This window comes from Massilia cellulosiltytica, assembly GCF_047325105.1.
Taxonomy (GTDB): Bacteria; Pseudomonadota; Gammaproteobacteria; order Burkholderiales; family Burkholderiaceae_D; genus Telluria; species Telluria orientalis.
The window spans coordinates 2,562,791-2,620,461 of sequence record NZ_CP168562.1 but is presented as its reverse complement, the minus strand read 5'-3'; the positions used below and the strand labels follow the sequence as shown (position 1 = coordinate 2,620,461).

General features: G+C 69.4%; 47 protein-coding genes and 1 pseudogene (2 of these 48 running past the window's edge). 22 read left to right on the top strand and 26 right to left on the bottom strand.

Annotation, left to right across the window (positions count from 1 at the left end; all coding sequences use genetic code 11):
• Positions 1–350: the 3' portion of a winged helix-turn-helix domain-containing protein gene (locus tag ACEN9H_RS11560; protein WP_413674849.1), read on the top strand. 10 nt of this gene lie to the left of the window's left edge; the window shows 350 of its 360 coding nt (coding positions 11–360); the start codon falls outside the window, past its left edge; its stop codon occupies positions 348–350.
• Positions 351–665: 315 nt separating this feature from the next.
• On the top strand, positions 666–1,409 hold the full coding sequence (locus ACEN9H_RS11555) for a DUF3108 domain-containing protein (RefSeq protein WP_413674848.1): 744 nt from the start codon (positions 666–668) through the stop codon (positions 1,407–1,409).
• A gap of 5 nt (positions 1,410–1,414) precedes the next feature.
• Here ACEN9H_RS11555 and ACEN9H_RS11550 read toward each other — a convergent pair whose 3' ends face one another.
• Genes ACEN9H_RS11550 through ACEN9H_RS11525 form a run of 6 tightly spaced genes read right to left on the bottom strand, consistent with a single transcriptional unit; the run spans position 1,415 to position 9,304 of the window.
• Positions 1,415–6,070 carry a pilus assembly protein gene (locus ACEN9H_RS11550; RefSeq protein WP_413674847.1) on the bottom strand — a complete coding sequence of 1,552 codons (4,656 nt, stop codon included), beginning with the start codon at positions 6,068–6,070 and terminating at the stop codon, positions 1,415–1,417.
• 10 nt (positions 6,071–6,080) lie between these two features.
• Positions 6,081–6,668 carry a hypothetical protein gene (locus ACEN9H_RS11545; protein ID WP_413674846.1) on the bottom strand — a complete coding sequence of 196 codons (588 nt, stop codon included), beginning with the start codon at positions 6,666–6,668 and terminating at the stop codon, positions 6,081–6,083.
• Complete coding sequence (locus ACEN9H_RS11540) at positions 6,665–7,831, bottom strand: PilW family protein (protein ID WP_413674845.1); 1,167 nt, start codon at positions 7,829–7,831, stop codon at positions 6,665–6,667. The genes ACEN9H_RS11545 and ACEN9H_RS11540 overlap by 4 nt, the downstream gene beginning before the upstream one ends.
• Positions 7,831–8,253, bottom strand: a complete 423-nt coding sequence (locus ACEN9H_RS11535) for a prepilin-type N-terminal cleavage/methylation domain-containing protein (RefSeq protein ID WP_371766717.1) — start codon at positions 8,251–8,253, stop codon at positions 7,831–7,833. The genes ACEN9H_RS11540 and ACEN9H_RS11535 overlap by 1 nt, the downstream gene beginning before the upstream one ends.
• On the bottom strand, positions 8,241–8,867 hold the full coding sequence (locus tag ACEN9H_RS11530; RefSeq protein WP_413674844.1) for a Tfp pilus assembly protein FimT/FimU: 627 nt from the start codon (positions 8,865–8,867) through the stop codon (positions 8,241–8,243). Before ACEN9H_RS11530 ends, ACEN9H_RS11535 begins: the two co-directional genes overlap by 13 nt.
• Positions 8,864–9,304, bottom strand: coding sequence for a type IV pilin protein (locus tag ACEN9H_RS11525; protein ID WP_413674843.1), 441 nt, complete (start codon positions 9,302–9,304; stop codon positions 8,864–8,866). Before ACEN9H_RS11525 ends, ACEN9H_RS11530 begins: the two co-directional genes overlap by 4 nt.
• A 225-nt stretch (positions 9,305–9,529) precedes the next feature.
• On the opposite strand from ACEN9H_RS11525, the gene ACEN9H_RS11520 reads away from it, so the two are divergent.
• Entirely contained in the window at positions 9,530–10,015 is a 486-nt protein-coding gene (locus ACEN9H_RS11520; RefSeq protein ID WP_056329278.1) for an MgtC/SapB family protein, read from the top strand.
• A gap of 3 nt (positions 10,016–10,018) precedes the next feature.
• Here the strand turns inward: ACEN9H_RS11520 and ACEN9H_RS11515 are convergent, their stop codons facing one another.
• The 16 genes from ACEN9H_RS11515 to ACEN9H_RS11440 form a co-directional block, all read right to left on the bottom strand.
• Complete coding sequence (locus tag ACEN9H_RS11515; RefSeq protein ID WP_413674842.1) at positions 10,019–11,290, bottom strand: ATP-binding protein; 1,272 nt, start codon at positions 11,288–11,290, stop codon at positions 10,019–10,021.
• A gap of 123 nt (positions 11,291–11,413) precedes the next feature.
• Positions 11,414–13,939, bottom strand: a complete 2,526-nt coding sequence (gene galB, locus ACEN9H_RS11510; RefSeq protein WP_413674841.1) for a beta-galactosidase GalB — start codon at positions 13,937–13,939, stop codon at positions 11,414–11,416.
• Between the two features lie 115 nt (positions 13,940–14,054).
• A complete protein-coding gene (locus tag ACEN9H_RS11505; RefSeq protein WP_413674840.1) occupies positions 14,055–17,189 on the bottom strand; it encodes an EAL domain-containing protein in 3,135 nt (1,044 codons plus the stop codon).
• Complete coding sequence (locus ACEN9H_RS11500) at positions 17,186–18,244, bottom strand: chemotaxis protein CheB (RefSeq protein WP_082577349.1); 1,059 nt, start codon at positions 18,242–18,244, stop codon at positions 17,186–17,188. Before ACEN9H_RS11500 ends, ACEN9H_RS11505 begins: the two co-directional genes overlap by 4 nt.
• Positions 18,241–20,406, bottom strand: a complete 2,166-nt coding sequence (locus ACEN9H_RS11495) for a response regulator (protein WP_413674839.1) — start codon at positions 20,404–20,406, stop codon at positions 18,241–18,243. The genes ACEN9H_RS11500 and ACEN9H_RS11495 overlap by 4 nt, the downstream gene beginning before the upstream one ends.
• 7 nt (positions 20,407–20,413) lie before the next feature.
• Complete coding sequence (locus tag ACEN9H_RS11490) at positions 20,414–22,048, bottom strand: methyl-accepting chemotaxis protein (RefSeq protein WP_413674838.1); 1,635 nt, start codon at positions 22,046–22,048, stop codon at positions 20,414–20,416.
• 15 nt (positions 22,049–22,063) lie between these two features.
• Entirely contained in the window at positions 22,064–22,669 is a 606-nt protein-coding gene (locus ACEN9H_RS11485) for a chemotaxis protein CheW (protein WP_413674837.1), read from the bottom strand.
• Positions 22,666–23,964, bottom strand: a complete 1,299-nt coding sequence (locus ACEN9H_RS11480) for a CheR family methyltransferase (protein WP_413674836.1) — start codon at positions 23,962–23,964, stop codon at positions 22,666–22,668. Before ACEN9H_RS11480 ends, ACEN9H_RS11485 begins: the two co-directional genes overlap by 4 nt.
• Positions 23,951–24,460: a chemotaxis protein CheW gene (locus ACEN9H_RS11475; RefSeq protein ID WP_413674835.1), complete on the bottom strand. Its 510-nt coding sequence runs from the start codon at positions 24,458–24,460 to the stop codon at positions 23,951–23,953. Before ACEN9H_RS11475 ends, ACEN9H_RS11480 begins: the two co-directional genes overlap by 14 nt.
• Before the next feature lie 302 nt (positions 24,461–24,762).
• Entirely contained in the window at positions 24,763–25,734 is a 972-nt protein-coding gene (locus ACEN9H_RS11470; RefSeq protein WP_200948884.1) for an HDOD domain-containing protein, read from the bottom strand.
• A gap of 142 nt (positions 25,735–25,876) precedes the next feature.
• A complete protein-coding gene (locus ACEN9H_RS11465) occupies positions 25,877–26,386 on the bottom strand; it encodes a response regulator (protein ID WP_056329303.1) in 510 nt (169 codons plus the stop codon).
• A complete protein-coding gene (locus ACEN9H_RS11460) occupies positions 26,364–27,713 on the bottom strand; it encodes an HD domain-containing phosphohydrolase (RefSeq protein WP_413674834.1) in 1,350 nt (449 codons plus the stop codon). Before ACEN9H_RS11460 ends, ACEN9H_RS11465 begins: the two co-directional genes overlap by 23 nt.
• Positions 27,714–27,759: 46 nt before the next feature.
• Entirely contained in the window at positions 27,760–28,584 is an 825-nt protein-coding gene (locus tag ACEN9H_RS11455; protein WP_413674833.1) for an HDOD domain-containing protein, read from the bottom strand.
• Positions 28,581–31,136, bottom strand: coding sequence for an EAL domain-containing protein (locus ACEN9H_RS11450; RefSeq protein WP_413674832.1), 2,556 nt, complete (start codon positions 31,134–31,136; stop codon positions 28,581–28,583). The genes ACEN9H_RS11455 and ACEN9H_RS11450 overlap by 4 nt, the downstream gene beginning before the upstream one ends.
• A gap of 135 nt (positions 31,137–31,271) precedes the next feature.
• Positions 31,272–32,657, bottom strand: coding sequence for an oxygen-independent coproporphyrinogen III oxidase (gene hemN / locus ACEN9H_RS11445; RefSeq protein ID WP_413674831.1), 1,386 nt, complete (start codon positions 32,655–32,657; stop codon positions 31,272–31,274).
• A 12-nt stretch (positions 32,658–32,669) separates the two neighbouring features.
• The gene (locus ACEN9H_RS11440) at positions 32,670–33,857 is read right to left on the bottom strand and encodes an NnrS family protein (RefSeq protein WP_413674830.1); all 1,188 of its coding nucleotides are present in this window, start codon (positions 33,855–33,857) and stop codon (positions 32,670–32,672) included.
• Between the two features lie 241 nt (positions 33,858–34,098).
• Here ACEN9H_RS11440 and ACEN9H_RS11435 point away from each other — a divergent pair, with 241 nt between their 5' ends.
• The 4 genes from ACEN9H_RS11435 to ACEN9H_RS11420 are packed head-to-tail and all read left to right on the top strand — an operon-like array spanning position 34,099 to position 38,309.
• Positions 34,099–36,414 (top strand): nitric-oxide reductase large subunit, encoded by a 2,316-nt coding sequence (locus ACEN9H_RS11435; RefSeq protein ID WP_413674829.1) that lies wholly within the window; start codon positions 34,099–34,101, stop codon positions 36,412–36,414.
• Between the two features lie 22 nt (positions 36,415–36,436).
• Positions 36,437–36,841, top strand: coding sequence for an Rrf2 family transcriptional regulator (locus tag ACEN9H_RS11430; protein WP_413674828.1), 405 nt, complete (start codon positions 36,437–36,439; stop codon positions 36,839–36,841).
• Positions 36,838–37,053, top strand: coding sequence for a DUF2249 domain-containing protein (locus ACEN9H_RS11425; protein ID WP_056125051.1), 216 nt, complete (start codon positions 36,838–36,840; stop codon positions 37,051–37,053). The genes ACEN9H_RS11430 and ACEN9H_RS11425 overlap by 4 nt, the downstream gene beginning before the upstream one ends.
• A complete protein-coding gene (locus ACEN9H_RS11420) occupies positions 37,053–38,309 on the top strand; it encodes a hypothetical protein (RefSeq protein WP_413674827.1) in 1,257 nt (418 codons plus the stop codon). Before ACEN9H_RS11425 ends, ACEN9H_RS11420 begins: the two co-directional genes overlap by 1 nt.
• On the opposite strand, the gene ACEN9H_RS11415 is transcribed toward ACEN9H_RS11420, so the two are convergent.
• The gene (locus ACEN9H_RS11415) at positions 38,298–38,966 is read right to left on the bottom strand and encodes a PEP-CTERM sorting domain-containing protein (protein ID WP_413674826.1); all 669 of its coding nucleotides are present in this window, start codon (positions 38,964–38,966) and stop codon (positions 38,298–38,300) included. The two genes, ACEN9H_RS11420 and ACEN9H_RS11415, sit on opposite strands and share 12 nt — an antisense overlap.
• A gap of 13 nt (positions 38,967–38,979) precedes the next feature.
• Positions 38,980–41,151, bottom strand: a complete 2,172-nt coding sequence (locus ACEN9H_RS11410; protein WP_413674825.1) for a phosphocholine-specific phospholipase C — start codon at positions 41,149–41,151, stop codon at positions 38,980–38,982.
• A gap of 240 nt (positions 41,152–41,391) precedes the next feature.
• On the opposite strand from ACEN9H_RS11410, the gene ACEN9H_RS11405 reads away from it, so the two are divergent.
• From ACEN9H_RS11405 to ACEN9H_RS11385, 5 genes are all read left to right on the top strand, one after another.
• On the top strand, positions 41,392–42,939 hold the full coding sequence (locus ACEN9H_RS11405; RefSeq protein WP_413674824.1) for a L,D-transpeptidase family protein: 1,548 nt from the start codon (positions 41,392–41,394) through the stop codon (positions 42,937–42,939).
• Positions 42,940–43,060: 121 nt separating this feature from the next.
• Positions 43,061–44,743 carry a PHA/PHB synthase family protein gene (locus ACEN9H_RS11400; RefSeq protein WP_413674823.1) on the top strand — a complete coding sequence of 561 codons (1,683 nt, stop codon included), beginning with the start codon at positions 43,061–43,063 and terminating at the stop codon, positions 44,741–44,743.
• Positions 44,744–44,777: 34 nt separating this feature from the next.
• Complete coding sequence (fabI, locus tag ACEN9H_RS11395; RefSeq protein ID WP_413675572.1) at positions 44,778–45,539, top strand: enoyl-ACP reductase FabI; 762 nt, start codon at positions 44,778–44,780, stop codon at positions 45,537–45,539.
• A 3-nt stretch (positions 45,540–45,542) separates the two neighbouring features.
• Positions 45,543–46,949: a bifunctional enoyl-CoA hydratase/phosphate acetyltransferase gene (locus tag ACEN9H_RS11390; RefSeq protein ID WP_413674822.1), complete on the top strand. Its 1,407-nt coding sequence runs from the start codon at positions 45,543–45,545 to the stop codon at positions 46,947–46,949.
• On the top strand, positions 46,946–48,061 hold the full coding sequence (locus ACEN9H_RS11385; protein ID WP_413674821.1) for an acetate/propionate family kinase: 1,116 nt from the start codon (positions 46,946–46,948) through the stop codon (positions 48,059–48,061). The genes ACEN9H_RS11390 and ACEN9H_RS11385 overlap by 4 nt, the downstream gene beginning before the upstream one ends.
• On the opposite strand, the gene ACEN9H_RS11380 is transcribed toward ACEN9H_RS11385, so the two are convergent.
• Positions 48,049–48,720 carry a Crp/Fnr family transcriptional regulator gene (locus ACEN9H_RS11380; RefSeq protein WP_413674820.1) on the bottom strand — a complete coding sequence of 224 codons (672 nt, stop codon included), beginning with the start codon at positions 48,718–48,720 and terminating at the stop codon, positions 48,049–48,051. The genes ACEN9H_RS11385 and ACEN9H_RS11380 overlap by 13 nt on opposite strands.
• 165 nt (positions 48,721–48,885) lie before the next feature.
• On the opposite strand from ACEN9H_RS11380, the gene ACEN9H_RS11375 reads away from it, so the two are divergent.
• The 10 genes and pseudogenes from ACEN9H_RS11375 (at position 48,886) to ACEN9H_RS11330 (ending at position 56,945) form a co-directional block, all read left to right on the top strand.
• A complete protein-coding gene (locus ACEN9H_RS11375; protein ID WP_413674819.1) occupies positions 48,886–49,278 on the top strand; it encodes a ribonucleotide reductase subunit alpha in 393 nt (130 codons plus the stop codon).
• A gap of 81 nt (positions 49,279–49,359) precedes the next feature.
• Positions 49,360–50,370, top strand: a complete 1,011-nt coding sequence (gene ubiU, locus ACEN9H_RS11370) for a ubiquinone anaerobic biosynthesis protein UbiU (RefSeq protein ID WP_413674818.1) — start codon at positions 49,360–49,362, stop codon at positions 50,368–50,370.
• 20 nt (positions 50,371–50,390) lie between these two features.
• On the top strand, positions 50,391–51,278 hold the full coding sequence (ubiV, locus tag ACEN9H_RS11365; protein WP_413674817.1) for a ubiquinone anaerobic biosynthesis protein UbiV: 888 nt from the start codon (positions 50,391–50,393) through the stop codon (positions 51,276–51,278).
• Positions 51,275–51,670: pseudogene (ubiT, locus tag ACEN9H_RS11360) on the top strand (ubiquinone anaerobic biosynthesis accessory factor UbiT); the annotation flags it as partial. The gene ubiV and the pseudogene ubiT, both read left to right, overlap by 4 nt.
• An 18-nt stretch (positions 51,671–51,688) precedes the next feature.
• A complete protein-coding gene (locus ACEN9H_RS11355; protein ID WP_413674816.1) occupies positions 51,689–52,087 on the top strand; it encodes a putative zinc-binding protein in 399 nt (132 codons plus the stop codon).
• Positions 52,088–52,142: 55 nt separating this feature from the next.
• Positions 52,143–54,593 carry an adenosylcobalamin-dependent ribonucleoside-diphosphate reductase gene (locus ACEN9H_RS11350; protein ID WP_413674815.1) on the top strand — a complete coding sequence of 817 codons (2,451 nt, stop codon included), beginning with the start codon at positions 52,143–52,145 and terminating at the stop codon, positions 54,591–54,593.
• An 89-nt stretch (positions 54,594–54,682) separates the two neighbouring features.
• Entirely contained in the window at positions 54,683–54,931 is a 249-nt protein-coding gene (locus ACEN9H_RS11345) for a heavy-metal-associated domain-containing protein (protein ID WP_056125087.1), read from the top strand.
• Positions 54,924–55,136, top strand: a complete 213-nt coding sequence (locus ACEN9H_RS11340; protein WP_413674814.1) for a hypothetical protein — start codon at positions 54,924–54,926, stop codon at positions 55,134–55,136. Before ACEN9H_RS11345 ends, ACEN9H_RS11340 begins: the two co-directional genes overlap by 8 nt.
• Positions 55,137–55,475: 339 nt before the next feature.
• Positions 55,476–56,027, top strand: coding sequence for a hypothetical protein (locus ACEN9H_RS11335; protein ID WP_413674813.1), 552 nt, complete (start codon positions 55,476–55,478; stop codon positions 56,025–56,027).
• Between the two features lie 84 nt (positions 56,028–56,111).
• The gene (locus ACEN9H_RS11330; protein ID WP_413674812.1) at positions 56,112–56,945 is read left to right on the top strand and encodes a PhzF family phenazine biosynthesis protein; all 834 of its coding nucleotides are present in this window, start codon (positions 56,112–56,114) and stop codon (positions 56,943–56,945) included.
• Here ACEN9H_RS11330 and ACEN9H_RS11325 read toward each other — a convergent pair.
• On the bottom strand, positions 56,942–57,671 hold the 3' portion of the coding sequence (locus tag ACEN9H_RS11325) for a methyl-accepting chemotaxis protein (protein WP_413674811.1). 830 nt of this gene lie beyond the right edge of the window; 730 of the gene's 1,560 nt are visible here — the last part of the coding sequence; its start codon lies off the right edge, out of view; the stop codon is at positions 56,942–56,944. The genes ACEN9H_RS11330 and ACEN9H_RS11325 overlap by 4 nt on opposite strands.

Sequence of the window (57,671 nt, the reverse complement as noted above, 5' to 3'; positions counted from 1 at the left end):
CGACCCGTCCCGCTGACATCTATCTGCGCTTTCTGCAACTCGCGGAAGCCTTGCGCGGGTTGCCGACCCTGCCCTCGCTCGACCCGCTGGAGGAACGCATCCTCGGCACCGTCGCGCGCGCCATGCAGGAGGGCGAACGCCTGTGCGTGCGCGACATGATGGCCAAGAAGGAACTCGGTGCACCGGCCACCGTCCACAGCCGCCTGACGTCGATGCGCGAGAAGGGCTGGATCATGCTGACCGACACCGAGGACACGAGGCGCAAGCAGGTGACGCTCACGCAGGCGGCGCTGGCGCACTTCGACAAGCTGTCGAAGTGCATGGTCAAGGCAGTCGAGAAGACGGGTTGAGGAAGGCCGCCAGCGCACTGCTACACTAGCGGCATGAAGCTTGCCTTCCTGTCCCGGCACCGGCGTTTGCTGGTCTTGTGCGCGTGTTCCGCGGCAGCGCACCTCGCAGTGCTGCGGTTGCTCGCCGAGCGCGGTACCGGACCGTTCCCTGCCACGCCGGCGGCGGCTGAAAGCGGACTCAGCGTAAGGCTCGCGCCGGCTGCTCCGGTCCCGGTCCCAGCCCTGGCCGCGCCGACTTCCCCGTCCGCCGCCGTACCGGCAGCCGTCGCAGCACCGGCACGGCCGCGACCCGTCCAGCCGTCGGCAGCCACGCCCGTGCCACCACCCGCCGACGCGCTACGTCCAGCCCCGGATGCGCCGGGCACGGTATCCGCCGCGCCGTCCGACGCCGGGCCGCCGCTGCTGCAGATGCCGGGCCGTTACCGCGTCCGCCTGCCCGCTCCCGTCCAGCTCACCTACGACCTCGTACGCCAGCCGGCGGGCGGCATCCCGGCGCCGGCCGTCCCGGCGCGCCTGACCTGGCGCACGAACGGCGACCGTTACGTACTCGACCTGGACGGCGTCCTCGGACGCCTGCACAGCGAGGGCGCGAGCGGCGACGCCGGTATCGCACCGCGGCTTGCGCGCGAGGACGGGGACGCCGGTCCACTCCTAACGGAATTCGATGCCGACGGCCACCGCGTGCTGTTCCGCGCAACCGGCGCCGAAAGTCCGGACAACGTCGGCATCCAGGACCGCGCATCGGTGCTGATGCAGCTCGTCGGCATCGGCCTCGCGGAACCGGACCAGGTTCACGACACGCTCGACGTCGTCGTGGCGGGCGCGCGCGACCTGCGCATCGCGCGGTTCAAGGTGCTGGGCCGGGAAGATGTCGCGACTGGCATCGGTACGCTCGCGGCCTGGCATCTGGCGGAACTGGCCGCTCCCGGCATGGCACGGCTGGACATCTGGCTCGCGCCGGAGCGAAACTGGCTGCCCGTGCGCCTGCGCGTGGAAGATGCGGGCGGAAGCGCCACGCAAACGCTGTCGGCGCTGGACGCCGCCCCCGCGCTGCCGTAACGCGCTCAGTCGCGCACGCGCCGCCAGCCGGCCTTGCGCGCGGCTTGGGCCGTGGCGGCCGGCAGATCGAACGGCGTGTTCTTGCCGTCCGCAGTCGTCGCGATCAGCTTCAGCGCGCCGTTCGGCAGACGCACGATGATGAAGCCGACCGCCGCCGACGTGTTCGACAACGTGCGGCCCACGATGGGCTGGTTGCTGGAATCGACCAGCAACGGCTGCGCCGTGCAGACGTCGAGCTGGTACAGATTGCTCGTACCGCCGACCGAACAGGCGGACGACGACGTCGGCAGGTTGGCCACCACGTTGAGCGTGCCGGAAACGACTTTCGGGTCCAGGTTGACGCGCTCGCCGCTGTTCTGGTCCAGGTCCATGTACCAGCCTGCCTGGGTCCCCCAATTCACGGTCGTGCCACTGATGGCGTATGTGTCACCGCCGCCGGCCGTGCTTTTCGACAGGCGCATCCGGGCCATCTTCGCGGCCGTGCGCCAGTCCACGGCCGGAATGCCGGCACCGGTGTCCTTCAGCACATAGACGCTCTGCGTGTCGGTATTCGCGATGTCCGGCAGGTCCAGCAACCGCCCTGTCCCGTACACGACCATCGTGCGCACGGCCGTCGTCGCGTTGCCCTGCGCATCCGTGCCGTTCGCCCGGCATTGCGTGATCTCCGGCCGCGTGGTCACCGGCTGCGTGCTGCCCGCATCCGCCATCTGCACGACCACGGGCGCACCGCCGGCGGTGTAGTCGAAGCGGTACATCCTGCCCTGGTTGTCGCCCCCGTACACATAGGTCACGAGCGGATCCGTCAGCGGATTCGCGGTAATGGCCGTGATGCGGGCAAAGCCGGAAGGCGTCGTCGTGTCGCCATTGGCCGTACTGGACTTGTTCAGGACCTGGCCCGTGGCGGCGTCGACCACGTACAGGTAGCCCGCGCCGGTGCCGCCGTTCACGCCGTCGGTGCCGGGCACGTTGTTGTAGCCGGACGTGAGGAACACGACCCAGTGCTCGGTCCCGCCGCTGTCCTTCCACGTGCCGAACTGCGGGTTGCCGAACGTGAGACCGATGTCGGCGTCGTATGCGGTACCGCTGCACACCGCCGGATCGGCGCACAGTTCCCAAAGTGCGCGCGGATGCGCGGGATCGGTGACATCCAGCGCGTAGTAGCCGCGGCCGCCCGCGTTCAGGCCGGCCACCAGCACGGCGCGCCACGTGCCGTCGATCTTGACGTCGGCCACCTCGGGTGCGCCGTCCGTCGTGAACTGGTGGTTGGTGCCGTAGGTCGTGCCGGCCTGCAGGTACAGCTTCTTCATCGTGATGCGCGGCGCGTAGGCCCACAGTTCGGAGCCTGACGCCGCATCGAAGGCGTGCAGCATCCCATCGTTCGCGGCCACGAACACGGTCGGGGAGCGCGTCGCGTTGACGGCCTTGTAATCGGCATAGCCCGCGATCGAATAGGCCTTGCGCGGATCGCGCAGGTAGGCAGGCTTCGAGGACGCGATATCGCCCAGCACGATCGGAATCGTGGTCGTCAACCCGGGCGGATTGTGGTCGGTACGGGTATAGGCGCGCAGGACCGTGCCGTCCGCGTACTGCTGCTGCCCGCGCAGCCAGTCGACGATGTTGGCGCCGGCGTTGACGGTGGCGCGGTCGGTCGCCGACAGGCTGGCGCACTGGGCCAGCGCCGTGCACTTGTTATCGAACCATGCTTTCTCGGTCGCCGTCAGGTTCGCGTACGTGAACGACTTGAGGCCGCCGTTCACCGTATCCTGCATCCAGATCGTGCGCGAGTCGCTGCTGTCTCCGACGAGGCGGCCGACCGTGTCCGACGACGTCCACGCGGCCGTCGTCGAGACCGCGCCGGTGACGGGATCGATCTTGCGGTCCGACAGTTCGCCGTACCAGCGCACGGTCGTGAACGTGGAGGAGAAGATATCGTTGTCCTGCTGCGAGATGTTCGGCGTGGACGTCGCGGCGGCCGACGCCGCTCCGATGCGCACCTGGATGGCCGACAGTGCCGAGGACAGGCCCTGCACCACCTGGGTCGGGTCGGACGCGCTGAAGTAATGACCATGACCGTTGATGGCGGCATGCCACAGGTCGTCCACGCGCGACTGGTAGGCCGCCGAGCCGCTGGAATCGCTCGTCTTCGGATCCGGCCAGACGTAAGCGCCGTTGCCGTTCCACGGGCAGCCGGTCGCCGCGCCGGTAATCAGGTTGTAGAAATCGCCGCCCGGCACCGGCGCCGAATCGTACTTCGGCTCGTAGTTCATGACGCCGTCCACGCCCAGGCCGAGCGCATAGGTATTCATGTGCAGGCGGCTGTTTTCTCCCGTTTGCGCGGGTACGAGACCCGGTTTGGTCCAGTCTTCCAGCGCCGAGCGCAACGACGACGAGGCCGTGTTCGAGCCGCCGTTGTACCAGTACAGCGCGACGTCGGCCAGCGAGTTGTAGCTCTGGGCGCTCGGATCGTAGCAGCCGCTGCCGCGCGTGCAGAAGCGTGTCGTGCTTTCGACATTATCGTTGTTGACGACCGTGGACGCCGCCCCGCCGTTCCAATAGCCGTCGGTCGTGATGAACGTGAAATTCTGCTGGCACGGGTACTGCACCACTTCCGAGCCCGCCGCCGCCACGTAGGGGCTCAGGTTGGCGTACAACTTGCCGATCGCGTGCAGCGCGGGGCGCAGTGGCGTCGACTGGCTGCCGTCCATCGCGTACAGCGTCGAGTACCAGGTCGTGCGCGCGCCACCCGTGAACTGCTGGGGCGCCGTCATCGTGCCCTCGGCCGCGGCGGTGGACAGCGAGACGATGCCGACATTGTAGTTCGACGTCAACGCCTGGAACGCGAGGCCGACGGCGGTTTTCATCATCTGGTTGCGCGTCTTGTAGTAGGCATACCAGTTGGCGAAGTTCGTCATCTCCTCGTCGTAGGTACAGGTGTCGCCGGCGCAGTCGGTGCGGCCGGCCGCCTTCGGGTAGCTCGTCACGGTGGGCACGATGTCCGTGCGCACGAATACGGCCGCCCCGCTGCCCAGCGGTGTCGTCGTTACCGGCATCGTGTCGTACACGGCGGGCACGGGCGCCGACGCCGGCGTCAGCGCGAAGCTGATGTTGCCGCCGTTGTTGGTGAGCGCCCCCATCGTGATCGCGGCACCGCCCGCGCTGGCGCCCGTGTCGGCCACGCAGACCGTGGCGGCGCCCTTGCCCGCGCACGCCGTCGTGACGGCGCTTCCGCCGGCGTAAGCCGTGATGGTGCCCTGCGTGCCGATCGCAGCCGCGATGGCCGAAGCGACCGCGGTATTGGCCGCCCCTTTGCTGAACGTGATGTCCGATGCGATGATGGTCTTGCTACCCAGCTTCGTGCCGCCGGCAAGCACGGTGCGGCTGCCGGCGTTCTTGCTATTGCTGGCCGTGCCGGACACCGTGATGAGCGCGGTTGCCGGCTGCGCGGCCTGGACGATGGCCGCCGGCGCGTCCACCGCGATGGCCCAGCCGGAACGGCTGCTGTCCGTCAGGACCGAGCAGACGCCCATGGTTTTGCCGCTCGTGCCGCTGGCGCAGTCGATCGGGATCACGGCCACAACGTTGTCGGTGCCGAGCGTGATGCCGTAGGTCGAGCAGGCCGGCACGCTGTAGCCCGACGCCGGCGTGCGCACGCAGGCGAGGTACTGGTTCGTCAGCCCCGTTTTCGCGATGATCGACGCGGCGAGCGCGGTCGCTACCGTCTGCTGCTTGCCGACCGTGTTGGTGCCCGTCGCGGCAGTCACCGCGTTGTTCGTGATGACGACGTTGCCGCCCGACTCGGCGACCGACACGCCATTGATCGTGATGGCGCCGTTCGAGGCCGACGTGCCGATCGTGATCGTGCCGTACGCGGCGACCACGCCGCCGTTCGGATTCGAGAAACGCGGGTATTTGAAGTTGCCGACGTATTTCGCCTGGCAGTTGGTGAGCGTGGTGCTGTCGCACCAGCGCACCTTGGCCGGGAACGGATAACCGTTGGGTGCCGGTGCGCCCACCGCGGTCGTCACGCACGTCGTCAGCGCGGCGGTCGTGCAGTACTCGGCCACGTTGATCGTATAGTAGTAGGGGTTCGTCGTATACGCCTTCGCGGTATAGCGCACGTCGTTCGGATAGGTGTAGGTGGCCGAGTTGTAGACGCAGTTGGCACTGTTCGAGTCGCACCAGCGCAGGTCGGGGAATCCGGTCGCGAGGTTCGTGCTGGTGGCGCTATTGCCCAGCAGGTCGCGCCGGTTCACGCCGAAGCCGTCGGTCGTCACCGACGTCCAGTCGGTAGTCGCGCTGCGCGTCATCGATGTGTACGAGGTGCCGTCCGCGCGCACCGGCGGCGTGTAGCGCACCTTCGGGTCGTAGTATTGACGGTTGAAGTCCGCGCTGTTGAACGGCGGGTGCCCGACCGTGCAGCCGCGGGTCCCGCCCGTCATCAGCGCGCGCGAGCGGCACGTCGTGCTGTCGTCGATGTAGTCCGGCGTGAAGGCGCTCGCCATCGAGCCCGAATTATCGTACAGCAGCATCAGGTTCGGCTTGACGTTACCGGTGCCGTCGACGTTGAGGAGCGGAAGCTGGGCAATGCTGGTCACGGCCGCGCCGGCGGTGCCGGCCAGCGTCAGGGCAACGAAGCCCAGGATGACGAGGAGTTTGTTCATGATGGTAGGATCAGGCGCCGATCAGGACGATCATCTGGTTGGTCACGTTGGCTCCGCGGCCGCCGGTGATGCGTGCCGTGATCACGTAATGCAGTTGGGGCGTACCCGCGTACGACGGCGCGTCGGAGGCCAGGCTGTCGCCCATCGCCACCGTGCTGCCCGCCGTCGCCGTATTGGCGGCGGTCTGCATGCAGCGGTTCGTGCCGCTGTACGCGCCGGTCGACGCGCACAGGCGGTGGATCACGTATTCGATGCTCGTGCCGTCGTCGCCGGTGATCGTGCGGCTGCCGTTCCAGAACGCGGCGTCGCGCGCCTGGCTGGCGACGTCCCACGTGGCCACGTAGCCATTGGCCGCGTCGTCCTGGTTCAGCGCCGCCTTGTTGGTCTGCGCGGTCTGGCTCAGCCAGGCGAAGCCCGTGTGCAGGCCCAGGTCGGCTTCGCGGCTCAGGGTGGTGTCGTAGGCGAGATTGCCGGTCGTGAGCGCGGTGGAGTTGACGGAGCGGAGCAGGTACACGCTCCCCAGCAGCATCACGGCGAGGATGATCAGCACGACAGGCAGCGCCATGCCCTCGGTGCGCAGCTTCGGCCGGGTCGTCATGGATTCGGTCTCCATCCCGCATTGCGCAGCGTGGCCACGGTCTCGAACACGCGGTAGCGGTAGCAGCGCCAATCGAGCGGATCGCCGGTCACGGCGACATTCACCGTGACGGGCACGCTGGCCACGCCGGTGGGCGCGTCGCTCGAAAATACGACCGGCTGCGCCGCCGTGGTCGTGCAGGCGGCGCCGGCGGCCGGGTGCTCGACGGCCTTGCTGCGCGCCACGACTGCCAGGCGCACTGCGGCGATGTGCTGCCAGTCGCCCGCGTCGCCCACCGTGCCCGAGCCGTCCGCATCGATCATCGTGGCCGACCAGCGGTTCACCTGCAGGCCGTTCTGCGGCAGGAACGCGCTGCCCGTGCGGGTGTCGATGCCGTACTGGGCCTTGATGGAGACGATGTCCTCGGCCACGGTGGACGCCTGACCCGCCGCGTCCACCGGCGCCGCCGCCTGCAGCTGCAGGTACCCGTCCGCCACCGACCATGAGCGGAATGCCAGGTTCGCCGCCGGCCCGAGATCGAACACGCGCGCGGCGTAGCCCTTGAACGTGGCCGTCGACGTACTGTCGTTGAAGCGCATGCCGCCGCCGGACGCCAGCACGACACGCGTGGCCGTCTGGTCATTGTCGGAACGCTGGACGAGACGGCAGTCGCCACCCGGCTGCTCGGGCGCGACGACGAGCACGTCGCCCTGGCTGAAGCCGTACACGATGCGGTCCACGTCGAGCTGCGATGCGCCGGCGGCCGCATCGCTGGTCAGACGCAGCGTGGGCGTGCCACCGACCGACGTGCCGGCATAGAAGGAGATCCGGTCCGGGTCCGCACCGTGCGACTCGATCACGACGGGCGCAAGCGGCGTCACGGTCGTCGTGCCGCGCGTCGCGGGCGCCAGTTGGTATCCCGCCGTGTCGCTGAACTGCGTGTTGCAGCCGGCGATGATGGGATCGTTGAGGCCATAACCGGCACTACCTGCGTCGTTAGCGAGCGAGAACAGCGCGACCATGCCGTTCTGCATTTCGTCCGAGCCCCCCAGCGCGGAGCGGCGCGTCTGTTCGGCGCCACCCACCATGCGCAGCGCAAACAGGAGTGCCAGCAGGCCGATGGCCAGGCTGACCATCAACTCGACGAGCGAGAAGCCAGGTGCCCGGCGGGATGGCGCGCGCATCATGTCGCCGCCGCCAGGTAGGACACGACCCGGTGCGCGTTCTGCGCCGATCCGGTCTTGCGAGTCCAGGAAATCGTGATCGCCACGCGCGTGCGCCCGGCCGCGGGCGTCACGGCGATCACCACCTGCGCGTTCGGGATACGCGCACGCGTGTCGTCGTACCAAGGCTGCAGACGGGCGTTCGGCGTCGCACCCGCCGCCAGCGCGTACGCGCCCACGTTCGGCAGGTCGACGGCCATCATGCCGATCAGCCGGTCGGCCGCGATGGTCGCCTCGGCGCGCATGCCGGTGTCTGCAAGCGCGCCCATCGACCGCGCCTGCATGCCGACGACACCGAGCAGGCCGACCGCCAGCAACACGGCGGCGACGATCGATTCGATCAGGGCCATGCCCTGCTGGCGGCGCGCGATCACGGTGGGCACCCGCGGACGTCGTGCGCCGGCGCGGCCGGGTCGCAGATGGACGCGATGCCGGCCAGCGTCAACACGACGGCCAGGGGCGCGAAGGCGTGCGCGCGCGTGAGCGACGGCGCCATGTCGATGCGGGCAAGGTGCGGCGCGACGGCCGTATCGACCCAGCCCAGCGGCGTGAAATAGACTTCGGTGGCGCCGGACGGGCTCACGGCCTGCGCGAGGTCGCTTTCGCCCGGCATGGCCTGGGCGCTACGTGTGATCGAGCGGAACACAGGGTTCGGATCGGGATCGCCGTCCGCCGCCGCGGCGGCGGTCGACCAGCCGCCCGTCACGTCGTTGCACGGCGTGCCGGACGTCGGGAAGCAGATGTCGACACGCCAGTCCATCTTGCCGTTGGCGGCGTTTTCGGTCAGCACGAGGCGGCTGTGGCTGTTGTGCGCGATCGCCGTGTTGCGCGCGAGCGTGAAGCCGTCCTGGTAAAACACGGCGGCCGCCAGCGCCTTGCGGCCCAACAGCCAGTCCGACATGGACGGCAAGCCGACCGCGAGCACGATGCCCATGATGGCGACGACCACCACGGCCTCGATCAGCGTGAAGCCGTGCGCCGTCGGCTGGAGCGTCACTGGGTGCACTGGCCACCCTTGCGGTCGATCCAGCACGCCGTGCTCGTACCCCAGCCGGTCGGCGCGGCCGTCGTCGCGCGGTTGCCGTTCTGGTCGATCGTGTAGACGAAGCCCGCCACCGGACCGGCGCCCGTCGCCGTCACGGTGTAGGCGGAAGCGGTCGCGCCGCTCAGCGCGAACGTGAAGCTGCTACTGTTCGGCGGCAGCCGGTCGAAGCCGGCGTACGTGTGGGGACTGCCGTTGTTCCAGTAATCCTCTGCGGCGATCTGCACACTGCCGAGGCCCGAGAACGCTTCGGTCAGGCGCGCCCGTATCACGTAGTCGCGATAGGTCGGGACGGCGATGGCGCTGAGGATGCCGACGATCGCGACGACGACGAGGATCTCGATCAGCGTGAAGCCGCGTTCGCGCCGGGTGGTCAGGGAACGTGTTTTCATAAACATTGGGTGAAAGTTTCCGCGCGTCAATATTAGCGCAACCTCGCGAGATGTGGTCGTTAAAACGCGACGAAACCAAGCTTTTTGGACGGGAACGAGACAGTTTTCCAGCCCCGAATGCTTGAAATTACGAATGTTTTAACAGCATTTATCAGATCTATAAGCCTGCCTGCATCGGTGCCGTCCGGATGGTAGGATAGTGTCCTCTCGACAACAACCCGACGCATGGACTACCTCGACATCCTGTTGCGCCTGACGGTCTCGGTCCTCGTCGGCGGCCTGATCGGCCTGGACCGCAATCTGCACGGCAAGCCCACCGGCATCCGCACCCTGGGACTCGTGTGCCTGGGCGCCTGCGTGCTGACCCTGGCGGGCGCCAATTTCCTCACGGGCGACGGCCAGGCCGATGCGTCAGCCGTCAGCCGCGTGATCCAGGGACTGGTGACGGGCATCGGCTTCCTCGGCTCGGGCGTGATCATCCGCGACAACGGCAGCGACCGCGTGCGGGGCCTGACGACGGCCGCGTCGATCTGGATCACGGCCATCCTCGGCATCCTGTGCGGCATGGGCTCCTGGCAGATCGCCGCGATCGCCCTCGTCCTCGTGTTCCTCCTGTTCGTGTGCGGCAAGCCCATCGAGCGGGCGTTGCACCGGCGCTGGCTGGACAAGCCGGAAAAGGAAAAGCAGGCGATCACCCTGCACGAGGAATGAGCGTCAGGACGCCGGCGGCACCACCGGCAGCTTGATCGTGAAGACGGTGCCGACGTCCGGCTTCGAGGCCACGTCGATACGCCCGCCGTGCTTGTTGACGATGCTGTACGACAGCGACAGGCCGAGGCCCGTCCCGCTGCCCACCGGCTTGGTGGTGAAGAACGGTTCGAAGATGCGTTTCAGGTTGTCCGGCGGGATGCCGCAACCGTTGTCGCTGATCTTCACCCACACCCAGCCCTCGCTCGCCCCGGTGGCGATCGTGATCACGCCCTTGCTCTTGATGGCCTGGGCGGCATTCACGAGCAGGTTCATGAACACCTGGTTCAGCTGCGAGGCCAGGCACTTGATTTCCGGGAGCTTGCCGTAGTGCTTCTCGACCGTCGCCTTGTACTTGATCTCGTTGGCGACGATGTTGAGCGTGGTGTCGAGGCCCGCGTGCACGTCGGCGTACTGCCAGTCGTTCTGGCCGACGTGCGAAAAATCCTTCAGCGCCTGGACGATGTCCTTCACGCGCTTCAGGCCGTCCATCGACTCGCTCACGAGGTCGGCGATGTCGTCCTTCAGGTAGCCGAGGTCGGCCTCGCGGTTGATCGCCTCGATCTGCGCCGTCAGCGCCGAGCCGGGCGCCGCCTTCTGCACCGCCTCGCCGTACGCGTCCACCACGTTCAGCAGCGTGTCCACGTAGTGCCCCAACGTTCCCATATTGGAGTTGACGAAGCCGATCGGGTTGTTGATCTCGTGCGCGACGCCGGCCGCCAGCTGGCCGATCGACGCCATCTTTTCCGACTGCAGCAGCTGCTCGTGCGCCTCGCTCAGGCGGGCGATCAGCTGCTGCTGTTTCTGCTCCATGTTCTTGCGCGAGGTGATGTCCGTCAGCGAGCCGATGACTTCCACCGGCGTGCCGTGCTCGTCGCGGATCAGGCGCAGGCGGTCGTGCATCCACACGAACTCGCCGCTCGCGGTGCGGAACCGGTATTCGTAGGTGCGCTCGCCTTCCACGAACAGCTGGGCCAGGCTGGAAAAGATGGTCGGGGCGTCGTCCGGGTGGAGATGGTCGAACCAGAAGTTCGGATCGGCCAGCATCTCTTCCGGCCGGTAGCCGAGGACGTTGTAGGCATTGTTGCTCACGAACGTCATCTTGAAATCGCCGCTGGGCACGGTGGTGTAGATGATCGCCGGCGTGTTGTCGATCAGGTATTGCAGCCGGACCAGAGGCGACGCGGCTTCGGCCGGCGCGGGGCTCGACGATAGCGATTCGAAAACTTCAAATTCCATGGCGTTGGCTCGGCGTATCTACGGAATTTCCATTATCCGGAGGAAACGCCGAGCGTGGGGGCTTTCTTGAAACTCTTGCATGCAAGAGTTTCGGTCGCTATCGCCTGATTACAACAGTCGGCCTTACTGCGCCTGGGTGTCCAGCGTCACCTGCGCGCCTTCGAGCCCGTCGGCGCTGGCCGTCAGGGTCAGCTTGCCGGCTTCGCCCGCCTTCGTCTTCACGATGGCCAGCGCCAGGCCGTTGAACGCCTTGCGCTGCAGCGACTGGAACGCTTCCAGGTCGGTCGCGTCGCCATTGTCCGTCGCGACGATCGCGCCCGGCCCGGACAGTTTGAAGGTGATGCGGTCATGCGTGCGCGGTACCGGACGGCCGTCCTTGTCGGCGATCGTGACCGTCACGAACGACAAGTCCTTCCCGTCCGCGCGCAGCTTCGCACGGTCGGCCGACACGAGCAGCTTCGCGGGCGCGCCCGTCGTCGCGACGGTGTCCTCGGCCCAGCGCTTGCCCTTCTTGTAGACGACGGCTTTCAAGGTGCCGGGCTGGTAGACGACGTCGTCCCAGCGCAGGCGGTAGTCGCGCGGGCCGCGCTTCTTGCGTCCCAGCGATTTGCCGTTCAGGAACAGCTCCGCCTCGTCGCCGGATGTGTACAAATGCACCGGCGTCACCTGGCCCACGCGTTCCGGCCAGTTCCAGTGCGGCAGCAGGTGCGCCATCGGCAGGTCCGGACGCCAGCGGGCCTGGTACAGCCAGAAGCGGTCTTTCTTGAAGCCGGCCAGGTCGATGATGCCGAAGTACGAACTGCGCGACGGCATCGCGATCTTCTTCAGCGTCGCCAGTTCCTGCGCGGCGCGCGTCTGCTGGGCGGGATCGGTGAAGTTCAGCAGGTTCGTCGTGTCGTCGTTGTACGGCGTCGGCTCGCCCAGGTAGTCGAAGCCGGTCCACACGAATTCGCCCGCCACGAACGGATTGTCGTCCTGGCCCTTGAATTCGACGTCCGGCGACGTCGCCCACGGCGGCGCCGTCAGGTCGTAGCTGCTGACCTGGAAGTTGGCGGCGCCTTTCGATTTGTCGTCGCTGACCGGGAAGAAGTACTCGCCGCGCGAGCTGACCGTCGACGCGGTCTCGCTGCCGTAGATCGGCAGGTAGGGCGCGGACGCATGCATCTTGCCGTACTCGCCCGGCTTGTAGTTGTAGCCGAAGATGTCGACCACGTTCTGGAAGCCGTTATAGCCGGAATCCGTGTGGTTGTACGCGGACGTGACGGGGCGCGTGCGGTCTTCGCCGCGCGCGATCTCGGCCAGGTGCGCGGCCAGCTTCCAGCCTTCCGGCTTGCCCTGCTCCGGGATCTCGTTGCCGGTGCTCCAGGCGATCACGCTCGGGTGGTTGCGGTCGCGCCGGATCTGGGCGCGCAGGTCCTTCTCGTGCCATTCGTCGAACGACGTGTGGTAGTCATTCGGCGTCTTCTGTTCGTGCCACATGTCGAACGCCTCGTCCAGCACGACGAAGCCCATGCGGTCGGCGAGGTCCAGCAGCTCCGGCGCCGGCGGGTTGTGGCTCGTGCGGATCGCGTTCGTGCCCATCTCGCGCAGCAGTTCCAGCTGGCGTTCGAGGGCGCGCTCGTTGATCGCGCTGCCCAGCGCGCCCAGGTCGTGGTGCATGCACACGCCGTTCAGCGGCACGCGCTGGCCGTTCAGCAGGAAGCCGTTGTTCGCGTCGAACACGGCGCTGCGGATGCCGAACGGCGTCTCGACCACGTCCGTCACCTGGCCGTTTTCCGTGACGGTGGTGACGGCCACGTAGCGCTGCGGGCTCGCGATGCTCCACAGCTTCGGCTGCGGCACCGTCAGCGTCTGCGTGAGCTGGGCCTGGCGATCCGCCTCCACCTTGGTGACCTTCGTGGCGGCCTGGCGCGCGACCGGCGCGGCGCCGCGCTTGCCGGCCGCGTCGAGCGTGTAGATCTCCGTCGCGACCTGCACCTGCGCCGCGCGGCCGTTGCTTTCCACCGTCGCCTGCACGGAGACGGTGGCTTGCGCCTTCGACACCTGCGGCGTCGTCACGAACGTCCCGTACTGGGCCACGTGCACGGGCGTCGTCTTGACGAGCCAGACGTGGCGGTAGATGCCGCCGCCCGGATACCAGCGCGAGGACTTCTCGGGATTGTCCAGCCGGATCGCCACGACGTTGTCGCTGCCCGGCTTCGCGTACGGCGTCAGGTCCACGCGCCACGACGCATAGCCGTACGGCCACCCGCCCACGTATTGACCGTTCACCCAGACCTTCGCGTGCGACATGGCGCCGTCGATGTCCAGGTAGACGCGGCGGCCCGCGTCGCCGGCGGGCAAGGTGAAGTGCTTGCGGTACCAGCCGACGCCCCACCACGGCAGCTTGCCCGTCTCGCCCGGGTATTCCTGCTTGAACGGCCCTTCGACGCCCCAGTCGTGCGGCAGGTCGAGCTTGCGCCACGCGGCGTCGTCGAAGGCCGGCTGGGAGGCGGCGTCCGGTGCCGCGCTGCCGGCCGGATCGCCTTTCGTGAAGCGCCAGCCGGCGTCGAACGACTGGCGTTCGCGGACGTCGGCAGCATGCGCGCCGCCGCATAGCAGGGCGACGCCGAGGGCAACGATGGTGAGGGAACGGGGAAGAAGCGTCATGGTCTCGTCGTTATGGTTATGAGAAGGGAAACCCCAAGTATGAGCCAGCCTCCCCCCGCCCAGCTATATGAAATGGGCCGGGCCGGTATCCAAAAGCGCGATAGCAGAGCCTCCTTCACGGGTTCCCGTGCAGCCGTTTCGCCTCGAATTCGGCGAACGCCTCGCGCACCGCCTCGTCCAGTTCCGTGTCGATCCAGGGTTTCGTCAGGAACTTGAAGATCGCGCCCCGGTTGACCGCATCCGTGACCGACTGCAGGTCCGTGTACCCCGACAGCACCATGCGCACGGCGAGCGGATACATCTGCTTCACGCGCGCGAGGAATTCGGTGCCGCTCATGCCGCGCATGCGCTGGTCGCACACGATGACCCCGACCTCGGTCGTCGCGAGGATCTCGAACGCCTCGCGCGCGCTGCTCGCCACCAGCACGCGGTAGCCGCTCTGGCGCATGGCGCGCCGGATCGCGGCCAGCAGGTTGACCTCGTCGTCCACGTACAGCAGGGTGCGGTGATAGGGCTGCGGCTGCAGCTTGTCCAGCGCGAGCGCCTTTTCCTCGCGCAGCATACGGCCGCAATCGTCGGGCGCCGCGGGCCGGCCGAACAGGTAGCCCTGCACCTCGTCGCAGCCGTGCTGCGCCAGCAGCGCCAGCTGCCCTTCCGTCTCGACGCCTTCGGCGATCACGTCCAGCCGCAGGCCGTGCCCCATCGCGATCACGGCGCGCGCGATCGCCAGGTCGTCCGGGTCGGACGTCAGGTCGCGCACGAACGACTGGTCGAGCTTCAGGCGGTCGACGGGGAAGCGCTTCAGGTAATTCAGGTTCGAATACCCGGTACCGAAATCGTCGATGGCCAGGCGCACGCCCATTTCCTTCAGCTTGCACAGGATGTCGACGGTCTTCTGCGGGTCTTCCATCGACGCGCTTTCCGTCAGCTCCAGTTCCAGCAGCTTCGGTTCCAGCCCCGTCTCGGCGAGGGTTTTCGCGACCGTGTCGACGATCCGTTCCGAGAACTGGCGCGCCGACAGGTTCACCGAGACCGGCACGGCGCGCAGGCCCTCGCGCTGCCAGGCCATCGACTGTTCGCAGGCCAGCCGCAGCACCCGCTCGCCGATGGGCAGGACCATGCCCGTCTCCTCCGCCAGGCCGATGAAGCGGCCCGGCGGGATCAGGCCCAGTTCCGGATGCTGCCAGCGCAGCAGCGCCTCGAAGCCGATGAGCTGCCCCGTGGCGAGGCTCGCCTGCGGCTGGTAATACACGATCAGCTCGTCGCGTTCGAGCGCGCGCCGCAGCGCGTTTTCGAAGCGGTAGCGCTCGTACACCCCGTCGTTGAGTTCCGGCCGATAGAACGCATAGCGCTCGTCCTTGCTCGCCAGGGCGCGCTGCAGCGCCGCCTCGGCGTCCTGCGTGAGGCCGTCGTAGTCGTCGGCGTCGTTCGGGAACAGGGCGATGCCGATGCACGGGTCCAGGTGCACGTCCTCGTCGTCGTGGACGAACGCCTGGTCCATGCGCTCCAGCACCAGGCGCGCCAGCGTGGCCATCTCCGCCTCGTTCGCACGCAGCGCGGCGAGCGTGAACGTGCGCTCGCCCGTGCGCGCGACCGTGAGATCGGCGTCCTGGAGTTCGCCCAGGCGGCTCGCGGCCTGGCGCAGCAGCGCCTGTTCGGCTTCCACGCCGACGCTGGCGCGGATCACCTGCAGGCGCGTCAGGCGCAGCAGCATGTAGCCGAGCAGCGGCTTGCCGTCGATGACGCGGGCCTGCATCTGGCGCACGCGGTCGCGCAGCAGCACGTCGTTCGGCAAGCCGGTCTCGCGGTCGAAGTTGGAGAGATAGCGCAGGCTCTCTTCGGCGCGGCGCAGCTCCGTCACGTCCATGCCCGCCGTGACGACGTACTGCACGCTGCCGTCGGCGCGGGGCAGCATGGTCGACGACCAGATCACGGAGCGGACGGACCCGTCGCGCGCGACCCATTCGCCGGTCTGCTGCACGGGCACAGTCCCGGCGGGCGACGCATTGAATTCCACGGGCGCGTTGTCGGCGCGGCGGAACAGGTCGCGGAACGGCCGTCCCAGCACCTCTTCCGCGCGCCAGCCCGACGTCTGCTCGCAGGCCGGATTGAACAGCCGGATGCTGCCGTCGCCGTCCACCACGCAGACCAGCGCCCCGGACAGGTTCACCACAGCCGCCAGCAGCGCACGCTCCGATTCCAGCGCCGCCGTGCGTTCGTCCACCAGGCGCTCCATGTTGCCGTACAGGTGCGCGCGCTCGACGGCGACGGCGATCTGGCTGCCGACGGTCTCCAGCACCTGGCGGTCGTCCTCGGCCAGCGGGCCGTCGCCGACGGTCAGGCACATCATGCCGCGGCTGCGCGTGCCGGTCGACAGCGGGACGCGCAGGCTGGGAAAGCCGCGGCACGTCGACCGCATCACGGCCGCCGGCTGCGGCCCCGCCGGCATGGCGCAGGTGCACGGCGCCATGACCGCGCCGGTGCCGTCGCGCGCGACGGCGAACGTGGGCCGGCCGTCGTGGTCGTGCAGCCGGATCGTCGCGCCGGTGACGCCTGGCAGATCCAGCACGCGGTCGAGCGCGCGCTCGGCCACGTCCTGCTCCGACAGCACGGGATTGATCGCCTCCGCGACCCGGTACAACCCCTCCAGCGACTGGTACGAATGGGCGATGCGCTCCTGCTGGGCGCGCAGCTGCTCCGTCATGTGGATCGCTTCCTCGTACGTCGAGATCAGGAGGTCGAAGATCTGCTGGCGTTCCGCCGTGATGAAATGGGTCTGGCCGCCCAGGTTGATCTTCATCCCCAGCTGCACCCGCTCGTTGGAGCGCAGCGCGCGGTTGGCGAGGATGAAGCGGATGCGGCCCAGCAGGTAGTCCGCTTCGAACGGCTTGCGGATGAAGTTGTCGGCGCCGCAGTCCAGGCCCTTGATCACGTCGTACAGGCTGGAGAGGGATGTGAGCAGGATCACCGGCACGTCGCGCACGTGCGGGTCCTGCTTGATCGCCTTGCACATCTCGAAGCCGTCCATGCGCGGCATGTTGATGTCGGTGACGATGAGCGTCGGCGGTCGCTGTCGGGCCGCCTCCAGGCCCGCGCGGCCGTCGGACGCGATGCGTACGCGGTAGCCCACGGTTTCGAGCAGCTGCGCCAGCTGGCGGGCCTGGGTGGCGCTGTCCTCCACCACCAGGATCTCGATGTCGTTCGCGGTATCCGTCCCGCGTTCGACGACATTGTCGGGAGAGGTGCTCATGGAAGGTCCCCAAGGGTTGGAAAAACGGAGGACGGAAACGGCTCGGCCGGCAAGCGTGCCAGCACCTTGCCGATTTCCGCGGGCTCGAGCACCAGCATCGCGGCGTCCAGCCGCAACGCCTCGCCGGGCATGCCGTAGACGACGGCGCTCGCGCGGTCCTGCGCGATCGTCAGCGCGCCGTGCTCGCGCAACAGCTTCAATTCGGCCGCGCCGTCCTTGCCCATGCCGGTCAGGAGGACGGCGGCGGTGGCCGGACGCAGTTCGGGATCGATGGCGCGGAACAGGTGCGACACGGATGGGCACATGCCGTGTTCCGGCGGCGCCAGCACGAGCCGGCCGACGAGCCCCGGGCCCAGCGTCGCCTGCCAGCCTTCCGGGACGAGGCAGGCGCGCCCGCCGACCAGCGGGGCGCCATCCCTCAACACCTCCACCGGGTAGCCGCTGGCCTCGCCCAGCCACGTCGCCAGGCCGTCCATGAAGCCGGGCGCGAGATGCTGCACGATCACGACCGGCAGCGGATAGTCGGCCGGCAGTTCGGCCAGGATGTCGCGCAGCACGGTCGGTCCGCCCGTCGACGCGCCGACGGCCACGAGGCGCCGCGGCGCCCCCTGCAACGGACGCGCCGCGCGCCGCGCATCGCTCCAGCGCCGCACGACGCGCACCTCGGCCATCGCCTTCACCGTGCGCACGAGGTCGCGCGCGCTGTCCGCATGCGCCGGGTTGCCGATGCCGAGCGGACGCCGCACCAGCACCAGCGCACCCGCCTCGATCGCGCGGAAGCTGGCGTCGACCTCGGCCCGGTCGTCGCTGCCGCTGACGACGACGATGCGCGTGGGGCATTCGCGCATGATGCGGCGGATGGCTTCGAAGCCGTCCATGCGCGGCATGTGCAGGTCCATCGTGATCACGTCCGGCTGCAGCTCGCGCGCGAGCTTCAGCGCTTCCTCGCCGTCCGCCGCGCACCCGACCACCGCCAGGCCCGGGGCCGTGCCGAGGATGTGCATCAGCAGTGCGCGCACCGAATTCGAATCGTCCACCACCAGTACCCGGATCATGATGCCTCCATCCCCGCCACCCGGCGCACCGTCGCCAGCAGGCGGTCCTGGTCGAAACTGCCCTTCGTGAAATACGCGTCCGCGCCCACGCGCAGGCCGGCCTCGCGCTGCTCGGGCGTCTGCAGCGACGTCACCAGGATCACGGGCAGCTCGGCGGTGGCCGGCGTCGCCCGGATGCTGGCGGTGAGCGCCAGCCCGTCCATGTTCGGCATCTCGACGTCGCTCACGACCACGTCGTAGCGCCCCGTGCGCAGCCGCGATTGCGCGTCGAGGCCGTCGACGGCGGTGTCCACCGCATAGCCGGCGCCTTCGAGGATGTGCTTGAGCAGCAGGCGCGACGTGACGGAATCCTCGACGACAAGCACCTTGCGCGGTCCCGCCGCCGGCGCCGGCGCGGCGGCCGCGGCGGCCCCCGCGAGCCCGCGCCCGGCGAGCGCAGCGGCGCCCGCATCCTCGAGCGCGATCACGGGCGCAAGCGTGCCGTCGCCCAGCTGCGCCGCGCCGCTGAACCAGCGCACGCGCCGCAGCAGCGGCCCCATGGGCTTGGGCAGCAGGTCCTGCTCGGCGACAATGGCGTCGACGAGCACGCCGAACGCCTGGCCGCCCGCCTGCGCGGCGATCACGACGCCCTGGTCGGCGTCGTTGCCGGGCCGCGCCGTCCCGAACAGCGCGGCGAGGCGCACGAGCGGCAGCACGCGCCCGCCCACCAGCACGGTCTCGCGGCCCTCGACGGTGCGCACGGCCGCCTGCGCCGCGCTGCGCACGGCCTCCAGGCCGGCCAGCGGCAGCGCGTAGCGGTGGCCGGCCACTTCCACGACGAGCGCGCGCAGGCTCGCCACGCCCACCGGCAGCAGCAGTTCGAACGACGCGCCGGCGCCCGGCACGGTCCCCACGACCAGCTGGCCGCCGCTGGCCGCCACCTTGTCCGCCACGATGGCGAGACCCACGCCGCGGCCCGACACGGACGTGACCTCGGTGCGGGTCGACACGCCGGCCCTCAGGGCGAGCTGCAGGCGCTGCTGCTCGCTCATCTGCGCGAGTTCCGCCGCGTCCACGCCGGCACGGCGCGCGACCGCGTCCGCGTCGATGCCGGCGCCGTCGTCGCGCACGCACACGCACACCATGCGCGCGTCGCGCTGCGTCACCGCGATCTCGATGCGTCCGGACGGATCCTTGCCCGCGCGCGTGCGCTCGTCGGGCGTCTCGATGCCGTGGTCGACGGCATTGGTGACGAGGTGGATCAGCGCTTCACGCACGACGCCCAGCACGCGCCGGTCGAGATCCACGTCGGCGCCCAGCGTGTCCAGCCGCACCTGCTTGCCGCGGCCCCGCGCCAGGTTGCGCACGAGCGCGGGCAGCTCGCCGAACGCGGCGGCGGCCGGCACCAGCGCCGTTTCCAGCACGGCCTCGAACAGGCGCGCGCGCACGCCATGCAATTCCTTGCCCGTGTTTTCCAGCCCCGTGGCCAGCTGGGCGCACGCGAGTTCGAGGCGCGCCCCTTCGGCGTCGAAGGAGGCGACGCCTTCGCGCCGCCGCGTCGCGATCCCGGCCGCGAGAGCGCGCAATTCGTCGACGTGGTGGCGCAGCTTCAGTTCGACGGGCAGCAGGCCTTCCGCGTGGGCGCGGATCGAATCGATGCAGCGGCCGTCGACCCGGATGCGCCCGTCCGTCCGGTTCGGCTCCGTCTCGTCCGGCGGCGCGTCCGGCTCATTTTGGCCTTCCGGCGCGGGCGCCTCGTCGGGAAGCGGCGCCTCGGCCGCCTGCGCCGGCAGCTCGGCCGCGGCGGTCTCGAGCTGCCCCGCCAGCAGGCCCGCCACCTTGCGGCTGCGCAGGGCGGGCGCGTCGACGACCTGGCGCGCGGCGGCGGCGGCCCTGTGCAGCAGGTCGAACTGTTCGGCCGTCGCGGACAAACCCGCCGCGCGCGCCGCGCCCAGCATGCTTTCCAGCGCATGGCACAGGCGCTCCAGCTCGATCTCGTCGACGGTGCGCGCCGCGCCCTTGAGGGTGTGCAGCACCTTCAGCAGGCGTTCGAACAGGGCGTCGCGCTGGCCCCCGCCCGCCTGTTCGAGCGCCACCAGGCCCACGTCGATCTGGGCCAGGTGCTCGCGCGCCTCTTCGCCGAAGATGGCGCGCAGCCGCTCCCGGAATGCTTCGTCGGTCATCGCGCGATCAGAACTGGAAGCGGGTCACGGTCTGGCGCAGCGACTGCCCCAGCGCGTGCAGGTTGCGCGCGGACGCCTCCGCCTGGCGCGTGCCCGCGGCGTTTTCCGTGCTGGCCTGCTGGATGTTCTCCATCGCCAGCACCACCTGGTCCATGCCGGCCAGCTGCTGCTGGCTCGAGACGGCGATCTGCACCGCCGCCTGCGCCGCCTCCGTCATGTTGTCCGTCAGCCCGCGGATGGCGTCGCCGGCCTGCGCGGCCCGCTCGACACCCTGCGCCACCGTCCTGGCGCCCTGCTCCGTGATCATCACGGCCGCGCCCACGCTCTTCTGGATCTCGCCGAGGATCTCGCGCACCTGGCGCGTGGCCTGGCGCGACTGCTCGGCGAGGCTCTTGACTTCCTGCGCCACCACGGCGAAGCCGCGGCCATGCTCGCCGGCCTTGGCGGCCTCGATGGCCGCGTTCACAGCCAGCAGGTTCGACTGCTCGGCGAGGCCCGCGACGGTCGCCGTGATCTCACCGATCGCGTGGCTGCGCTCGGACAGGCGCACGACGGTGCTCGCGATGGCCTCCATCTTTTCCTGGATCGATTCCATGCCCTTCATGCTGTCATCCAGCGCGCGCTTGCCCTCCGCGGCCGTGCGGGCAGCCTGCTGCGCCGCGTCCGACACGGCGCGCGACTTCTCGGACGCCAGCAGCGACGTCTGCTTGACCTCCTCGACGGTGGCAGTGGTCTGGCTGACGGCGGCCGCGGTCTCGGCCGTGCTGGCCGCCGCCTGCGCGGTGCTGGACAGGATCTCTCCGGCGGCCCCCGTCAACGTGGCGACGCCGCGCGTCGTCTCGGCCGCGACGGTGCGCCAGGACTGCACCATGTCGCCCAGTGCGCGCAGCATCTGCCCGACCTCGTCGCGGCTCGTGCCGGCCGGGACGTCGGCGCGCAGGTCGCCCGCCGCGATGCGCGCGGCCACGGTGGTCGCTTCGCGCAGCGGGACGGCGATGGCGCGGTTGAGCCACACCGTCTTCGCGAACGCCAGCAGGACGACCCCCAGGTTCAGGATGATCAGCGTCGCGCCCGCGGTTTCCACCAGCGCCTCGCCGTCGCGCATCCGGGCCCGGGCTTCCTGCATCTGCTTCGCCGCGATCTCGTCGGCGACCGTCCTGAGCCGGTCGAACGTATTCTGCAGGCGTCCGGTCGCCGCTTCGCCTGCCGCCGAGCGCTGTCCGGCCCGCACCTGCGGCAGCACGTCGTTGTCGCGCACGACGCCGTATTCCTGGTAGGCGTTGACGAGACGCGCGTAGTCCGCGGCAAACGCCTGGTCGGCGTCCTTGTGCGCGGCGAGGTCGCCGAGCAGAGCCCGGATCGCACCTTCCTCGGCTTCGAGCTGGCGGCCGAACCCCGCCTGCACGGTGCTGCCCGCCACCAGCGTCGACAGCAGCGCCACGCGTTCGCGGTTGATGGCGCTGCGCAGCTCCAGCACCTTCATCGTGATCGCCAGGTCGTCGTTGTACAGGCGTTGCTGCAACGCCCGCTGGCGCGCGAGTCCGTTCCACGACGAGAAGCTGGACAGCGCCATCGCCACGACGATCAATCCGAAACCGACCATCAGTTTCGCGCGGGTGGAAAAGTCGGCCAGGGCGCGCATGGGAATCTCCTCTTGTTATTGGTGGTCCGTATTCACGATGAGCGTGGAATCGGCAAGCAGGCGCCGCGCGTCCAGCAGCGCGGTGCGGTCGGGGGTGACGCCGAGCAGGTAGCTGGCGTCCGGGTCGGCCAGCATCGGCAGGTCGTGCCCAAGGCAGTCGTGCGGAAAGCACCGGGTGCCGTCGATCGCCTCGGCCAACACGGCGAACCGGCTCTCCTCGCCGCGCAGGATGATCAGCGCGCCGGGGTCGGCCAGTTCGGTCAGCGGCAGCGCGAGCAGCACGCGCAGGTCGACGACGGCCAGCACCTCGCTTTCCCACATCGTGATGCCGGCAATGACGTCGGGCACGCCGGGCAAGGCGGTCAGCGGCAGCGCCGGCAGCACGCGCGCGACCCAGGCCGTGTCGAACGCATAGCGCTCGCCGCCGCAGCGGAAGGCCAGCACCTCGATGCCCGCGGGCGCGACGGCTTCCGGCGCGGCGCCCGCCGCGGCCAGCGCGGCGGCACGCGCGGCCAGCACGCGCTCGCGGGCGCCGGGGTCGATGCGGTCCAGCGCGTCCAGGCCCGCGGCGGCCGCTTCGAGCCGGCGCGACAAGGCTTCCCAGTCGAAGGCGGCCGTCATGACATACGCTCCAGCCCCGCCCCCGCCGCGCCGCCCAGTTCGGCGTCGGCGGCGCCCGCCAGCCTGCGGCAGTCGCGCAGCAGGCTGCGCGCGCGCGGCCGCCGGCCCGCGGCGTCTTCGATCAGCGCCCACAGGTAGTGGCCGAACGCGCTGTCCGGTTCGAGGTACAGGAGACGCCGCACGCAATGGCGCGCGAGGGCCGGATCGCCCTGCTCCAGCGCGAACAGCGCGGCACGCTGCTGCAACGGGGCCGACAGCGCCTCGGCCTCGACGGCGCGGCGCAGGCATTGCAGCGCCTCCTCGCGCCCGTCCGCCTGGGCGAGCGCGTGCACGCGCGCCATCGCCGCATCGTCCGGCGCCACCGGCGCGGTCGGCGCCGCGGCCGGCAACGGTTCGGGACGCGACGCCGGCGCCGGCCGGGCCGCGGCCGGCGCCGGCTCCAGCGACACCGGCGCCGGCGCGGGCAGCGCGTCCTTGCGGAAGAACACGGCATCCTCCAGGTACACAGGGGTAAAGCCCTGGAACAGCCGGGTCGAGGCCTCGCTCGCATTCACGACGAGCCAGCCGCCGTCGACGAGGGCAGCGCGCAGCCGCGCGACGACACGCGCGGCCTGGTCGGGCCCGAAGTACATCAGGACGTTGCGGCAGACGATGACGTCCATGGCGGACGGATACGTGCCGCTGGCCAGGTTGAGCTGCGCGAAGCGGACCTGGGCGCGCAGCGCGGCGTCGACTTCGAAGCGGCCGTCGCCGAGCGGCCGGATGAATGGGGCCAGGTCGGCCGGGTCGGTGCGGCGGAACGACCAGCGCCGGTAGACGCCCGCACGCGCGACGTCGAGGAAGGCGTCGTTCAGGTCGGTGGCGAGGATGTCGACGCGTTCGGGCGGCAGTTGCGGGACGTCGCGGCGCAGCGCCAGCGCGATCGAATACGGTTCCTCGCCCGTGCAGCAGCCGGCGCTCCAGATACGCAGCGGGCGCACCGTCCCCTGGGCCAGCAGGGCGCGCGCCTGGTCGCACACGAGGTCGAAGGCGCGCGGCTCGCGCAGGAAATACGTTTCGCCGACGGTGAGGAAGCGGGCGCACAGGGCGCTGAGGGCATCGTCCCACGGCCCGGCCAGCAGCCACGACGCGCACGCCGCGGCGCCCGGCAGTCCCAGCGCGCCGGCCATCCGCTCCAGGGCGGCGTCGAACTGGCGGCGGCGCAGGCCCGCGAACGTCAGGCCAGTCGCGGCCTCGACCCGCTGCGCCGCCAGGTCGAACACGTCGGCGACGACGATGTCGTCAATGGCGCTCACCCACCGCTCCCAACGCCTGCGTCAGCTGCACCCGTTCGTGCTCGAACAGGAACCGGGCCGGATCGATCACGAGGCACAGGCCGTCCGGCAGGCGCACCACGCCGTCGACGTAATCGGCGGCGCCCGCGGCGTCCGGCCAGCCGCTGTCCGGCACCGCCGTGCCGGGGCCGACGATCGCGTCCACCACGAGCGCGCACAGGACCCCGTCCATCTCGACGATGAGGAATTGCTGGGAAGGCGTGATGACCGTCGGGCGGCCGGTGGCGCGCAGGGCGAAATCGAGGACGGTGACGGTCGCGCCGCCCACGTCGAGCACGCCGAGCACGATGTCGGACGCCCCCGGCAGCGGCACCGGCCGCGCGCTGAGCACGGCCCGCCGGACAGTCGCCAGCGGCACGGCGAAGCGCCGCCCGCGGCAATCGAACTCAAGGACCTGCAGTGCTGCCGGCTGCCGGGACGGCAACGCCGCTTCGGGCGCAAAAGCGGAGGGATTCATGCTCATCTCCTGTCGATGCGATGCCATGCGGCCGCTGGCATTCTTCGCATGAGACTGATCCTAACGGACCTTGATGCCCGGCGTCTCGATGCCCCTGTGCCCGGCATGGACGCATGTACAGGCTCCACATGCAGGAAGAATGGCCAAACCTGTGGATTTCATGAAATTTCTAGCAATAAATCGCCCAGGCGCATCTTAAAATACCGCAAATCCGATAATTCTGTCGCAAATTAAACGACAGAGGTTATCGTTATATTGTTGCTAAAAATTGACATTCCTCACGCCGAGTGTGGGTAATGCGATCAGGTCTCGAGGTGGGCCAGCTTGCCGAGGCACCGGCGCTGGAAGCTGTCGAGTCCATCCGTGACGAGGGCATCGTCCTCGGCCACGGTGCCGGCGTCGATCAGCAGGCGCAGTTTGGCGATGCGGTCGCCCTGCGCGAGCGCCCGCGCGAGGTTGGACGCGTCCGGTGCGCCCGCCTGTTCGATGGCCAGCGTCACCTCCGCCGGGAATTCCCAGTGGCGCGCGATGCCGGCCGACAGCTGCCGTCCCAGTGCCAGCAACTGGCTGCTGAACTCGGTGGAACCGGGGACGGCGCGGTCCGGGCACAGGCGGAACGCGACGATCACGCCCACGCTCTGCATCAGGCCGGCCAGGTACGCTTCGAAGCCGCCGGCGGGGATGCCCGGCGCGATGAGGCTCGCGGCCAGCGCGCACCGCTCGGACTGGTCCCACACGCGCGGCGCGACGCGGCGCGCGAAGCCGTCCGACTCCATGTTGATGACGGGCCGGAACGCGACGCGCGCCAGCACCATGCGCAGGCCGTTCTGCCCCAGCAGCTTGATGGCGGCCTCGACGGTATCGACCTTCGTCATGGGGCGGTAGAACGCGCTGTTGGCCTCGCGGATCACTTCCGCCACGAGCACGGGATCCTGCATGACGAGGCGCGACAGGTCGGTGGTCGACACGTCTTCCGCGCCCAGGCTGCCCAGCAGCTGGGGGATCACTTCGGGGACGCGCGGCACGAGCCCGGCCGCATCGCCGGGCCGGGCCGCGAGCGCCCGGACCTCGTCGAGGATCTGTTGTTCCACGTCCGGCGCCGCATCGAAACGGGCCGATCCCGTCAGCCAGCGGTAATACGCCGCATCGATGTCATGGCCGATGCGTTCGGCTTCGCGCGCCTGCTCCAGTTTCTGCTCGCCGGCCTTGGCCGCCGCCGCGGACTGGCTGGCGCCGCCGTCCGAACCGCCCATCAAACGAGAAATCCAACCCATGACATGCCCCCGTGCCGATGTAAATATCGTTATGGGCGGGATTGTGTCAAATAAATTGCCTCATGGCAATTCAATCTACATAAAATGACTGATTTTACGGCGTGAGGACGCCATTTCCCGCCGATCCGGACAGGACGCCGCGTCAGAACAGGCGGATATTGCCGTCCTCGTCCCAGTCGACGCGGGTGATCCCCGGCTCGTCCCGCTCGAGGCGGCGCAACGCGTCGTCATGCCCGTCCGCCGCGGCCGGCGCCGGACGCGGCGGCGCGAGGCGGTCGCGGCGGGCGAACGCCTCGCGTACCGTCGCGACCAGCTCTTCCTGCTGCCACGGCTTGGCCAGGTAGCGGAACACTTCGGCGCGGTTCACGGCATCGGCCACCTCGAGGATTTCCTTCGTCGCGGAGACGACGATGCGGACCGCTTCCGGCTGCAGGCCTTTCATGAGCTGGAGCACGTCGGCACCGTTCAGGCCGGGCATGCGGTAGTCGGAGATGACGACGTCGAAGTCCTGTTCGCCGGCACGGAGCACGGCCGCCTCCGGCTCGTCGAACGCTTCGATCACGACGTCGTCCGGCGGGAATGCCGCGCGCAGGGTGCGCCGCAATGCGCTCAGCACGGACGGTTCGTCGTCAAGAATGAGAATGCGGCGCATCGGGTGACCCTGACTTCACGAAAAGTTGTAATTCGATCGACGAGCGGCGCTCGTATTCGGCGAGCTGCTTCAGCATCCGGTCGGACAGGACGTGGTCGGCCGACAGCAGCAGCGCCCCTTCCGGCGACAACAGGTCGCGGCTGAGCACCATGCCCGGCTTGAGCTGGGCCGTGCCCATCGCGACTTCCGCGATCACCTCGGCCACGCTGCGCCCGGTGCGGATATCGTAGAACGCTTCGACGACGGCCGGGTCGTAGCGCTTGCCGCGGCTTTCCGCGACGAGTTCCGTCGCCTGCGCCGCATCCGCGCGGCGCTGCGCGAGCAGGCCCCGCTGCAGCGCCTCGTAATCGTGGGCGACCGCCAGGATGCGCGCGCCGAGCGGGATGTCGAAGCCGGCCATGCCTTCCGGGAAGCCGGCGCCGTCGAAGCGCTCGCGGTGGGCGCCGATGATGCGCGCGGCCTCGCGCAATTCCTCCAGCGGCATCAGGATCTGTTCGCCCAGGTGCGGGTATTTGCGGTAGAGCCCGAGATTGTCACCTTTCAGCACGGACTCCGGAATGCCGATCAGGCCGTCGGGAAAGCCGGTTTTGCCGATTTCGTGCAGCAGGCCCGCCACGAAGATGTCCTGCGCCTCGCGGGCCGTCAGGCCCATGCGCAAGGCGATGCGGCGCGCCAGGTCGGCGACCTTGCGGCCGTGGCCGGGCACGGCGCCGGCGCGCGTCTCGACCATGCTCGAGAACACCTTGATGAGCGTGAGGAAGTTGTTCTTGAGGCGTTCGTGCGAGGACTGCAGCGATTTCTGGGCCGCGGACAATTCCGCCGTCCGTTCGCGCACGCGCTGCTCGAGGTTCGCGTTCAGGTCGCGCAGCTGCTCGTTCTGCTGGCGCGTCAGTTCTTCCAGCCGGAGCTTTTCGCGCTGGAGCCCTTGCCGTTCCAGCGCGTCGCGCACGACGAGCAGGATGGCCTCCTCGTTCCACGGCTTCGTGATGTAGCGATAGACCTCGCCGCGGTTGATCGCGCCGATGGTGGCCTCGTGGTCGGCGTGGCCCGTCAGCAGCAGGCGCAGCGTGTCCGGCCAGCGCTGGCGCACGCGTTCGAGGAATTCGGTACCGTTCACTTCCGGCATCTGCATGTCGGAGATCACGATGTCGACGTGCTCTTCTTCCAGCACGGCCCACCCGGCCGCGGCGCTGCCCGCGACGAGGACCTTGTAGTGTTCGCGGCGGAACAGGCGGCGCAGCGCGGCGAGGATGTTCGGCTCGTCGTCGACGCACAGGATCGTGGCCGCGGGCGCGTCCGGGCGCGCGGTGGCGGAAAACATGTTCATGACTGAGCCTCCATGGCGCCAGCCCTCTCGATAATGTCGTTCATGGCTAATCTTGCATCAAAAGGCGGCACGCTTCGTCGAACTGCCCTTCCGTCTCGCGGCACACGGCCTGCACTTGTTCCGGCAACAGGCCGAGGTTGGCCGCCGCCACGCCGGCCATGCGCCCGTTCGGATCGAGCGCGTGCACCAGCCCGTTCGCCACGTGCACGACGCCGGGGATGTCGGCCAGGTCGGCCGCGGCCGGCGCGTGGTGCCGGCCGATCGCGCGCTGGATCACGGTCGGGAACTTCCAGGCCTCGGCGAGCAGCTGGCCGGCGTGCTCGTGGTCCACGCCGAGCACGCGCAGCTCCACCGCGGACAGGCCCGTGTCGTCGTACTCGGCGATCACCCGGGCGTACTGTTCGGGAAAGCTGATCGCCAGCACGAGCCGGCCGATGTCGTGCAGCAGGCCGCCGATGAAGGTGGCATCCTGGTCGAGACCCGCCTGGCGCGCGAGGCTGCGGGCGCACAGCGCGGTCGCGATCGAATGGCGCCAGAAGTGCGCCACGTCGACCCTGGGCCGGCCGGCGCCGCCGAAGCGGTCGATGACGGTGCTCGCCACGGCCAGTGCCCGCGCGCTGTCGAACCCGAGCACGACGATCGCCTGCTTGACCGTTTTCACCCTGGCGGGCAGGCCGTAGAACGACGAATTCGCCAGGCGCAGGATCTTCGCGGCCAGCGCCTGGTCGCGCGACATCTTTTCCGCCAGCGTCGTCACGTCGACGTCCTCGCGCCCGAACGAACTGATCAGGTCGAGCACGACGGACGGCAGCGCCGGCAGGTCGCGCAGGCGCTGCACCACCTGGGTGAGTTCCACCGCGGTCGTCGTCATGCCGCCTCGATCACGATCAGCCAGCCCCGCGACTGGGAGCCGTTGCCCATCGGCTGCATGCGCGCATGGACATGTCGCTCGCCGAGCCGGTGGGCGAACGCGAAGCTTGCATCGGCGGGCAACGGCTCGGGCAGGCCGGGGAACAGCTGGCGCAGCTCGCATCCCAGCACCGCGCCCTGCGTCGCGAACAGCCCGTGGGCCGCGCGGTTGGCCAGCACGACGGTGCCGGTATCGTCGCTCGCCAGCACCGGCACGGGCACGTTGTCGAGCGCCTCGTGCACGATGTCGAGGCTGATCTCGCCCTGTTCGATGTCGCTCCGCTGGCGCGCCAGCACGGATTCGAGCTGGCGGTTCACGGCCGCGAGCTTCTGGTTCGCAGTGCGCACTTCCAGCGTGAGCAGGCGGTTTTCGTTGGCCATCGCGCCGTATGCGACCGCTTCCTGGATGTGGCTGCGCAGCTGCTCGTCGTCCCAGGGCTTGGTGAGGAATTTGTAGATCGCGCCGCCGTTCACCGCGTCCGTCACCGTCTGCAGCTCGGTGTAGCCGGACAGCACGATACGCACCGTGTCCGGGTACAGCTGGCGCACCTTGCGCAGGAACTCGACGCCGGTCATCTCGGGCATGCGCTGGTCGGACACGATCAGGTCGACGGTATGTTCTTCCAGCAGCTTCAGGCCTTCGCTGCCGCTGTTCGCGGTCAGGATGCGGTAGCCGTCGCCGCGCAGCAGGCGCTTGAGCGACGACACGATGCTCGGCTCGTCGTCGACGAGCAGCAGCGTGGGTTGCGTGCGGTTGAAGCGCAGCAGGCGCGGCGCCAGGCCGGGGCCCGTCTGCAGCAGCGCGGTCAGCGCGTCGAACGGCACCGGCGCGGAGACGAAATCGCCCTGCACCGCATCGCACATATGACGCGCCAGGAAGTCGCACTGCCCTTCGCGCTCGACGCCGTCGGCGACGACGCGCATGCCGAGGCTGTGCCCCATCGTGACGATCGCATCCACGACCGCCGCCGCGCCGTCCCCGTCGGGCACGCGCGCGATGAAGGAGCCGTCGATCTTGAGGACGTCGATCGGCAGGCGCTGCACGTTGACGAGGCTAGACGCGCCGGTGCCGAAGCCGTCGAGGCACAGCCGGATGCCCTTGTCGCGCAAGGCGTGCAGGCAGTCGGCCAGCCGGTCGGTGTCGTCCGCCAGCAGGTTCTCCGCCAGTTCCAGGTCGAGGCAGGTCGGCGGGACGCCCGCGGCCGCGAGCGCGGGCAGGATGGTCCCCTCCAGGTCGCACATCGAGAACTGGCGCGCCGACAGGTTGACGGCCACGCGCAGCGCCGTGTGGCCGTCCGCGCGCCACTGTGCCGCGTGCGCGGCCGCGTGGCGCAGCACCCAATCGGCCAGCGCGCCGCCCAGGCCGCACTCCTCGGCCACGCCGAGCAGGGTGGCGGCCGGCACCGCGGCGCCGTCGTGGTCCAGGCAGACCGACGCTTCCACGGCGCAGATCGTGCCGCTGACGAGGTCGACCCGCGGCCGGTAGCGCAGCGACAGGCCGTCGCCCGCGAGCGCCTCGCGCAGCGCGAAGCCGAGCCGCAGCCGGTCGAGGCCACCGTCGCCGGGCAGCGTCTCGTCCCAGCGCTGGGTGCCGGCGCCCGCTTCCTGCGCGCACGCGAGGGCGCGGTCGGCGGCCAGCAGCAAGTCTTCCGCCGTCCCGCCGCTCAGGGGGAACACGGCACCGCCCACGCAGCAGGTCACGTACACACTGTGTTCGGCGTGTTCGAACGGCGCCGCGACGGTACGAACGATGTCGTCGATGCGCGCCGTCACCTGCGGCTGCTGCGTCCCTTCCAGCAGCAACAGGAATTTGTCGGCACCGTCGCGCGCGACCGTCACGTCCGGCCCGGCGGCGCGTTCGATGCGCCGCGCGATCTCGACCAGCATGCGCTCGCCGCCCTCGTGGCCGACCAGCGCATGGACCCGCTTGAACAGGTCGAGCTGCAGCGCCGCCACCTGCACCGGACGCTGGGCCCGCGCGGCGCGGCGCAGCGCGTGTTCGAGGCGGTCGCGGAACAGCGCGTGGTTCGGCAAGCCCGTGAGCATGTCGTGCGTCAGGCTGAATTGCAGGTCGCGCTGGGACACCGTCTCCATCGTCACGTCGCTGCCCAGGATCAGCAGGCCGGCGCCGCCCTGCGCCGCGCTGTGCGGCACGGGTTGCGCCACGAAGTCGACGTAGCGCTGCTGCAGCGCGCCGCCGGGACCGGGCAGCTGCACCGGCCAGGCACGGTGCACGACCGGTTCGCCGGTGGTCAGCGCCGCTTTCAACAGTGCCACGACGCCCTGCTCCGCGACTTCCGGCAGTGCGTCGCCCATCGGCAGGCCGATCAGGTCGGCCCGCCCCACCAGCTGTTTGTACGCGTCGTTCGCATGGGCGAACACGAGGTCGGGACCGACGAGGAAGGCGACGAAGCCGGGCGCATGTTCGAGCCATTCGAGCGCGACATAGCCCTCAGGGCAAGGCGGCGTCGGCGCCGCCCTGGGCGCGGGAAGATGTGAGGTGGCTGCATTCATGGCAGTTTGACAAAACTCGATCGGCTTGAGAGGAATCAAGCCTTATGTCGAGAATATAGAACATTGCCGCACGGAATGTTCACATATTTGCGGAAACTGTGTCTCTGCGAATACAGTCTGGATGCCCTGGCAACGCTACACCGTACGCGAATACCGCATCCTTTGCAACGGCACGGCGGCCGGCTTGCCGAAATAATCATCGAACACCATGCAGATGTTCCGCACCAGCAGGCGGCCCTTCGGCGTGACGTCGATGCGGTCCGGCGTCACGGCCAGCAGGCCGTCGCGCGCCAGGTCGGCCAGCCGCGCCAGCTCGGGCGCGAAGCGCTCGGCGACGTCGACGTCCCAGCGTGCCGCGAGGTCGCGCAGGTCGAGCGCGAAGTCGCACATCAGCTTCTGGATCACCTCGCGCCGCAACAGGTCGTCGCCCGACAGCGCCAGCCCGCGCGCCACGGGCAGCTCGCCGCGGTCGATGCGCGCGTAATACGGGTCGAGCGACTTCTCGTTCTGCGCATACGTGCCGTTCACGGCGCTGATGGCGGACACGCCGCAGGCGACCATGTCGATGTCCGCGTGCGTCGAATAGCCCTGGAAATTGCGGTGCAGGGTGCCGTCGCGCTGCGCGCGCGCGAGCTCGTCGTCCGGCCTTGCGAAATGGTCCATGCCGATGTACACATAACCCGCCGCGCCGAGCCGCTCGATGCACAGTCCCAGCATCGCCAGCTTCGTCGCGCCGTCCGGGAGGTCCTCGTCGCGGATCAGCTTCTGCGACTTGAACAGCTGCGGCATGTGCGCATAGTTGTAGACCGAGATGCGGTCCGGCGCCGCGGCGACGACCTTGTCGAGCGTGGCCGCCATCGTCGTCACGTTCTGCAGCGGCAGGCCGTAGATCAGGTCGATGCTGATGGAGCGGAAGCCGGCCTCGCGCGCGGCGGCGATGGCGGCGCGCGTCAGCGCTTCCGGCTGGATGCGGTTGACGGCGCGCTGCACGTCCTCGTCGAAGTCCTGCACGCCCAGCGACAAACGATTGAAGCCCTGCCTGCGCAACGTGCGGATGCGGGCGGCGTCCACGGTGCGCGGGTCGATCTCGATCGAGAACTCGCCCGCGTCGTCGGACGCGAACGTGTAGCGGCTGCGCAAATGGCCCAGCAGGTCGCCCATCTGGGCGTCGCTCAGGTAAGTCGGCGTGCCGCCGCCGAAATGCAGCTGCTCGACGACGGCGCCGTCCGCGAACAGCGCGGCCTGCATGTCGATCTCGCGCAGCAGGTAGCCCAGGTACTTCACCGCCTTGCCGCGGTCGTGCGTGATGATCTTGTTGCACGCGCAGTAGTAGCACAGCGATTCGCAGAACGGGATGTGCACGTACAGCGACAGCGGCTTGCCCGGCCGCGCGGCGGCGGCAAACTCGCCGGCGCCGAACGCCGGGGTAAACCGGTCCGCGGTGGGGTACGACGTGTAGCGCGGACCGCGCTGGGTCATGCGCGCGATCAGGTCGGCGTCGAATTCGATGGTGGGATGCATGGTCACTCCGGTTCAGCCTTCGCGGCCGTCGATGCGGGCGGCCGTCAGGTAAGGCATATAGACCGCCAGGTAGGCGAGGAAGGCGGCGCTCCAGCACGCGGTGGCGAGCACCAGGCCGATGTCGCGCCAGGCCGGCACGACGCCGGCGGCGAAGCGCAGCACGACGGCCGCCTGCACCAGCACGAACATCGCGGTCTCGCTGCGGCCGGCTTTCAAGGGACGGCCCGTGTGGCCCAGCGCCGTGCGGGTGATCATGCCCATGATCAGGCCGGCGAGCGCGCCGACCGTCAGCACGTGCAGCGCGGCGCTCCCCGTGACGACGCCATACTGGGACAGCGCCAGCAGCAGGAAGCCGAACGGGATCCAGAAGTACGACACGTGCAGGATCCACAACAGCGGGTTGCGCCACGTGCGCCACGGCTGCCAGCCGAGCAGGCGCACGGCCTGGCCGACGGCGGCGAACAGCGCGAGGCTGGCCGTCGCGGGCGCCGGCAGGCCGATGATCCACGCCAGGCCCGCCAGCACGGTCAGCACCAGCGCCCATTTGTCGCGGCGCGCATCCTGCACGGGCTGGCTGCCCGGCGCGCCGTTGCGGGTGAACATGGGGATCACGCGGCCGCCGATCACGATCTCGATCACGACGATCAGGAGGATCGCGGCGTGCACGGGCGCCAGGGGATCGGCGTGGATCCAGCCCAGCGCGGCCGCGTGGTAGCACACGTTCGCCAGGGTGAGCAGCGCGAGCAGGCCGACGAGGAACATGTTGCGCATGTTCCCCGCCTGCTTCAGCACGCGGAACAGCGGCCACGCGGCGACCGGCAGGAACGCGGCGTCCACCAGGGCACCGACGACGGGCGGCGCGGCCACCATCGCGATCCGCCCCGCCACCCATACGGCGGCGATGGCGGCAAGGACCTTGCCGCGCGGGGTCCACAGCTTCGTCCAGGCGTAGCCGGCCGTGTACAGGAAGCCGACGACGACGGCCAGCGCGAAGCCGAACACCATCTCGTGCATGTGCCACAACATGTCGATGCGCACGGGCAGGCGCACGCCCGCCTGCGCCGCGATCCACAGCGGCACGGCGAGGGCGCCGAACGCGGCGGCCAGCAGGTAGAACGGGCGAAAGCCGAGGGCGAACAGCGGCGCGCCGCGGCCGGGTGCGGGCGCCGGCCGGGCTTCTTCGATGGTCATGAGGGCCATGGCGGCCTCCTTTTTAAAGTGGTATCTCCACTGCATGTTATGAGCCGCCGGGGCGCCGGACAATCGGCCAAAGTGACTAGTCCGCCGTGCCGATGGGCGTGTCCTGCGCGCTTTCCTAAACTGGGTCAAGCATTTCAAATAAAGCTGCATTTGCGATGCAACTATTACGGTGTTTCGCCGCACAATGCGGTCCAGGCGCCCCGCTGCGCCACCGATCAACCACAGTGAAGGAACACAAGCCATGCACGCTACACGCAGACTATGGACCTGGCTGGCGATCATCTGCGTACTCTCCTTCGGCACGCTCCTGTTCGTGGGCCGGGAGATCTACCTGAAGGCCCCGCCGATCCCCGCACAAGTCCTCGACCAACAAGGCCACGTCATCTGGACGGGCGACCAGATCACCCGGGGCCAGCAGGCCTGGCTCGCCGCCGGCGGGCAACAGCTGGGCACCGTATGGGGCCACGGCAGCTACGTCGCCCCCGACTGGTCGGCCGACTGGCTGCACCGCGAAGCCGTCGCCCTGCAGGACGAACTCGCGAAGCGCGGCCACGGCAAGCCATACGCGCAGCTGGATGCGGCCGCACGGGGCGGCATCGACGCCCTGGTCAAGGACGCCCTGCGCCGCAACACGTACGACGCCGCCACCGGCACCCTGACCTTGAGCGCCGAGCGCATCGCCGCCATCGCGGCCGTCGCCAGCCATTACGCGGGCCTGTTCGGCACCGATACCAAGCTCGACAAGCTGCGCGAGCAGTACGCGATGAGCGCCGGCTCCCTGCCCGCCGCGGACGACCGCACCGCGCTGACCGGCTTCTTCTTCTGGTCGTCCTGGGCGGCCGCCACCGACCGTCCGGGCGAAACCGCGCTGTCGTACACGAGCAACTGGCCGCACGAGCCCCTCGTCGGCAACACCCCGACGGCCGGCACCGGCATCTGGTCGGTGGCCAGCATCATCGTCATGATCGGCGCCATCGCCGGCATGGTGTTCTTCCACGCCGCGCAGCCGGAAGAAGCCGATCCGAAGCCGCCCAAGGACGACCCGCTGTTCAAGCTGAAGGCCACCCCGTCGATGAAGGCCACGCGCAAATACTTCGCCGTCGTCGTCGCGCTGATCCTCGCCCAGGTGGGCATGGGCGTGATCACCGCGCACTATTCCGTCGAAGGCCACAGCTTCTTCGGCTTCCCGCTCGGCGACATCCTGCCGTTCACGATCAGCCGCACGATCCACACCCAGTTCGCCGTGCTGTGGATCGCCACCGCGTGGCTCGCGACAGGCCTGTACATCGCGCCCGCCATCTCCGGCCATGAGCCGAAATTCCAGGCGCTGGGTGTGAACGTGCTGTTCTACGCGCTGCTGTTCATCGTCGCCGGTTCGACCGCGTGCGGCTGGCTCGGCACGCTGCAGCACCGCGGCGTCGACTTCAGCTTCTGGCTCGGCAACCAGGGCCTGGAATTCACCAGCATGGGCCGCGTGTGGCAATACCTGCTGTTCGTCGGCCTGCTGTTCTGGGCCTTCCTGCTGGGCCGCGGGCTGTGGCCCGCGCTGCGCAAGCCGTCGGAAAGCCGCGGCCTGATCGCCATGGTGTTCCTCGCGGCCGTGTGCATCGGCGGCTTCTACGCCACGTCGCTGACCTGGGGCCAGCATACGCACTACGCCATGGTCGAGTACTGGAGGTGGTGGCTCGTGCACCTGTGGGTCGAAGGCTTCTTCGAAGTGTTCGCCACGGCCGTCATCGCCCTGCTGTTCACCCGCCTGGGCCTGATCCGCGCGGCCAGCGCCAACGCCGCCATCGTGCTGGAGACCATCGTGTTCCTGTTCGGCGGCATCCTCGGCACCCTGCACCATCTGTATTTCACCGGCACCCCGACGGCCGTGATCGCGATCGGCGCCATGTTCTCGGCTCTCGAAGTCGTGCCGCTGTCGATGATCGGCATCGAAGCCTACCGCAACTACCAGCGCATGAAGGCCGCGCCGTGGGTGGCGAGCTACCGCTGGGCGATCCTGTGCTTCATCGCCGTCGGCTTCTGGAACACGGTGGGCGCGGGCCTGCTGGGCTTCTCGATCAACACCCCGATCGCGCTGTACTACATGCAGGGCCTGAACATGACGGCCGCCCACGGCCACGCCGCCCTGTTCGGCGTGTACGGCATGCTGGGCGTGGGCCTGATGCTGTTCTGCCTGCGCGGCCTGACGGACCGCCTGGCCTGGTCGGACGCCCTCCTCAAGCCGATGTTCTGGCTGCTGAACATCGGCCTCGCGATGATGGTGTTCATGGCGCTCGTCCCGGCCGGCATCTACCAGGCCTGGGCCAGCATCTCGAAGGGCATGTGGTTCGCGCGCTCGCCGGAAGTCATCCACTCCCCGTTCATGGAGAACATGGTGTGGCTGCGCGTGCCGGGCGACATCGTGTTCGCGCTGGGCACCCTGTTCCTCGCGCTGTTCGTGCTGCGGGTGATGCGCCGCCCGGCCCGCCCGGCCACGGTCCCGGTCGAAGTGCCGATCGAGATCGCCGGCCGGCCCGCCGCCAAGGCGCGCGTTTCCACCAAGGCCTGAACCCACCGGCACCGGAGCGGACATGCGTCTCACCGAACATACCGACTATGCCCTGCGCGTCCTGATGTACCTGGGCGCCAACCGCGGTCGCCTCGCCACCACCGGCGAGGTGGCCGCCCTGCACGGGATCTCGCATCATCACCTGACGAAGATCGTGAACGAGCTGGGACATGCCGGGTTCGTGGAGACCGTGCGGGGCCGCTGCGGCGGCATCCGCCTCGCCCGCGCGCCCGCGGACATCACCGTGGGCGACGTCGTGCGCCACGCCGAGCCCGATTTCAACCTCGTCGCCTGCCTGGACGGCCGCGCCCGCGCGTGCCCGCTCGCGCCGGCGTGCGTGCTGAAAGGGGCGCTGTGCCGCGCGACGGCCTGCTTTCTCGAGTCGCTGGACGGCATTGCGCTGTCCAGCCTCATCGCACCGTCATGAACGATCTTCTCGACCTGCGGGCCCTGCCCGCCCCCGAACCCATGGAGCGCGTGCTCGACGCGCTCGATTCCCTCGCCGACGGCGCGCGGCTGCGCGTGCTGCTGGCGCGCGAGCCGCACCCGCTGTACGGCATCCTCGCGCGCACCGGCTACCGCTGGCGATCCGAGTGGCAGGACGACGGCTGCCTCGTGACCATCGCGCGGAACGCCTGATGCGGCGCGCCGTCGATACCACCCGCCTCCCGCCGCCCGCCGTGCCGCTCGCGTTCCTGCTCGCGGCGCCTTGGTTCGGGGTGGCGGCGGGCGGCGTCGTCGCGTGGCATGGCGCGGCCGTGTTCGCGTCGCGCTGGTCCGCGCCGGCGCTCGCCGCCGTCCACCTCGTCACGCTGGGCTTCCTGACGATGACGATGGCCGGCTCGCTGCTGCAGATGGTGCCCGCCGTGGCCGGCCTGCCGCTGCGCGGAACGTACCGCCTCGCCGTCTGGAGCTGCCCGCTGCTGGGCGCCGGCGCGGCGCTGCTCGCGGCCGCGTTCCTGTCCGGGCATGCGCTGCTGTTCGCGCTGGCGGGCGCCGTGCTGCTGGCGGCGTTCGGCGCGCTGCTGGCTTGCCTGCTGCCCTCGCTATGGCAACGAACCCGCGCCGCGGCGGCCACCGCCCACATCGCCGGCGGCATGCGCGCGGCCGTCGCGGCGCTGCTGGCGTGCGTCGTGGCCGGCCTGCTCCTTGCCGGCTGGCTCGCGGGCGGCCCGGCCGTCCCCGTGCTGCCGCTGGTCGACACCCACGCGGCGCTGGGCCTGGCCGGCTGGGTGGTGCCGCTCGTGATGGCCGTGTCATTCCAGGTGATCCCGATGTTCCAGGCGACCGACCCGTTTCCGCCGCTCGCCGCGCGCGCGCTCGTGCCGCTCGTGCTGCTCGCATTGGCCGGATGGGTCGCGGGCCGCTGGCTGGACGCGCCATGGCGCGCCGTGCCCGCGCTGGCCGGCGCCGCGCTCGTCACGGGCTATGCCGGCCTCGCCGCTTCCCTGCTGCTGCGGCGCGAACGCACGCGCACGGCGGCCGGCACGCCGTACTGGCTGCTGTCGCTCGCGGCGCTGGCCGGGGCGGCCTGGCTGTTCGCGTGGCCGGGCGAAGTCCCGGACGTCGTCGTCGGCGTCTGCTTCCTCGGCGGCTGCGCGATGTCCGCCGTGAACGGCATGCTGTACCGGATCGTCCCGTTCCTCGTGTGGCACCACCTGCGCGCCCGCCTGCCGCCGCGCGCGCCGGTGCCGAAGTTCGCGGAACTCATCGCCCCGAGCCGGCTGCGCGCGCAATGCCGCTGGCACGCCGCGGCCGTCGCGGTGCTGCTCGCCGCGTGCGCCGTGCCGCCCCTGGCGTCAGCCGCCGGCCTGTTGCTCGCCGTGGCCTGCCTGCGGCTCGGGCTCGACCTCGCGGCGCCCGTGCTGCGCCACCGCCACAGCCTAGTGCCTTGACCGGCGCGCCCAGCCCAGCATGCCGAGCCCCAGCGCGAACACCGCCGCCACGCCGGGTTCCGGCACCTCGCCCGCAGGCGGCGCCTGCAGGACGAACGACAGGTTGTCCGCATAGCCATCGTTGTCGCCCGAGACGAGCCGCTCCATCGACAGCCAGAACGACAGCTTGCGGGTGCCCGTCGGCACGAAGCCATCGGTCTCGCGGTACATCAGGCCGGTCTGGTCATTGCGGTCCTGCGGCGTGACGGGGCCGAGCACCGAGTTCCCGACTTCGTTGTCGAATTCGTCGAGGAACTGCACATAGAACAGCGCGTTGTCGCCCTGGTCCTGCCAGCCGCCGAGCCAGCCGGTCAGCGAATAGGCGATCGTGCCGGACGTCGCGGTGCCGAAGTCCAGCGTCTGCCAGCCGACGGCATACTGGCCGAACCCGGCGAACATCTTGTTGCCGCGGTCCGCCGGCCCCGGTTGCGTGGGCAGCACCCAGTTGCTGCCGTAGTCCACGGACTGGAACGCGCTGTAGCCCGCGTAGCCGGTCCAGCCGGCGAGGCCGGCTTCGGCATCGCCGTTGACGACGAGGTTGCTGCCGTAGACGACGGCGGCCTGGCTGTTGCACGCCGCGGCGAGCAGCGCGGCGGCCATGAGGAAGCGAACATGCATGGAAGTCTCCTGATCAAACGATACGATACTGGTCGAGTTGCGCCGCGCCCCGCATCGCCGGGTCGCTGATCGACGGCAGGCCGTTTTCCAGGTGGCCGGCGAAACGCCGCAGCCAGCCCGGCATGCCGTCGACGCGCGCCGCGTAGTCGTACCAGTTGGCGGTCTGCGCCAGCGACAGGCGCAACGTGCTGCGCGAGCGTGCGGGCACGCGCACGTCGGGGATCCGCATCGTCGTGTACTTGTTGGCGACGAGCTGGAAGGTGCATGGCTGGCCGCCGTTGTTGACGAAGTCGACGACGAGCTCTCCCGCGCGGCGGTCGGCGCGCACGACCACTTCCGGCAACGGGGCGTCCGCGGCGCGGCGCACGTCGCCCGCGATGTGGCGGTGGAAGCCATTCGGCCCCAGCACCCACAGGTCGTAGGCGGCGCCCGTGGTCCAGCGGCCCGTCAGCTGCTTGCCCGCTTCGACCGTGTAGCGGCGCGGGATCTGGTCCAGCGCGCGGCGGTCGTACACGTGGAACACGGCACCGGCTTCGCCCGCATTTTCGAACGCGAGGTCGACCAGGCCGCCGGTCGCGGACACCTGCGCCTGTACCTGCAGTTCGTACGGCAGCGCGCGGGCCGGACGCACGCCGGCCGCCTGCACGGGGGCCGACAGGGCCGTCGGGATCGCCGGGACCTTGGTGCTGCCGAGGCTCAGCGCCAGCGCGCGCCGCGCGGCCGTGTCGGGCAAGGCGGCCGCGCTGTCGTTCAGGTTCACGAAATCGAAGCACGACAGCAGGTTGCCGCTGACGGCACGGCGCCATGGGCTGATGAGCGGCTCGCGCACGCCGAAGCGCGCCTCGATGAAGCGGACGATCGACGAGTGGTCGAACACCTGCGAATTGACCCAGCCGCCCTTGGTCCACGGCGAGATGACGTACAGCGGCACGCGCGGGCCCAGGCCGTACGGGCGGTGCAAGGTGCGCGCGTCGGCGCCGTTGAGGATGTGGTGGTATTCGCCGGTCGTGTCGACGGTCGACGCGCCCGCGAACCGGGCCTGTGCCGGATCGGGGCTGTACGTCGTGTACGACGGGACGGCCGGCGGCGGCATGTGGTCGAAGAAGCCGTCGTTCTCGTCGAAGTTGATGATGAAGACCGTCTTGCTCCAGCTTTCCGGATTGGCCGTCAGCGCATCGAGCACGCGGGCGATGTAGTCGGCGCCGGACGCGGGGCTCGACGGCCCCGGGTGCTCGGACCCTTCCGCGGTGGCGACCACCCAGCTCACCTGCGGCAGCCGGTTGGCCAGCACGTCCGCCTTGAGCAGGTCGAGATCGCGCGTGCTCACGCCGCGGTTGCGCAACGACGGCGAATAGCCCGGGCGCTGATACCACGCGTTGCGGAACGAACGGAAGCCGGCCAGCGAATTGTCGGTGAAGTTGTCCGCCATGTTCTGGTAGACCTGCCAGCTGATCCCGGCCGCTTCCAGGCGCTCCGGATACGTCGTCCAGCGGTAGTCGGTGTTCGGGTCCGGATTGAAGTCGTCGTGGCTGTTGTCGGTCGACGGGCCGCCGGCGGCGCCCAGCGGATCGTTATGGCCGGTGAACAGGAACAGCCGATTCGTGTTGGTGCCGGTCTGGGTCGCGCAGTGATAGTGGTCGCAGATCGTGAAGGCGCGGGCCAGCGCGAACTGGAACGGCACGTCGGCCTCGGCGTAATGGCCCAGCGAATGGTTCTGCTTCACGGTACACCAGTCGTTCATGCGGCCGTGGTCCCATGCCAGCTGCGCATCCAGCCACGCGTGCGGCGTGCCGGCCACGCGCATGACCGGGAAGTCCTGCACGGTATTCAGGCGGAACGGCGCGATGGCGCGGCTCTGCGGCCAGTTCGGCCGGCCAGGCACCGGCGCGCCGCCGACCGACTGCTGCACGAAGACCGTCTTGCGGTTGAAGAGGTTCTGCCGGTCCATCACGGGAATCGGGAACGGATCGCCGAATCCCCGCACGCCTTCCAGCGTGCCGAAATAATGGTCGAAGCTGCGGTTCTCCTGCGTCAGCACGACGATGTGCTCGACGTCCTGCAGGCTGCGGGTGCGCTGGTTGGCCGGCAGGGCCAGCGCCTTCTGGATCGCGGGCGGGAAGGAAGCGAGGACGGCACTGGCGCCGCCGGCCTGGGCCAGCGTGCGGAGGAAGCCGCGGCGGCTCATGCGTGCACCATGACGACGGGGAACGCGAGATCAGAAAGTTGCATTTGACTCATCCAGGTTGATTATCGGAAATGACGGATTTGATGCTCAGCGAGGCTTTAGCCTAGGCAACAATCATGAAATGTTGATGACAAATTAATCTTTCTCAAAACGTTCGGTTGTTTCGTCAATTGAAGCCCCATACGGGCAGTTTGACCTGCATCAATGACGATGCGGCAACCGGAGGTCTATCGTGCAGCCATGAACGTCATCGCCTCCCGCTGGCTCTGCTGCCTCCTGTTCGCTCTGGTCCCCGCACTCGCCGCCGCCGTCCAGGACACGCCGCGCGGTCCCGTCGACGCCCGCGCGCTGACGGCACGGCTGTTTGCCGGCGCTGCGCCGCCGCCCGCCTGGCTGGACGACGGCGGCGCCCGTGCACGCGAAGCCGTGCGCCTGCTGCGCGACGCGTCCGCGCACGGGCTCGACCCGGCGCGCTACGACGCCGACGGACTGGCCACGCGACTCGCTGCCGGTGCGGACGACGTGGCCGCCCTCGCGCTGGAACGGGACCTCGGCACCGCCATGCTGCAGTACCTGGCCGACCTGCACTTCGGCCGCGTCGCCTCCGGCTACCGCCTATCGTCCGACGACGCCTTCGACCCCGTGGCGCACCTGCGCCAGGCGCTGCGCACCGGCCGCCTGGCGGAAGCGGTGGACACGGCGTCGCCACAGTTCCCGATGGTGCGCCGGGTCGAGGCCACGCTGGCCCGCTACCGCGCCCTCGCCGCCGCCAGCCCGCATTGGCCGGACCTGCCGCCGCTGCCGGCGAAGCGGATCGAACCGGGCATGCGGTATGCCGGCACGGCCCTCTTGCGCGAGCGTCTGCGCCTGGTCGGCGACCTGGATGCCGAACCGCCCGCCGGCGACGTCTACACGCCCGAACTGGCGGTCGCCGTGCGCCGCTTCCAGGCGCGCCACGGCCTCGCGCAGGACGGCGTGCTGGGCGCGGGCACGCTGGCCGCGCTGGCGGTGCCGCCGGCCCGCCGCGTGACGCAGCTGGAACTGACCCTGGAACGCCTGCGCTGGCTGCCGCGTCCGCCGCAAGGCCGTGTCGTCGTCGTGGACGTGCCGGCCTATCGCCTGTGGGCATTCGACGGCCGCGATCCGGCCGGGCAACTCCTCGAAATGCGCGTGATCGTTGGTGCGGCCGCGCGCACGCCCACGCCGCTGTTCATCGGCCAGATGCGCTACCTGGAATTCAATCCATACTGGAACGTCCCGCGCAGCATCGAGAAGGCCGAGATCATCCCGAAGCTGGCACGCGATCCGGGCTACCTGGCTCGCAACGACATGGAAGCCGTATCCGCCGCCGGCCAGGTCCTGCCCGACGCCGCTGTCGCTGCCGCACTGCGCGCGGGCACGGCGCGGGTCCGGCAGCGGCCGGGCCCGAAGAACGCGCTCGGCGCCGTCAAGTTCGCCATGCCGAACCCGATGAACATCTACCTGCACTCGACGTCGGCGCGGGAATTGTTCACCCGGTCGCGGCGCGACCTGAGCCATGGCTGCATCCGCGTCGAGGATCCGGCCGCGCTCGCGCAGTTCGTACTGGCGGATCCAGTGCGCTGGGATGCCGGCGCCGTGGCCACGGCGCTGCGGCCGGGCCGCACGGTCACGGTGCCGCTGCGGGAGCCGGTCCCCGTCGTGCTGTTCTACGCGACGGCGCTCACGGACCGCGAGGGCCGCGCCCTGTTCGCCGACGATATCTACGGCCTCGACGAACAGCTGGTGCAGGCACTGCGCGCTGATTAACCATATTTCAAGATTTTGATCTAGATCAACGATCTGAATTCGATCAAACCGGTAAGGTGGGTGCATGGACAAATTCAACCCACCAGCCACCGACCCCTGGGCGGATATCGAACCTCCCGCCATGACCGACCGGATGCTGCACGCCGCGCTTGGCCGCATGACGTCCGGCATCTCGCCCGCCGCGCTGGCGCTCGCGTGGATGGACTGGAGCCTGCACCTGGCGCAGTCGCCCGGCAAATGGGCCCGGCTGTGCGACAAGGCCTTGCGCAAGGCGGGCCGCTTCGGCGACTACGCCGCGCGCGCGGCGGCCGGGCCGGCGGCACCCTGCATCCAGCCGCTGCCGCAGGACCGCCGCTTCGACGGCGCCGCCTGGCAGCAGTGGCCGTTCAACGTGATCCAGCAGGGCTTCCTGCTCAACCAGCAGTGGTGGCACAACGTCACGACCGGCATCGGCGGCGTCGCGCCGCACCACGAACAGGTCGTGTCGTTCGTCGCGCGCCAGCTGCTCGACATGATGTCGCCAGTGAACTTCGTCGCGACGAACCCGGAAGTACTGCAGGCCACGGTGCAACAGGGCGGCATGAATGTCGCGAAAGGCTTGGCGCACGTCGCGGACGACTGGTGGCGCCTGCTGACGGACCGCCCGCCGGCCGGCGCCGACGACTTCGTGCCGGGCCGCCAGGTGGCCGCCACGCCGGGCCGCGTCGTCCTGCGCAACCGGCTGATGGAACTGATCCAGTACGCGCCCGCGACGGCGGACGTGCATGCGGAACCCGTGCTGATCGTGCCCGCATGGATCATGAAGTACTACATCCTCGACCTGTCGCCCCACAACTCGCTCGTGAACTACCTCGTCGGCCGCGGCCACACGGTCTTCATGATCTCGTGGCACAACCCGGGCGAGGCCGACCGCGACCTGGGCATGGACGACTACCTGCGCCTGGGCGTGCTGGCCGCGCTCGACGCCGTCAACGCCATCGTCCCCGACCGGCGCGTGAACGCCGTCGGCTACTGCCTGGGCGGCACCCTGCTCGCGATCGCCGCCGCGTACCTGGCGGGCCGGCGCGACGAACGCCTGCAATCGCTCACGCTGTTCGCCGCCCAGACCGACTTCACGGAGCCGGGCGAGCTGTCGCTGTTCATCGACGACAGCGAACTGGATCTGTTGGAAGACATCATGTGGCGCCAGGGCTACCTGCAGACGCGCCAGATGGCGGGCGCGTTCCAGCTGCTGCGCTCCAATGACCTCGTGTGGTCGCGCATCGTCAACGACTACCTGCTCGGCCAGCGCCAGCCGATGAACGACCTGATGGCGTGGAATGCGGACGCCACGCGCATGCCGTACCGGATGCACGGCGAATACCTGCGCCGGCTGTTCCTGAAGAACGATCTGTTCGAGGGGAGGTATCGCATCGACGGCAGGCCCGTGGCACTGGCCGACATCCGCGCGCCGCTGTTCGTCGTCGCCACCGAATCGGACCACGTGGCGCCGTGGAAGTCCGTCTACAAGATCAATCTCGTCGCCGACGCCGACGTGACGTTCGTGCTCACGAGCGGCGGCCATAACGCGGGCATCGTCAGCGAACCCGGGCACGGCGGCCGGCACTACCGCCGCGCGCGCCGCAGCGATGGCGACACGTACGTGGCCCCGGACGACTGGCTGGCCGCGACACCCGCGCGCGACGGCTCGTGGTGGCCCGCCTGGGCCGACTGGCTGGAAGCCGGCAGCACGGGCCGCACCGCGCCGCCCGCGCCGGGCGCCGCGCTCGGTCCGGCACCCGGCCGCTACGTGCTGGAACGCTGAACCCTCACTGGAGAATCCCATGCAGAACGCTCTCATCGACCTGCGCGGCAAGCGCGGGCTCATTCTCGGCATCGCCAACGACCGCAGCATCGCCTGGGGCTGCGCGCGCGTGATGGCCGCGTGCGGCGCCGAACTGGCCGTGACGTATTTCGACGACGCCGCCGAACCCAACGTGCGCCCGCTGGCCGAGGCGCTGCGCTGCCCGCTCGTGCTGCCGTGCGACGTGCGCGCGCCCGGCCAGCTCGAGGCCGTGTTCGACGCGGTGCGCACCGCATGGAGCACGCTCGATTTCGTCATCCACGCGATCGCGTACGCACCGAAGGACGACCTGCAGGGACGGGTCGCCGACTGCTCGGCGGCAGGTTTCGCGCTGGCGATGGACGTGTCGTGCCATTCCTTCATCCGCTGCGCGAAACTGGCGGAGCCGCTGATGCCGCACGGCGGCAGCCTGCTGACGTTCACGTTCTACGGCGCCGAAAAGGTCGTCCCCCACTACAACCTGATGGGCCCCGTGAAGGCGGCGCTGGAGGCGTCGGTGCGCGCGCTCGCGGCGGAACTGGGCAGCCGGCGCATCCGCGTGAACGCCGTGTCGCCGGGCCCGATGGGCACGCGCGCCGCGTCCGGCCTGGAACACTTCGACGAGCTCCTCGGCGACGCCTGGTCGCGCGCGCCCGAGCACATGCTGGCCCGGCTGGACGACGTGGGCGCCTTCGCCGCCTTCCTGGCGAGCGACGGTGCGCGCCTCGTGACGGGCAACGTCGAATACGTCGACGCCGGCTACCACATACTGGGGTGAACGATGGACACGATCAGCAACCGCACGTTCGCCGAACTGAAGGTCGGCGACAGCGCGAGCCTCGCGCGCACGCTGACCCGCGCCGACATCGAACTGTTCGCCGTCATGTCGGGCGACGTCAATCCGGCCCACCTGGACGAGGACTACGCACGCGGCAGCATGTTCCATGAAGTGATCGCGCACGGCATGTGGAGCGGCGCGCTCGTCTCGACGGTGCTCGGCACCCAGCTGCCCGGTCCGGGCACGATCTACCTCGGGCAGTCGCTGCGCTTCCTGGAGCCGGTGGGCCTGGGCGACACCGTGACCGTGCTGCTCACCGTCACCCGCCTCGATCCGGACAAGCACCGCGTGACGCTCGATTGCACGGTGACGAACCAGCACGGCCAGCAGGTGGCGAGCGGCACGGCGGAGGTCATCGCGCCGACCGAGAAGGTCGCGCGGCCCCGTATCGCGCTGCCGGAAGTGCGCCTGCGCGAGCGCGGCGGCCGCTACCGCGCGCTGCTGGCGGCAGCGCAGGATGCGCCGCGCGTGCCCACGGCCGTCGTCCACCCGGTCGACACGGTGTCGCTGCTGGGCGCCGTCGAAGCGGCGCGCGCAGGCCTGATCGCACCGGTGCTCGTCGGCCCGGAAGCGAAGATCCGCCAGGCGGCCGCACAGGCGAACGTCGACCTCACGCCGTACCGCATCGTGCCGACCGCGCACAGCCACGCGGCCGCCGACGCCGCCGTGGCGCTGGCGCGCACGGGCGAGGTCGGCGCCATCATGAAGGGCGCGCTGCACACGGACGAATTGATGCATGCCGTCGTCGCCCGCGACACCGGCCTGCGTACGGGCCGCCGCATCAGCCACGTGTTCGCGCTGGACGTGCCGACGTATCCGCGCCCGCTGCTCCTCACGGACGCTGCCATCAACATCTACCCGACGCTGGAAGACAAGCGCGACATCGTCCGCAACGCGATCGAGCTGGCGCACGCGCTGGGCATCGCGGCGCCGCGCGTGGCGATCCTGTCCGCGCTCGAGACGGTGTCCCCGAAGATCGCGTCGACCATCGAGGCGGCCGCGCTGTGCAAGATGGCGGACCGCGGCCAGATCGAGGGCGCGATCATCGACGGGCCGATGGCGTTCGACCTCGCCGTGTCGGAAGAAGCGGCGCGCACGAAAGGCTTCGTGTCGCCGGTGGCCGGCCGGGCCGACATCCTCGTCGTGCCCGACCTGGAAGCGGGCAACATGCTCGCCAAGCAGCTGGAATACCTGGCGGAGGCGCAGGTGGCCGGCATCGTGCTCGGGGCGCGCGTGCCCATCATGCTCACCAGCCGCGCGGACGGGCCGCTGGCCCGCCTCGCGTCGTGCCCATTGGCGTCCCTGCTCGTGCGCCACTCGGCGGCGGCCGCCGTGATCGGATCGCCATGACGGACGACGCAGCCAAAGGATATGCATGCATCAACGCCGGCTCGTCCAGCATCAAGTACGCCGTGTACGTGGAACGGGGCGCGGACCTCGTCGCGACCGCGCACGGCCAGGTGGAGGGCCACGGCCCCGCGCAACTGCGTACCATCATCGGCCAGGTCGAGAGCCATCTCGCGCCGGCCCGGCTCGCGGCCATCGGCCACCGCGTCGTCCACGGCGGGAACAACCATGCGGGACCGGCGCTCGTCACGCCGGCGCTGCTCGCCGAACTGCAGGCCCTCGCCCCGCTGGCGCCGTTGCACCAGCCGCACAACGTGGCCGGCATGGAAGCGATGGCGCGCCTGCATCCGGGCCTGCCGCAGGTCGCCTGCTTCGACACCGCGTTCCACCTCGGGAACCCGCGGGTCGCGCGCCTGTACGGCCTGCCGCGGGCATGCGCGGATGAAGGCATGCTGCGCTACGGCTTCCACGGCCTGTCGTACACCCATATCGCCGACACCTTGCCCGCGATCGAACCGCGTGCCCATGGCCGCGTCGTCGTCGCCCACCTGGGCAGCGGCGCCAGCATGTGCGCCATGATCGACGGCCGGAGCGTGGCGACGTCGATGGGCTTTTCCGCGCTGGACGGCCTGCCGATGGCCACGCGCTGCGGCGCCCTCGATCCCGGCCTCGTGCTGCACCTGCTGCGCGCAAAACGGATGACGCCAGACGCGCTGGAACGCCTGCTGTACCGCGATAGCGGCCTGCTGGGCCTCTCCGGCATCAGCGGCGACATGCGCACCCTGCTCGCGAGCCCGGACCCGGCCGCGCGCGAGGCGGTCGACGTGTTCGTGTACCGCATCGCGCGCGAACTCGGGTCCCTGGCCGCGGCGGCGGGTGGCCTCGACGTGCTCGTGTTCACGGGCGGCATCGGCGAACACGCGGCAGACATCCGCGCCCGCGTGTGCGCGCAGGCGGCATGGCTGGGCATGCGCCTCGACGCGGACGCCAATGCGACCCACGGCCCGCGCCTGCACGCGCCGGACAGCGCCGTCGCCGTGTGGGCGCTGCCGGCCGACGAGGAAGCCGTGATCGCGCGCGAGACGAAACAGGTCGCGGACGCTTATCCCTCGTAGGCGCGCAATCCGTTCGCGTCGAGGATCGCGATGTCGCGCCCGTCCACGCGCACGAGTTCGCGCCGCGTGAGATCGTTCAGCACGCGCGAAAAATACTCGGGTGTGATGTTCAGGCGCGACGCGACGAGGCGCTTGCTGACGGACAGCCGCACCGTCGCGCCGGATTCGGGCGCATCCTTCAGCAGATAGCCGACGACGCGCTGGCCGCCCGTATGCAGCGTGTACGCCTCGACATCGGCGACGAGGCCGTGCAGGCGCCGGCTCATCCCGGCCAGCATGCGCCGGGCGAATGCCGCGCTCCGTTCCAGCTCGGCGAAAATGGCTTCCTTGCGGACGTGCAGCAGCAGGCAGTCTTCCAGCGCGGTCGCCGTCACGAAGTACGGCTTTTCCATGAACATGACCGCCTCGCCGAACGTCTTGCCGGCGCCGAGGATCTCGATGACCTTTTCCTGGCCCTGCGGCGAAATGAAGGCCAGCTTGACCTGTCCGTACAGGATCGAGTGAAACCCCTCGCACGGGTCACCCCGCTCGACGATGGTGCGGCCGCGGTCGACGTGCTGCTCGGTGGCGGCCGCGCCGACGGCGCGCAGTTCGTCGTCGCCGAGGTCGGAAAACAGCGGCAGGCGGCGCAGGAAGGTGCAGGGATCGATGGTGGCCACGGTCGCGGGATGTCATGAAATGGTCGGGATGCCGCCATTCTCGCGCGTACGACGGCCGCGCGGGATAGTCCGGAAGAACTAGGCGGCGTCCTCCATCGTGCCGACTTACGCGCGCGGGGAAGCCGCCTACAATCGGACCATCCTCCCCTTTGTCACGGATTCCCCATGCAGCTCTCGAATTTTTCCGATTTCCTCGCCGCCGCGCGCGCCCAGCCCGAGGCGCAGCGCCTGCTGTTCGTGTTCGCGGTCGCCGAACTGCCGCAGACGCACACGCCGGGCCAGGCGCGCCGCTTCGAGGAAGGCCGCGGCGGCGCATTGGCGCCCGTGATGTGCGTCGACAAGGGTCTCGACGAGCTGGCGGATTTCGGTGCGCTGGCCGCCGAGTCGCGCGCGACGGGCCAGCCGTGGGACATGGTGTTCGTCGCGGCGCTGGCAGGGGAACAGCAGGCGTCCGGCGTCGACCGCGGCCTCAAGATGATGATCGACGCCGTGCACCGCGGCGCCATCGAACGGTTCCTCGCGTTCGACACGGAAGGCGACGCCGTCCGATTTGCCTGAACCCGGATTTACTTATCCTCGTTCAAGGCGCCGCGGGCGGCGCGTCATTATGCTCTTTGCGTTACCGTTCACCCGCCCGCCATGACCTCTCCCTCCCTCGAACTCGTTTGTCCCGCCGGCAGCCTGCCGGCCCTCAAGGCCGCCATCGACCACGGCGCCGACTGCGTCTACCTCGGCTTTCGCGACGCGACCAACGCGCGCAACTTCGCCGGCCTGAACTTCTCCGAAGACGCCATCGCCGAAGGCATCCGCTATGCCCACGACCGCAACCGCAAGGTGTTCCTTGCCCTGAACACCTATCCGCAGCCGGGCGGCGACGGTCCCTGGCGGCGCGCGCTCGACCGCGCCGCCACGCACGGCATCGATGCCGTGATCCTCGCCGACCCGGGCCTGATGGAATACGCGGCGCGCGTGCATCCCCAGTTGCGGCTGCACCTGTCCGTGCAGGGCTCGGCGACGAACATCGACGCCATTGCGTTCTACCACCGCCACTTCGGCATCGCGCGCGCCGTGCTGCCGCGCGTGCTGTCGCTGGCCCAGGCGGAGAAAGTCATCGAGCACTCGCCCATCGAGATCGAGGTGTTCGGCTTCGGCAGCCTGTGCGTGATGGCCGAGGGCCGCTGCCAGCTGTCGTCGTACGCCACCGGGGAATCGCCCAACACGCACGGCGTGTGCTCGCCCGCGAAGGCCGTGCGCTGGACGCCGACGCCGCGCGCGCTGGAGGCGCGCCTGTACGACGTCCTCATCGACCGCTACGGCGACGGCGAGCAGGCCGGCTACCCCACGCTGTGCAAGGGCCGCTTCGACGTGGACGGCGAGACGTATTACGCGATCGAGGAGCCGGCAAGCCTCAACACGCTCGAGATCCTGCCGAAGCTCGCGGCAGTGGGCGCGCGCGCCGTCAAGATCGAAGGCCGCCAGCGCAGCCCCGCGTACGTGGCCCAGGTCACGAAGGTGTGGCGCGCCGCGATCGACGCCTGCCTCGCGGAACACGGCCGCTACACGGTCCGGCGCGAGTGGATGACGAGCCTGGACAACGTCGCCGAAGGCAGCCAGCACACGCTGGGTGCCTACCACCGCCCCTGGAAATGACCCCGTACCGAAAGACCATCATGAAGATTGCCCTCGGGCCCCTGCAATACTACTGGCCGCGCGATACCGTGTTCGCGTTCTACGATGCGCTGGCGACGACACCCGTCGACATCGTCTACCTCGGCGAAACCGTGTGCTCGCGCCGGCACGAGCTGCGTCCTTCCGACTGGCTCACCCTGGCCGAACGGCTGGCCGGCGCCGGCAAGGAAGTCGTGCTGTCGACCCAGGTGCTGATCGAATCGCCATCCGACCTGAGCACCCTGCGCCGCGTCGCCGGCAACGGCCGCTTCCTCGTCGAGGCGAACGACATGGGCGCCGTGCACTGCGTCGACGGCCGCCCGTTCGTCGCCGGCCCGCACCTGAACATCTACAACCCGGCCACGCTCGCCGTGCTCGCCCGCGCCGGCGCCGTGCGCTGGGTCGCGCCGCTGGAGATGCCGTCGACCAGCCTCGCAGCCATGCAGGCCGCCCTGCCGGCCGGCGTGGAGACCGAGGTGTTCGCCTACGGCCGCATGCCGCTCGCGTTTTCCGCGCGCTGCTTCACGGCGCGCCACCGCAACCTGCCCAAGGACGACTGCCGCTTCAGCTGCCTGGACCATCCGGACGGCCTCGTGCTGAACACGCAGGAAGGCAAGCCGTTCCTCGTCCTGAACGGCATCCAGACCAAGTCCGCGAAGGTCTACAACCTGGTCGACGCGCTGCCCGCCATGCGCGCGCTGGGCGTGGGCGCCGTCCGATTGAGCCCGCAGTCGGCCCACATGGCGGACATCGTCGCCAGCGTGCACGGCGTGCTGACGGGCGCCCTGACCGGGGCCGCCGCGCGCGCGCAGATGGGCGCGTGGATGCCGGGCGCCGCCTGCAACGGCTTCTGGCACGGCCGTCCCGGCCTCGACGAGGTGGCCGCATGAACGCGTCCCCCTACCGCCTGCCGGCGCCCGTCCGCCACGTCCTGTCCCGGTTGCCCGGCCGGCCCGGCGCGTGGCTGTTCGCGGCGGGCCTGAACGCGGGCCTGAAGCCGCACCTGGACGACGACTCGCGCGCGCAGCTGCTGCGCAAGCGGCTGCGCCTGGCCGTGCTGGACGCGGGCGTCACTTTCGACGTCGCGTGGAACGGGCGCTCGTTCGCGGCCGTGACGTCGAAGACGGCACCGGACGTCGTCATCGGCGCGACCCTGTACGACCTGGGCCTGCTGGCCACGCGCCGCGAGGATCCCGACACGCTGTTCTTCAGCCGCCGCCTCGTGATGGAAGGCGACACGGAGCTGGGTCTGCTCATCAAGAATACGCTGGACGCCATCGACCGTTGACAGGAGAACCCCATGGGCCGTGATCGCACCGTTTTCCCGCTCGTCTATTCCTGCTCCGGCTGTTCCAGCGCGGCGCAGATGGCCAACCACATCGCGCTGGAGCTCGACCGGGAGGAAGTCGCCGAGATGTCCTGCATCGCCGGCGTGGGCGGCGACGTGCCGTCGCTCGTCAAGCTAGCGAGATCCGGGCGGCCCGTCGTCGCGATCGACGGCTGCCCGCTCGAATGCGCGCGCCACTGCCTCGCGCGCCACGGCGTGACGCCCGACCTGCATTTCCAGCTGGCCGAACACGGCGTGCGCAAGCGCTACCACATGCAGTTCGATCCGGCCGAAGCGGCCGCCGTCGCGCGCGAGGTGGCGGGCGACGTGGCCCTGCTGGCGGCGGAACGCCGAATGCTTCAACCAGTTTAAGGCGGGGCCGGCGGGCCTCGGGGATAGTGGACGCCTGACTATCACCGAGGATGACATGAACGCCAACGAATCCCTCTTTGCCGCATCCATGCCGACGCAGGACGTGTCGGCCGACGTACTGCAGGAAAAATACGCGAAGGGCGACGAGACGACCGTCGCGCAAGTGCGCGCCCGCGTGGCGCGCGCGCTGGCCGCGCACGAAGCCGAGCCGCTGCGCCTGGAGATGGAGCAGCGCTTCCTGTGGGCGCAGGACCACGGCTTCGTGCCCGCCGGCCGCATCAACTCGGCGGCCGGCGTCGGCCTGAAGGCCACCCTGATGAACTGCTTCGTGCAGCCCGTCGGCGACGCGATCAGCGGCCGCGACGGCGCCATTCCCGGCATCTACGGCGCCGTGGCCGAAGCGGCGGAAACCATGCGCCGCGGCGGCGGCGTCGGCTACGATTTTTCCGCGATCCGCCCCGCCGGCAGCCTCGTGAAAGGCACGCGGTCGCGCGCGTCCGGCCCCGTGTCGTACATGGCCGTGTTCGACGCGTCGTGCCGCACGGTCGAATCGGCCGGGGCGCGCCGCGGCGCCCAGATGGGTGTCCTTCGGATCGACCATCCCGACATCGAGGCCTTCGTCGCCGCCAAGGACGGCGGCGCGTTCAGCAATTTCAACCTCTCCGTGGGCGTCACGGACGCGTTCATGCGCGCCGTGCTGGACGACGATCCCGTCGAGCTGACCCACGCGGCCGAGCCAGGGCCGGACGACCAGGCCAACGGCACGTACCTGCGCCCGGACGGCCGCTGGGTCTACCGCACCGTGCGGGCACGCGACCTGTGGGACAAGGTGATCCGGTCGACCTACGACCACGCGGAGCCGGGCGTGCTGTTCCTGGACCGCATCAACGGCGAAAACAACCTGTACTACGCCGAGACGCTGGCGGCCACGAACCCGTGCGGCGAGCAGCCGCTGCCGCCGTACGGCTGCTGCGACCTGGGCTCGCTCGACCTCACGAAGTTCGTGCGCCAGCCGTTCACGCCGGAGGCGCGCTTCGACCTCGACACGTTCCGCGAAGTGACGGCCGTCGGGGTGCGCATGCTCGACCTCGCGCTCGACGCCACCGAATGGCCATTGCCCCAGCAGGCGGCGGAAGGCCGCGACAAGCGCCGCATCGGCATCGGCTTCCTGGGCCTGGGCAGCGCGCTCGTCATGCTGGGCCTGCGCTACGACGCCGACGAGGGCCGCGCGTTCGCCGCCGACGTCACACGCGCCCTGCGCGACGCCGCGTACGAAGCATCGGTGGCGCTGGCGCGCGAAAAAGGCGCGTTCCCACTGTTCGATGCGGAGCGCTACCTGGACGGCGCATTCGCGCGGCGCCTGCCGGATGAGCTGCGCGAAGCGATCGCCCGCCACGGCATCCGCAATTCGCACCTGATGTCGATCGCACCCACGGGCACCATCGCGCTCGCGTTCGCGGACAACGCCTCGAACGGCATCGAGCCCGCTTTTTCGTGGGTCTACCAGCGCAAGAAGCGCATGCCGGACGACAGCACGCGCATCTACGAGGTGGCCGACCATGCGTGGCGCCTGTACCGCCACCTCGGCCACGACGTCTCCGCACTGCCGGCGCAGTTCGTGACGGCGCTGGAGATGTCCGCGCAGGACCACCTCGGCATGATGGCGGCCGTGCAGCCGTACGTGGACGGCGCGATCTCGAAGACGGTCAACGTGCCGGCCGACTACCCGTTCGACGACTTCAAGGATTTATATACTGAGGCGTGGCGCGCCGGCCTGAAGGGCCTGGCCACCTACCGGCCCAACGCCGTCACGGGCAGCGTATTGAGTGTCGCGCCGCCGCCCGCGGCCGCAGCACCGGGCGATGTGGATCCGCTGCGCCGCCGCTTCGAAAGCCGTCCGGCGGGCGAACTGGAATCGGTCACCTCGAAGGTCGAATACACGACCCAGGAAGGCAAGAAGACGGTGTATCTGACCATCAGCTTCATGCGCGTGGAAGGACGGCTGCACGGACGCGACCTCGCCATCGAGCGCCCGTTCGAGTTCTTCATGCCCGCCAACCAGCGCAGCGACGGCCACCAGTGGATCACCTCCACGATGCGCCTGCTGTCGCTGGCCGCGCGCGCCGGCAGTTCCATCGCCAAGGCCCTCGCCGACATGCGCGCGGTCGTGTGGGAGAAGGGACCGGTGCGCTGCGGCCAGCTGACGCGGGCGGACGGCGTGCAGGTGCCGATGTACCACGATTCGGAAGTGGCGGCGATCGCCTTCATGCTGCAGCGGATCCTGATCCGGCGCGGCTTCCTGGACGCCTACGGCAACCAGGTGTCCGCCGACGCGCTGGACCGCCTGCTGGCTCGGCGCGGCACGCCGGACGAGGTGCCGGCACCTGGCATCGCGGCGGTCGAAGAGACGGGCGCCAAGTGCCCGGAATGCGGCGCGCGGGCGTTGCGCAAGGTCGACGGCTGCGCGCGCTGCACGTCGTGCCACTACCTGGGCGGCTGCGCCTGATTCGTAAAACCTGAAACCGGTTCAAGGACAGGGGCGGCGCGCCGCCCTACCCTGACGGTGTACCAACGACCCAACGCAAAAGGAGCATCATGCAACACGATTTCCAGTTCTCGGCCCCTCTCGCCTTCGCCGACATCGAACGCCTCACGAGCGCCTTGTGCACGCTGCCCGGCGTGCGCGGCATCGACCTCGAACCGGGCGGCCGCGAGATGCACGTGGAGTTCGACGAGGACGCCACGTCGACGCAGGACATCACCGCGGCGCTGCTGGGCGCCGGCTACGGCGAAGCGCGCAAGGAAAAGAGCGGCGGCTGCTGCGGCGGGTGCTGCGGTGGTTGAGAGCCTGTCGGCCGGCGTGCGCCGCCACGCCTGGCTCGCCACCGCGATGACGGCGCCGATGATGCTGATGCCCGCCGTGCTGGCGTGGCAGGAGTGGGCGGCCGGCGACCGCATCGCCACGTGGGCCGGCGCCGGCGTCGCGGCGCTGGCGATGGCCGGCACGGTGGCCGGCATCGATGCGCTGATGCGGCGTCACGATCATTAGGAGCGCCTGACAAACCCCTGCAATTGCCATTCAAGCAACAACCGCGTACACTGAGCCGGTCCAACCGCCGGCTGTCGGCCATGAGCGGACATCTGTTCCGGCGCGCCCGCACATACTTTCTACATATTGGAATGCATATTCCTTCCGCTACTTTCCTCTTGCTGATCATTGTCCTCTTTGCCGGATCGGGCCTTATGCCGAACAAATGGTTGAAGTTCGCCTTTGGATCGACTGGAATCGTCGTTTTGGTGTCAGGCATCGCAGGTGTTTTCGGCTAAAACGACATCGGCGACATGCAGACCTTTTCCGGCCTTATCAACATAGGAAAGTCAGAGCAGGATGGAAATTTCTGGAGCACACCTCAAGGTCATGCGCGACCCTGCGCGCATCTTTCCAGTAATCGCTCATCCCGATGCGATACGTAGTGCAACGGTATGGCACTGCCGATACAAGAGCCTCGAACCCTTGGCCGAGTTGCGCGACCTGGAAGAACTCGTGATCGCCACCTTTCCTGACGAGTCGTTCGAATTCCTTGGAAGGCTCGAGAATCTCCGCTATCTACGCATCGTGCACATGCCCAGGATCAGCGATCTCGGGCCGCTGGCCAGGTTGACACGGCTGATATCACTATCGTTATCGACGCTTCCAAGCTGGGACGCGTCCGGGAGGACCACCACCATCCGGTCGCTCGATCCGCTCACGGCAATCCCTGGGCTGGCCCATCTGGAACTTCTTGGTATCTGCCCGCCCGACAAATCGCTCGGTCCCCTCGAGAAGTGCAAACGTCTCCAGACGGCCCGGGTCTCGCAATACCCTCGAGCCGAAATAGACCGCTTCTTTGGCCAGACAAGCGTCGCTGATCGGTACAACCCGGAACCAACCATTTCGTAATTCATCAATGTCGGCCATCAACGCAACCGCCATCGTTGCGCTGCTGCGACGTAAGCAATCTCTCCGCTATCAACACTCAAGCCCATGAATCGTTCAGTAACGAGTTTGCCGATCTACAAAGTCGACGCATTCACCAGCCAGCTTTTTGGGGGAAACCCGGCTGCTGTGATCTTGATGGAGACGTTTGCGGACGATGGACTCCTGCGTCAAATTGCTGCCGAAAACAATGTTCCGGAAACTGCCTTTCTGGTACCAGACGGTGACAATTGCCGCCTGCGCTGGTTCACGCCTACGGTTGAAGTGCCGCTGTGTGGCCATGCTACGCTTGCAAGCGCTGCCGTCGTCATGGAGCGGCTGCAGCCAGGGCGCACGACGGTGACGTTCGATTCGGCGAGTGGCCCCTTGACCGTCAGGCGCATGGGCGACCGGTACGTGATGAATTTTCCGGTACGCGTGCCACGATCGATACCCCTTCCGGCGAGGCTGGCGGAAGCACTGGGAATCGAGCCAGTGGAGACGCTGGACGACGGTTTTAATTACATCGCTGTACTGCAGGATATGGAGGCGGTCCGTGGCCTGGCGCCAGACATTGCCGCGATCGCGCGGCTCGACCGCCCCGGCGTCGTCGTCACCGCTCGGGGAGACCAGCGATGGGATTGTGTGAGCCGCTATTTTGCGCCCGCCAAAGGAATACCTGAAGATCCGGTGACCGGCGGCGCTCACTGCGGACTCGCACCGTATTGGAGTGCACGCCTGGGAAAGAGCGAACTCCGCGCATTCCAGGCTTCGCCTCGTGGTGGCGAACTGACATGCCGGCTCGTCGGCGACCGTGTCGAGTTGGAAGGCGCTTGCGTGTTTTATCTGGAAGGTAAGGTTGCCGTTCCCGTTGATCAAAGCGCCGAACGGGGCTACCGTTAGACGCGCCCGGCGGCTTCGAGCCTGAACATGCGGATCGTGTCGTTCAGCGTATGCGCCTGTTCCTGCAAGGCCTGCGCCGCGCCGGCGGCCTGCTCGACGAGGGCCGCGTTCTGCTGCGTCACGCTGTCCATCTGGCCCACGGCCTGGTTGACCTGCTCGATGCCGATGCGCTGCTCGTCGCTGGCCGCCGTGATGTCGGCCATGATGCCCGTCACCTGGCGCACGCTGGCCAACACGCGCTGCATGGTGTCGGCCGCGCGGCCGGTGAGTTCGGTGCCGCCCGCGATCTTCGCGGTCGAATCGTCGATCAGGTGCCGGATCTCGCGGGCCGCTGCGGCCGACCGCTGCGCCAGATTGCGCACCTCGGTGGCGACGACGGCGAAGCCCTTGCCCTGTTCGCCGGCACGCGCCGCTTCCACCGCGGCGTTGAGCGCGAGGATATTGGTCTGGAACGCGATGCCGTCGATGATGCCGGTGATGTCGGCGATGCGGCGCGCGCCGTCACTGATCTCGTCCATCGTGGCCGCCACGCGCGCGACGGCGTCGCTGCCCTCGGCGGTGATCGCCGCCGTGGCCGCCGCCAGCGCGTTCGCTGCGCGCGCATTGTCCGCGTTCTGCTGCACGGTGCCCGTCAGTTCCTCCATCGACGAAGCGCTCTGCTGCAGCGCGCTGGCCTGCATCTCCGTGCGCGCCGACAAGTCCATGTTGCCGCTTGCGATCTGCGAG

What these genes read in the sequence shown, in the direction of transcription:
- ACEN9H_RS11475 (WP_413674835.1), bottom strand. Translation starts at nt 24,460, where the DNA reads ATGAATCCCTCCGCTTTTGCGCCCGAAGCGGCGTTGCCGTCCCGGCAG.
- ACEN9H_RS11490 (WP_413674838.1), bottom strand. Translation starts at nt 22,048, where the DNA reads ATGCGCGCCCTGGCCGACTTTTCCACCCGCGCGAAACTGATGGTCGGT.
- ACEN9H_RS11465 (WP_056329303.1), bottom strand. Translation starts at nt 26,386, where the DNA reads ATGCGCCGCATTCTCATTCTTGACGACGAACCGTCCGTGCTGAGCGCA.
- ACEN9H_RS11545 (WP_413674846.1), bottom strand. Translation starts at nt 6,668, where the DNA reads ATGACGACCCGGCCGAAGCTGCGCACCGAGGGCATGGCGCTGCCTGTC.
- ACEN9H_RS11460 (WP_413674834.1), bottom strand. Translation starts at nt 27,713, where the DNA reads ATGAACATGTTTTCCGCCACCGCGCGCCCGGACGCGCCCGCGGCCACG.
- ACEN9H_RS11435 (WP_413674829.1), top strand. Translation starts at nt 34,099, where the DNA reads ATGCACGCTACACGCAGACTATGGACCTGGCTGGCGATCATCTGCGTA.
- ACEN9H_RS11525 (WP_413674843.1), bottom strand. Translation starts at nt 9,304, where the DNA reads ATGAAAACACGTTCCCTGACCACCCGGCGCGAACGCGGCTTCACGCTG.
- ACEN9H_RS11440 (WP_413674830.1), bottom strand. Translation starts at nt 33,857, where the DNA reads ATGGCCCTCATGACCATCGAAGAAGCCCGGCCGGCGCCCGCACCCGGC.
- ACEN9H_RS11495 (WP_413674839.1), bottom strand. Translation starts at nt 20,406, where the DNA reads ATGACCGACGAAGCATTCCGGGAGCGGCTGCGCGCCATCTTCGGCGAA.
- ACEN9H_RS11425 (WP_056125051.1), top strand. Translation starts at nt 36,838, where the DNA reads ATGAACGATCTTCTCGACCTGCGGGCCCTGCCCGCCCCCGAACCCATG.
- ACEN9H_RS11335 (WP_413674813.1), top strand. Translation starts at nt 55,476, where the DNA reads ATGGAAATTTCTGGAGCACACCTCAAGGTCATGCGCGACCCTGCGCGC.
- ACEN9H_RS11455 (WP_413674833.1), bottom strand. Translation starts at nt 28,584, where the DNA reads ATGACGACGACCGCGGTGGAACTCACCCAGGTGGTGCAGCGCCTGCGC.
- ACEN9H_RS11420 (WP_413674827.1), top strand. Translation starts at nt 37,053, where the DNA reads ATGCGGCGCGCCGTCGATACCACCCGCCTCCCGCCGCCCGCCGTGCCG.
- ACEN9H_RS11375 (WP_413674819.1), top strand. Translation starts at nt 48,886, where the DNA reads ATGCAGCTCTCGAATTTTTCCGATTTCCTCGCCGCCGCGCGCGCCCAG.
- ACEN9H_RS11345 (WP_056125087.1), top strand. Translation starts at nt 54,683, where the DNA reads ATGCAACACGATTTCCAGTTCTCGGCCCCTCTCGCCTTCGCCGACATC.
- ACEN9H_RS11500 (WP_082577349.1), bottom strand. Translation starts at nt 18,244, where the DNA reads ATGATCCGGGTACTGGTGGTGGACGATTCGAATTCGGTGCGCGCACTG.
- ACEN9H_RS11505 (WP_413674840.1), bottom strand. Translation starts at nt 17,189, where the DNA reads ATGAGCACCTCTCCCGACAATGTCGTCGAACGCGGGACGGATACCGCG.
- ACEN9H_RS11410 (WP_413674825.1), bottom strand. Translation starts at nt 41,151, where the DNA reads ATGAGCCGCCGCGGCTTCCTCCGCACGCTGGCCCAGGCCGGCGGCGCC.
- ACEN9H_RS11355 (WP_413674816.1), top strand. Translation starts at nt 51,689, where the DNA reads ATGGGCCGTGATCGCACCGTTTTCCCGCTCGTCTATTCCTGCTCCGGC.
- ACEN9H_RS11350 (WP_413674815.1), top strand. Translation starts at nt 52,143, where the DNA reads ATGAACGCCAACGAATCCCTCTTTGCCGCATCCATGCCGACGCAGGAC.
- ACEN9H_RS11450 (WP_413674832.1), bottom strand. Translation starts at nt 31,136, where the DNA reads ATGAATGCAGCCACCTCACATCTTCCCGCGCCCAGGGCGGCGCCGACG.
- ubiV (WP_413674817.1), top strand. Translation starts at nt 50,391, where the DNA reads ATGAAGATTGCCCTCGGGCCCCTGCAATACTACTGGCCGCGCGATACC.
- ACEN9H_RS11550 (WP_413674847.1), bottom strand. Translation starts at nt 6,070, where the DNA reads ATGAACAAACTCCTCGTCATCCTGGGCTTCGTTGCCCTGACGCTGGCC.
- ACEN9H_RS11485 (WP_413674837.1), bottom strand. Translation starts at nt 22,669, where the DNA reads ATGACGGCCGCCTTCGACTGGGAAGCCTTGTCGCGCCGGCTCGAAGCG.
- ACEN9H_RS11400 (WP_413674823.1), top strand. Translation starts at nt 43,061, where the DNA reads ATGACCGACCGGATGCTGCACGCCGCGCTTGGCCGCATGACGTCCGGC.
- hemN (WP_413674831.1), bottom strand. Translation starts at nt 32,657, where the DNA reads ATGCATCCCACCATCGAATTCGACGCCGACCTGATCGCGCGCATGACC.
- ubiU (WP_413674818.1), top strand. Translation starts at nt 49,360, where the DNA reads ATGACCTCTCCCTCCCTCGAACTCGTTTGTCCCGCCGGCAGCCTGCCG.
- ACEN9H_RS11430 (WP_413674828.1), top strand. Translation starts at nt 36,437, where the DNA reads ATGCGTCTCACCGAACATACCGACTATGCCCTGCGCGTCCTGATGTAC.
- ACEN9H_RS11470 (WP_200948884.1), bottom strand. Translation starts at nt 25,734, where the DNA reads ATGGGTTGGATTTCTCGTTTGATGGGCGGTTCGGACGGCGGCGCCAGC.
- ACEN9H_RS11520 (WP_056329278.1), top strand. Translation starts at nt 9,530, where the DNA reads ATGGACTACCTCGACATCCTGTTGCGCCTGACGGTCTCGGTCCTCGTC.
- ACEN9H_RS11515 (WP_413674842.1), bottom strand. Translation starts at nt 11,290, where the DNA reads ATGGAATTTGAAGTTTTCGAATCGCTATCGTCGAGCCCCGCGCCGGCC.
- ACEN9H_RS11390 (WP_413674822.1), top strand. Translation starts at nt 45,543, where the DNA reads ATGGACACGATCAGCAACCGCACGTTCGCCGAACTGAAGGTCGGCGAC.
- ACEN9H_RS11330 (WP_413674812.1), top strand. Translation starts at nt 56,112, where the DNA reads ATGAATCGTTCAGTAACGAGTTTGCCGATCTACAAAGTCGACGCATTC.
- ACEN9H_RS11405 (WP_413674824.1), top strand. Translation starts at nt 41,392, where the DNA reads ATGAACGTCATCGCCTCCCGCTGGCTCTGCTGCCTCCTGTTCGCTCTG.
- ACEN9H_RS11415 (WP_413674826.1), bottom strand. Translation starts at nt 38,966, where the DNA reads ATGCATGTTCGCTTCCTCATGGCCGCCGCGCTGCTCGCCGCGGCGTGC.
- ACEN9H_RS11385 (WP_413674821.1), top strand. Translation starts at nt 46,946, where the DNA reads ATGACGGACGACGCAGCCAAAGGATATGCATGCATCAACGCCGGCTCG.
- ACEN9H_RS11540 (WP_413674845.1), bottom strand. Translation starts at nt 7,831, where the DNA reads ATGCGCGCGCCATCCCGCCGGGCACCTGGCTTCTCGCTCGTCGAGTTG.
- galB (WP_413674841.1), bottom strand. Translation starts at nt 13,939, where the DNA reads ATGACGCTTCTTCCCCGTTCCCTCACCATCGTTGCCCTCGGCGTCGCC.